The sequence below is a fragment of the Bacillus sp. REN3 genome (genome assembly GCF_017912555.1).
Taxonomy (GTDB): Bacteria; Bacillota; Bacilli; order Bacillales; family Cytobacillaceae; genus Mesobacillus.
This window is the reverse complement of sequence record NZ_JAERSD010000009.1, coordinates 1-55,693: the sequence shown is the minus strand read 5'-3', so window position 1 is coordinate 55,693 and position 55,693 is coordinate 1. Positions and strand designations below refer to the sequence as shown.

The 55,693-nt window shown below is 46.6% G+C and carries 65 protein-coding genes (1 of these 65 cut by a window edge); 28 read left to right on the top strand and 37 right to left on the bottom strand.

What is annotated here, in order from left to right; translation table 11 throughout:
• Together JJQ88_RS09995 and yugI are read right to left on the bottom strand one after the other, a co-directional pair.
• Positions 1–326 carry the beginning of an ornithine--oxo-acid transaminase gene (locus JJQ88_RS09995; protein ID WP_210365744.1) on the bottom strand. The gene continues 868 nt to the left of window position 1, outside the view, so 326 of the gene's 1,194 nt are visible here — the first part of the coding sequence; its start codon is at positions 324–326; the stop codon falls past the left edge of the window.
• A 111-nt stretch (positions 327–437) separates the two neighbouring features.
• Positions 438–827, bottom strand: a complete 390-nt coding sequence (gene yugI / locus JJQ88_RS09990) for a S1 domain-containing post-transcriptional regulator GSP13 (protein WP_210365743.1) — start codon at positions 825–827, stop codon at positions 438–440.
• A 508-nt stretch (positions 828–1,335) separates the two neighbouring features.
• Between yugI and JJQ88_RS09985 the strand changes: the two genes are divergently transcribed.
• The 3 genes from JJQ88_RS09985 to JJQ88_RS09975 all read left to right on the top strand — a co-directional run bounded on the left by JJQ88_RS09985 (position 1,336) and on the right by JJQ88_RS09975 (position 4,353).
• On the top strand, positions 1,336–2,685 hold the full coding sequence (locus tag JJQ88_RS09985; RefSeq protein WP_210365742.1) for a sodium-dependent transporter: 1,350 nt from the start codon (positions 1,336–1,338) through the stop codon (positions 2,683–2,685).
• 83 nt (positions 2,686–2,768) lie between these two features.
• On the top strand, positions 2,769–3,131 hold the full coding sequence (locus JJQ88_RS09980) for a helix-turn-helix domain-containing protein (RefSeq protein WP_210365741.1): 363 nt from the start codon (positions 2,769–2,771) through the stop codon (positions 3,129–3,131).
• A gap of 358 nt (positions 3,132–3,489) precedes the next feature.
• Positions 3,490–4,353: an alpha/beta fold hydrolase gene (locus tag JJQ88_RS09975; protein WP_210365740.1), complete on the top strand. Its 864-nt coding sequence runs from the start codon at positions 3,490–3,492 to the stop codon at positions 4,351–4,353.
• 31 nt (positions 4,354–4,384) lie between these two features.
• On the opposite strand, the gene JJQ88_RS09970 is transcribed toward JJQ88_RS09975, so the two are convergent.
• Positions 4,385–4,645 carry a DUF1871 family protein gene (locus JJQ88_RS09970; protein ID WP_210365739.1) on the bottom strand — a complete coding sequence of 87 codons (261 nt, stop codon included), beginning with the start codon at positions 4,643–4,645 and terminating at the stop codon, positions 4,385–4,387.
• 82 nt (positions 4,646–4,727) lie between these two features.
• On the opposite strand from JJQ88_RS09970, the gene JJQ88_RS09965 reads away from it, so the two are divergent.
• Complete coding sequence (locus JJQ88_RS09965; RefSeq protein WP_210365738.1) at positions 4,728–5,897, top strand: MalY/PatB family protein; 1,170 nt, start codon at positions 4,728–4,730, stop codon at positions 5,895–5,897.
• A gap of 61 nt (positions 5,898–5,958) precedes the next feature.
• Here the strand turns inward: JJQ88_RS09965 and JJQ88_RS09960 are convergent, their stop codons facing one another.
• From JJQ88_RS09960 to JJQ88_RS09950, 3 genes are all read right to left on the bottom strand, one after another.
• Positions 5,959–6,408, bottom strand: a complete 450-nt coding sequence (locus JJQ88_RS09960) for a hypothetical protein (protein WP_246861045.1) — start codon at positions 6,406–6,408, stop codon at positions 5,959–5,961.
• 457 nt (positions 6,409–6,865) lie between these two features.
• Positions 6,866–7,078: a hypothetical protein gene (locus tag JJQ88_RS09955; protein WP_210365737.1), complete on the bottom strand. Its 213-nt coding sequence runs from the start codon at positions 7,076–7,078 to the stop codon at positions 6,866–6,868.
• Positions 7,079–7,156: 78 nt separating this feature from the next.
• Entirely contained in the window at positions 7,157–7,894 is a 738-nt protein-coding gene (locus JJQ88_RS09950; RefSeq protein ID WP_210365736.1) for a peptidylprolyl isomerase, read from the bottom strand.
• 82 nt (positions 7,895–7,976) lie between these two features.
• On the opposite strand from JJQ88_RS09950, the gene kapB reads away from it, so the two are divergent.
• Positions 7,977–8,360: a kinase-associated lipoprotein KapB gene (gene kapB / locus JJQ88_RS09945; protein WP_210365735.1), complete on the top strand. Its 384-nt coding sequence runs from the start codon at positions 7,977–7,979 to the stop codon at positions 8,358–8,360.
• Positions 8,361–8,409: 49 nt separating this feature from the next.
• On the opposite strand, the gene kapD is transcribed toward kapB, so the two are convergent.
• Complete coding sequence (kapD, locus tag JJQ88_RS09940; protein WP_210365734.1) at positions 8,410–9,027, bottom strand: 3'-5' exonuclease KapD; 618 nt, start codon at positions 9,025–9,027, stop codon at positions 8,410–8,412.
• Positions 9,028–9,376: 349 nt separating this feature from the next.
• Between kapD and JJQ88_RS09935 the strand changes: the two genes are divergently transcribed.
• The gene (locus tag JJQ88_RS09935; protein WP_210365733.1) at positions 9,377–11,185 is read left to right on the top strand and encodes a transglycosylase domain-containing protein; all 1,809 of its coding nucleotides are present in this window, start codon (positions 9,377–9,379) and stop codon (positions 11,183–11,185) included.
• A gap of 104 nt (positions 11,186–11,289) precedes the next feature.
• Here JJQ88_RS09935 and JJQ88_RS09930 read toward each other — a convergent pair whose 3' ends face one another.
• Both JJQ88_RS09930 and JJQ88_RS09925 read right to left on the bottom strand, forming a co-directional pair.
• Positions 11,290–11,847 carry a DUF5366 family protein gene (locus tag JJQ88_RS09930; protein WP_210365732.1) on the bottom strand — a complete coding sequence of 186 codons (558 nt, stop codon included), beginning with the start codon at positions 11,845–11,847 and terminating at the stop codon, positions 11,290–11,292.
• 150 nt (positions 11,848–11,997) lie between these two features.
• Positions 11,998–12,222: a hypothetical protein gene (locus JJQ88_RS09925; protein ID WP_210365731.1), complete on the bottom strand. Its 225-nt coding sequence runs from the start codon at positions 12,220–12,222 to the stop codon at positions 11,998–12,000.
• Between the two features lie 236 nt (positions 12,223–12,458).
• Between JJQ88_RS09925 and JJQ88_RS09920 the strand changes: the two genes are divergently transcribed.
• The 8 genes from JJQ88_RS09920 to JJQ88_RS09885 all read left to right on the top strand — a co-directional run bounded on the left by JJQ88_RS09920 (position 12,459) and on the right by JJQ88_RS09885 (position 19,506).
• On the top strand, positions 12,459–14,867 hold the full coding sequence (locus tag JJQ88_RS09920) for a Na+/H+ antiporter subunit A (RefSeq protein ID WP_210365730.1): 2,409 nt from the start codon (positions 12,459–12,461) through the stop codon (positions 14,865–14,867).
• Entirely contained in the window at positions 14,864–15,286 is a 423-nt protein-coding gene (locus JJQ88_RS09915) for a Na(+)/H(+) antiporter subunit B (RefSeq protein WP_210365729.1), read from the top strand. The genes JJQ88_RS09920 and JJQ88_RS09915 overlap by 4 nt, the downstream gene beginning before the upstream one ends.
• Positions 15,286–15,627, top strand: coding sequence for a Na(+)/H(+) antiporter subunit C (locus JJQ88_RS09910; protein ID WP_210365728.1), 342 nt, complete (start codon positions 15,286–15,288; stop codon positions 15,625–15,627). Before JJQ88_RS09915 ends, JJQ88_RS09910 begins: the two co-directional genes overlap by 1 nt.
• Complete coding sequence (locus tag JJQ88_RS09905; protein ID WP_210365727.1) at positions 15,620–17,101, top strand: Na+/H+ antiporter subunit D; 1,482 nt, start codon at positions 15,620–15,622, stop codon at positions 17,099–17,101. The genes JJQ88_RS09910 and JJQ88_RS09905 overlap by 8 nt, the downstream gene beginning before the upstream one ends.
• Before the next feature lie 6 nt (positions 17,102–17,107).
• The gene (locus JJQ88_RS09900; protein WP_210365726.1) at positions 17,108–17,584 is read left to right on the top strand and encodes a Na+/H+ antiporter subunit E; all 477 of its coding nucleotides are present in this window, start codon (positions 17,108–17,110) and stop codon (positions 17,582–17,584) included.
• Between the two features lie 47 nt (positions 17,585–17,631).
• Entirely contained in the window at positions 17,632–17,874 is a 243-nt protein-coding gene (locus JJQ88_RS09895; RefSeq protein ID WP_481748294.1) for a Na(+)/H(+) antiporter subunit F1, read from the top strand.
• Positions 17,852–18,217, top strand: coding sequence for a monovalent cation/H(+) antiporter subunit G (gene mnhG / locus JJQ88_RS09890; protein ID WP_210365724.1), 366 nt, complete (start codon positions 17,852–17,854; stop codon positions 18,215–18,217). Before JJQ88_RS09895 ends, mnhG begins: the two co-directional genes overlap by 23 nt.
• 143 nt (positions 18,218–18,360) lie before the next feature.
• Positions 18,361–19,506, top strand: a complete 1,146-nt coding sequence (locus tag JJQ88_RS09885; RefSeq protein ID WP_210365723.1) for an FAD-dependent monooxygenase — start codon at positions 18,361–18,363, stop codon at positions 19,504–19,506.
• Positions 19,507–19,630: 124 nt separating this feature from the next.
• Here JJQ88_RS09885 and JJQ88_RS09880 read toward each other — a convergent pair whose 3' ends face one another.
• The 4 genes from JJQ88_RS09880 to JJQ88_RS09865 all read right to left on the bottom strand — a co-directional run bounded on the left by JJQ88_RS09880 (position 19,631) and on the right by JJQ88_RS09865 (position 22,365).
• Positions 19,631–20,017, bottom strand: coding sequence for a PaaI family thioesterase (locus JJQ88_RS09880; protein ID WP_210365722.1), 387 nt, complete (start codon positions 20,015–20,017; stop codon positions 19,631–19,633).
• 315 nt (positions 20,018–20,332) lie between these two features.
• Positions 20,333–20,941 carry a DedA family protein gene (locus tag JJQ88_RS09875; protein ID WP_210365721.1) on the bottom strand — a complete coding sequence of 203 codons (609 nt, stop codon included), beginning with the start codon at positions 20,939–20,941 and terminating at the stop codon, positions 20,333–20,335.
• A gap of 213 nt (positions 20,942–21,154) precedes the next feature.
• Positions 21,155–21,751 carry a sulfite oxidase-like oxidoreductase gene (locus tag JJQ88_RS09870; RefSeq protein ID WP_210365720.1) on the bottom strand — a complete coding sequence of 199 codons (597 nt, stop codon included), beginning with the start codon at positions 21,749–21,751 and terminating at the stop codon, positions 21,155–21,157.
• A gap of 452 nt (positions 21,752–22,203) precedes the next feature.
• Complete coding sequence (locus tag JJQ88_RS09865; RefSeq protein WP_210365719.1) at positions 22,204–22,365, bottom strand: hypothetical protein; 162 nt, start codon at positions 22,363–22,365, stop codon at positions 22,204–22,206.
• On the opposite strand from JJQ88_RS09865, the gene JJQ88_RS09860 reads away from it, so the two are divergent.
• Positions 22,364–22,534, top strand: a complete 171-nt coding sequence (locus JJQ88_RS09860) for a hypothetical protein (protein WP_210365718.1) — start codon at positions 22,364–22,366, stop codon at positions 22,532–22,534. The genes JJQ88_RS09865 and JJQ88_RS09860 overlap by 2 nt on opposite strands.
• 89 nt (positions 22,535–22,623) lie before the next feature.
• Positions 22,624–23,763 carry a hypothetical protein gene (locus tag JJQ88_RS09855; RefSeq protein ID WP_210365717.1) on the top strand — a complete coding sequence of 380 codons (1,140 nt, stop codon included), beginning with the start codon at positions 22,624–22,626 and terminating at the stop codon, positions 23,761–23,763.
• 304 nt (positions 23,764–24,067) lie between these two features.
• Here JJQ88_RS09855 and JJQ88_RS09850 read toward each other — a convergent pair whose 3' ends face one another.
• The 3 genes from JJQ88_RS09850 to JJQ88_RS09840 all read right to left on the bottom strand — a co-directional run bounded on the left by JJQ88_RS09850 (position 24,068) and on the right by JJQ88_RS09840 (position 28,198).
• On the bottom strand, positions 24,068–25,381 hold the full coding sequence (locus tag JJQ88_RS09850; RefSeq protein WP_210365716.1) for a Na+/H+ antiporter family protein: 1,314 nt from the start codon (positions 25,379–25,381) through the stop codon (positions 24,068–24,070).
• Positions 25,382–26,190: 809 nt separating this feature from the next.
• The gene (locus JJQ88_RS09845) at positions 26,191–27,693 is read right to left on the bottom strand and encodes a leucyl aminopeptidase (protein ID WP_210365715.1); all 1,503 of its coding nucleotides are present in this window, start codon (positions 27,691–27,693) and stop codon (positions 26,191–26,193) included.
• Between the two features lie 112 nt (positions 27,694–27,805).
• Positions 27,806–28,198 (bottom strand): DUF309 domain-containing protein, encoded by a 393-nt coding sequence (locus JJQ88_RS09840; RefSeq protein WP_210365714.1) that lies wholly within the window; start codon positions 28,196–28,198, stop codon positions 27,806–27,808.
• Positions 28,199–28,515: 317 nt separating this feature from the next.
• On the opposite strand from JJQ88_RS09840, the gene JJQ88_RS09835 reads away from it, so the two are divergent.
• Positions 28,516–28,992 carry a divergent PAP2 family protein gene (locus JJQ88_RS09835; protein ID WP_210365713.1) on the top strand — a complete coding sequence of 159 codons (477 nt, stop codon included), beginning with the start codon at positions 28,516–28,518 and terminating at the stop codon, positions 28,990–28,992.
• A gap of 46 nt (positions 28,993–29,038) precedes the next feature.
• Positions 29,039–29,806, top strand: coding sequence for a cobalamin-binding protein (locus JJQ88_RS09830; RefSeq protein WP_210365712.1), 768 nt, complete (start codon positions 29,039–29,041; stop codon positions 29,804–29,806).
• A 42-nt stretch (positions 29,807–29,848) separates the two neighbouring features.
• On the opposite strand, the gene JJQ88_RS09825 is transcribed toward JJQ88_RS09830, so the two are convergent.
• The 4 genes from JJQ88_RS09825 to JJQ88_RS09810 all read right to left on the bottom strand — a co-directional run bounded on the left by JJQ88_RS09825 (position 29,849) and on the right by JJQ88_RS09810 (position 33,014).
• On the bottom strand, positions 29,849–30,559 hold the full coding sequence (locus JJQ88_RS09825; RefSeq protein ID WP_246861043.1) for a 3D domain-containing protein: 711 nt from the start codon (positions 30,557–30,559) through the stop codon (positions 29,849–29,851).
• Positions 30,560–30,793: 234 nt separating this feature from the next.
• Positions 30,794–31,114, bottom strand: a complete 321-nt coding sequence (locus tag JJQ88_RS09820) for a YuiB family protein (RefSeq protein ID WP_246861041.1) — start codon at positions 31,112–31,114, stop codon at positions 30,794–30,796.
• A gap of 132 nt (positions 31,115–31,246) precedes the next feature.
• The gene (locus JJQ88_RS09815; RefSeq protein ID WP_210365711.1) at positions 31,247–31,372 is read right to left on the bottom strand and encodes a YuiA family protein; all 126 of its coding nucleotides are present in this window, start codon (positions 31,370–31,372) and stop codon (positions 31,247–31,249) included.
• Positions 31,373–31,796: 424 nt separating this feature from the next.
• Positions 31,797–33,014 carry an NAD(P)/FAD-dependent oxidoreductase gene (locus JJQ88_RS09810; RefSeq protein WP_210365710.1) on the bottom strand — a complete coding sequence of 406 codons (1,218 nt, stop codon included), beginning with the start codon at positions 33,012–33,014 and terminating at the stop codon, positions 31,797–31,799.
• Between the two features lie 389 nt (positions 33,015–33,403).
• Between JJQ88_RS09810 and JJQ88_RS09805 the strand changes: the two genes are divergently transcribed.
• Positions 33,404–34,399: an NAD(P)/FAD-dependent oxidoreductase gene (locus JJQ88_RS09805; protein ID WP_210365709.1), complete on the top strand. Its 996-nt coding sequence runs from the start codon at positions 33,404–33,406 to the stop codon at positions 34,397–34,399.
• 42 nt (positions 34,400–34,441) lie between these two features.
• Here JJQ88_RS09805 and JJQ88_RS09800 read toward each other — a convergent pair whose 3' ends face one another.
• Complete coding sequence (locus JJQ88_RS09800) at positions 34,442–34,804, bottom strand: HesB/IscA family protein (protein WP_210365708.1); 363 nt, start codon at positions 34,802–34,804, stop codon at positions 34,442–34,444.
• A gap of 169 nt (positions 34,805–34,973) precedes the next feature.
• On the opposite strand from JJQ88_RS09800, the gene JJQ88_RS09795 reads away from it, so the two are divergent.
• A complete protein-coding gene (locus JJQ88_RS09795) occupies positions 34,974–35,666 on the top strand; it encodes a DUF2225 domain-containing protein (protein WP_210365707.1) in 693 nt (230 codons plus the stop codon).
• A 43-nt stretch (positions 35,667–35,709) separates the two neighbouring features.
• Here JJQ88_RS09795 and JJQ88_RS09790 read toward each other — a convergent pair whose 3' ends face one another.
• Entirely contained in the window at positions 35,710–35,949 is a 240-nt protein-coding gene (locus JJQ88_RS09790; RefSeq protein ID WP_210365706.1) for a YuzB family protein, read from the bottom strand.
• A 411-nt stretch (positions 35,950–36,360) separates the two neighbouring features.
• Here JJQ88_RS09790 and JJQ88_RS09785 point away from each other — a divergent pair, with 411 nt between their 5' ends.
• The gene (locus JJQ88_RS09785; RefSeq protein WP_210365705.1) at positions 36,361–37,428 is read left to right on the top strand and encodes an NAD(P)/FAD-dependent oxidoreductase; all 1,068 of its coding nucleotides are present in this window, start codon (positions 36,361–36,363) and stop codon (positions 37,426–37,428) included.
• A gap of 161 nt (positions 37,429–37,589) precedes the next feature.
• On the opposite strand, the gene JJQ88_RS09780 is transcribed toward JJQ88_RS09785, so the two are convergent.
• Entirely contained in the window at positions 37,590–37,736 is a 147-nt protein-coding gene (locus JJQ88_RS09780) for a hypothetical protein (RefSeq protein WP_210365704.1), read from the bottom strand.
• Between the two features lie 37 nt (positions 37,737–37,773).
• Positions 37,774–38,112 (bottom strand): YuzD family protein, encoded by a 339-nt coding sequence (locus tag JJQ88_RS09775; RefSeq protein ID WP_210365703.1) that lies wholly within the window; start codon positions 38,110–38,112, stop codon positions 37,774–37,776.
• A 154-nt stretch (positions 38,113–38,266) separates the two neighbouring features.
• On the opposite strand from JJQ88_RS09775, the gene JJQ88_RS09770 reads away from it, so the two are divergent.
• Positions 38,267–38,503: a NifU family protein gene (locus JJQ88_RS09770; RefSeq protein ID WP_210365702.1), complete on the top strand. Its 237-nt coding sequence runs from the start codon at positions 38,267–38,269 to the stop codon at positions 38,501–38,503.
• A gap of 52 nt (positions 38,504–38,555) precedes the next feature.
• Here the strand turns inward: JJQ88_RS09770 and thrB are convergent, their stop codons facing one another.
• The 5 genes from thrB to yutH all read right to left on the bottom strand — a co-directional run bounded on the left by thrB (position 38,556) and on the right by yutH (position 44,115).
• Entirely contained in the window at positions 38,556–39,488 is a 933-nt protein-coding gene (gene thrB / locus JJQ88_RS09765; RefSeq protein ID WP_246861040.1) for a homoserine kinase, read from the bottom strand.
• Positions 39,485–40,546 (bottom strand): threonine synthase, encoded by a 1,062-nt coding sequence (gene thrC / locus JJQ88_RS09760; protein WP_210365701.1) that lies wholly within the window; start codon positions 40,544–40,546, stop codon positions 39,485–39,487. Before thrC ends, thrB begins: the two co-directional genes overlap by 4 nt.
• On the bottom strand, positions 40,543–41,838 hold the full coding sequence (locus JJQ88_RS09755) for a homoserine dehydrogenase (RefSeq protein ID WP_210365700.1): 1,296 nt from the start codon (positions 41,836–41,838) through the stop codon (positions 40,543–40,545). The genes thrC and JJQ88_RS09755 overlap by 4 nt, the downstream gene beginning before the upstream one ends.
• 195 nt (positions 41,839–42,033) lie before the next feature.
• Positions 42,034–43,014: a 2-hydroxyacid dehydrogenase gene (locus JJQ88_RS09750; protein WP_210365699.1), complete on the bottom strand. Its 981-nt coding sequence runs from the start codon at positions 43,012–43,014 to the stop codon at positions 42,034–42,036.
• Between the two features lie 84 nt (positions 43,015–43,098).
• A complete protein-coding gene (gene yutH / locus JJQ88_RS09745; protein WP_349237119.1) occupies positions 43,099–44,115 on the bottom strand; it encodes a spore coat putative kinase YutH in 1,017 nt (338 codons plus the stop codon).
• Positions 44,116–44,340: 225 nt separating this feature from the next.
• Here yutH and JJQ88_RS09740 point away from each other — a divergent pair, with 225 nt between their 5' ends.
• On the top strand, positions 44,341–44,817 hold the full coding sequence (locus tag JJQ88_RS09740; RefSeq protein WP_481748293.1) for a phosphatidylglycerophosphatase A family protein: 477 nt from the start codon (positions 44,341–44,343) through the stop codon (positions 44,815–44,817).
• Positions 44,818–45,008: 191 nt separating this feature from the next.
• On the opposite strand, the gene JJQ88_RS09735 is transcribed toward JJQ88_RS09740, so the two are convergent.
• The 3 genes from JJQ88_RS09735 to JJQ88_RS09725 form a co-directional block, all read right to left on the bottom strand.
• Entirely contained in the window at positions 45,009–45,773 is a 765-nt protein-coding gene (locus tag JJQ88_RS09735; RefSeq protein ID WP_210365696.1) for a TIGR01457 family HAD-type hydrolase, read from the bottom strand.
• 117 nt (positions 45,774–45,890) lie between these two features.
• Entirely contained in the window at positions 45,891–46,328 is a 438-nt protein-coding gene (locus tag JJQ88_RS09730) for a DUF86 domain-containing protein (protein ID WP_210365695.1), read from the bottom strand.
• A gap of 79 nt (positions 46,329–46,407) precedes the next feature.
• Entirely contained in the window at positions 46,408–46,647 is a 240-nt protein-coding gene (locus JJQ88_RS09725; protein ID WP_246861038.1) for an EAL domain-containing protein, read from the bottom strand.
• 322 nt (positions 46,648–46,969) lie between these two features.
• Here JJQ88_RS09725 and glpX point away from each other — a divergent pair, with 322 nt between their 5' ends.
• The 3 genes from glpX (at position 46,970) to JJQ88_RS09710 (ending at position 48,712) form a co-directional block, all read left to right on the top strand.
• Positions 46,970–47,938, top strand: a complete 969-nt coding sequence (gene glpX, locus JJQ88_RS09720; RefSeq protein WP_210365694.1) for a class II fructose-bisphosphatase — start codon at positions 46,970–46,972, stop codon at positions 47,936–47,938.
• Positions 47,939–48,093: 155 nt separating this feature from the next.
• On the top strand, positions 48,094–48,360 hold the full coding sequence (locus JJQ88_RS09715; RefSeq protein ID WP_210365693.1) for a DUF3055 domain-containing protein: 267 nt from the start codon (positions 48,094–48,096) through the stop codon (positions 48,358–48,360).
• A gap of 70 nt (positions 48,361–48,430) precedes the next feature.
• Entirely contained in the window at positions 48,431–48,712 is a 282-nt protein-coding gene (locus JJQ88_RS09710; protein WP_210365692.1) for a cytosolic protein, read from the top strand.
• A gap of 31 nt (positions 48,713–48,743) precedes the next feature.
• On the opposite strand, the gene JJQ88_RS09705 is transcribed toward JJQ88_RS09710, so the two are convergent.
• Positions 48,744–49,019: a YutD family protein gene (locus tag JJQ88_RS09705; protein WP_210365691.1), complete on the bottom strand. Its 276-nt coding sequence runs from the start codon at positions 49,017–49,019 to the stop codon at positions 48,744–48,746.
• A 134-nt stretch (positions 49,020–49,153) separates the two neighbouring features.
• Here JJQ88_RS09705 and JJQ88_RS09700 point away from each other — a divergent pair, with 134 nt between their 5' ends.
• Positions 49,154–49,840: a YhcN/YlaJ family sporulation lipoprotein gene (locus tag JJQ88_RS09700; RefSeq protein ID WP_210365690.1), complete on the top strand. Its 687-nt coding sequence runs from the start codon at positions 49,154–49,156 to the stop codon at positions 49,838–49,840.
• A gap of 46 nt (positions 49,841–49,886) precedes the next feature.
• On the opposite strand, the gene lipA is transcribed toward JJQ88_RS09700, so the two are convergent.
• Positions 49,887–50,804, bottom strand: coding sequence for a lipoyl synthase (lipA, locus tag JJQ88_RS09695; RefSeq protein ID WP_210365689.1), 918 nt, complete (start codon positions 50,802–50,804; stop codon positions 49,887–49,889).
• Positions 50,805–51,111: 307 nt separating this feature from the next.
• Between lipA and JJQ88_RS09690 the strand changes: the two genes are divergently transcribed.
• Positions 51,112–52,110, top strand: coding sequence for a M23 family metallopeptidase (locus JJQ88_RS09690; protein WP_210365688.1), 999 nt, complete (start codon positions 51,112–51,114; stop codon positions 52,108–52,110).
• 45 nt (positions 52,111–52,155) lie between these two features.
• Here the strand turns inward: JJQ88_RS09690 and JJQ88_RS09685 are convergent, their stop codons facing one another.
• The 3 genes from JJQ88_RS09685 to JJQ88_RS09675 form a co-directional block, all read right to left on the bottom strand.
• Positions 52,156–52,260: a methionine/alanine import family NSS transporter small subunit gene (locus JJQ88_RS09685; protein WP_210365687.1), complete on the bottom strand. Its 105-nt coding sequence runs from the start codon at positions 52,258–52,260 to the stop codon at positions 52,156–52,158.
• Positions 52,260–53,771: a sodium-dependent transporter gene (locus JJQ88_RS09680; RefSeq protein ID WP_210365686.1), complete on the bottom strand. Its 1,512-nt coding sequence runs from the start codon at positions 53,769–53,771 to the stop codon at positions 52,260–52,262. Before JJQ88_RS09680 ends, JJQ88_RS09685 begins: the two co-directional genes overlap by 1 nt.
• A 235-nt stretch (positions 53,772–54,006) precedes the next feature.
• Positions 54,007–55,593, bottom strand: a complete 1,587-nt coding sequence (locus JJQ88_RS09675) for a Na+/H+ antiporter NhaC family protein (RefSeq protein WP_210365685.1) — start codon at positions 55,591–55,593, stop codon at positions 54,007–54,009.
• Positions 55,594–55,693: the final 100 nt, after the last annotated feature.

The window sequence follows — 55,693 nt, the reverse complement described above, 5'->3', positions numbered from 1 at the left end:
TCAGCTCCTGTGTTCATCGGCAAAGCCATTTCCTTGTTTGTCAGCCTGCAGATTTTTTCGTACCATGGGCCAAGCTGATCATTATGGAAGGCTCTTGATGTAAGGGTCACCCGATCGGCTTGATCCTTCAGCGCCTGGATGATTTTAGGATGGCGATGACCCTGGTTGACAGCAGAGTAGGCACTCAGCATGTCCATATATTTGGTTCCTTCTGGGTCCTCTACCCAAACGCCTTCTGCTTTCGAGATCACAATTGGCAGGGGGTGATAATTGTTGGCACCGTACTTTTCTGTCTGTTCAATCAGAGAGGTTGTTTGCATTGTCATCGTTTTTTCCTCCGTTCCAATGAAAAGTGGTTAGTCAATCATATTGTAACCTGTTTGCTCAACTCATTTAAACCCCATAAAAAAAGAAAAACCGGATTTCTCCGGCTTTTCTTACTTTTTCGCCATATCGGACTGGTCGATCCACTCTTGAAGCTTATCCTTCAGAGTATTGAAGCCTTGCGTGGACTCCTGGTTTTGAATGACAGCAGCCGGACGCTTGCTCCGAGGCCTTTTTGGACGCTGAGTCTGTTCAGGCGCTTCTTCTGTCGCACGGATGGACAAGCCGATTTTTCCAGCTGCCTCATCGACTGATAAAACCTTCACCTTCACTTCGTCTCCGACAGCAAGGTGCTCATTGATATCCTTTACGAACCCATGGGTAATTTCCGAGATGTGGACGAGGCCCTGTGTATTTTCATCCAAAGCTACGAAAGCGCCATATGGCTGGATGCCCGTAACCTTTCCTGTAAAAACACTGCCTACTTCAAATTTCTCTGACATCAAAACACTCCTAAATATAATTTATTTAATCCTATTAATACGCAATAAAAAATTATATCATATTTGGTGTGCTTAATCAAAAGGAATTCGCATTTTCCTAAAGATGGCATCATTCCACTTTCCATCCTTCGGATAAATAAGTCAGGTGACATGCCTCCAGTCAAAACTTTCGTTTTCAAAGCTGTTTGTCAGGCTGGAATGCAAAACGCCTGAAAACTTGCGCATATAAGTCAACAAGCTCAGGAAACGCCTGGAATACTCCCGTTTCTTGCCGTGAAAAAAATTCCTCTTCCGTCATTTCCTTCTCCCCAGCCAGATTGCTCCATTTTACTTGTAAAACGGTCTGTTTTTGTATTTGTATCAAAAATTTAGTGAAAACATGAAATACTTGCCAACAACTAAAAATACTATGCTTTTTGTGAAAAACATAGTAACATGAAGAAATGAATTTTCAGTTTAATCAGTAAAATGTAAATTTCAGTAAACACGTTTAAAAGGAGATTGTCTAATGAGGAAGCATGAACAATGGACATCGAAGCTTGGCTTCATCCTTGCTGCTGCGGGATCGGCCATCGGCTTAGGGGCAATCTGGAAATTCCCGTATATGGCGGGCACGAATGGCGGAGGTGTATTCTTTATCTTTTTCCTGCTGATGACCGTTTTTATCGGCGCGCCAATTTTATTGGCTGAATTCATCATCGGACGGAATTCACAAAAGAATGCGGTCATGTCCTATAAGCACCTTGCCCCAGGCACCGCATGGCCACTTCTCGGCTATCTCGGTGTCATAATGTCTTTTCTTATCCTGAGCTTTTACAGTGTCGTGGGGGGTTGGATCCTTTCCTATCTGGCCAGAAGCCTTACCGGTTCGCTCTCGGGACTGACACAGGCCGGATATGGTGCTGTTTTTGAAAAGATCATCGCCAATCCCTTTGAGGCGGTGGCCGCGCAATTCATCTTTATCCTGATGACGATTTGGGTCGTCCAGGGAGGCGTCCAGAAGGGGATCGAAAAAGCGAGCAGATACATGATGCCTGCCCTGTTCATTTTATTTATCATTCTTGTTATTCGTTCCCTTACACTGGAAGGATCGATGGATGGTGTCAGATTCCTGCTCATGCCTGATTGGTCAGCAGTCAGCAGCGAAACAGTCCTCCTCGCACTGGGCCAATCGTTCTTCGCCCTTAGTGTCGGTCTGTCTGTCATGGTGACATACGCATCCTATTTGCCAAAAGGCGAAAGCCTGACAAAATCCGCGTTTTCCGTCGTAGGGTTGAACATCCTTATCTCCCTGCTCGCCGGATTGGTCATATTCCCGGCTGTCTTTGCGCTTGGCTTTGAACCAGAAGCAGGGCCTGGCCTTGTATTCGTTGTCCTGCCTGCCGTCTTTGAGCAGCTTGCATTCGGCGGATTATTTTTAACCATTTTCCTGATATTGCTGCTATTCGCTACACTGACATCAGCGTTTTCCATCCTCGAAATCATTGTGGCAGTCCTTGCGAAGGATGACAGCGCCAAGAGGAAGAAATTCTCCTGGGCGGCAGGCCTGCTGGTCTTTGCAGCTGGCATTCCCAATGCATTATCCTTTGGCGTCCTATCAGACATCAAACTCTTCGGGAAAACGTTTTTCGATTTTGCCGATTACCTGACCAGCAATATCGGCCTCCCGCTTGGGGCATTCCTCATTTCGATCTTTGCCGGTTACATCATGCCGCGCAAGACGGTCAAGTTAGAGCTGGAAACAGGTTCACAAGGAAGCCCGTTGCTGTTCAGCATCTGGTATATATCGATCAAGTATATTGTCCCGGTCGGTATTGCCCTTGTTTTCCTGCAGTCAATAGGTATCCTTAAACTTTAACGGAATGTTCACAAACCTGCCATTGTCCGGAAAATCACTGTGCTAAAATTTAAATGAGAGATATTTTCCGGAGGTGAAGCTCAATGACTGCGCTTGGCGAGAATATAAGGAACTGCCGGGAACGGGCGGGAATATCACAGGAGGAGCTAGCTCTGAAGATCCGGGTCGGTACCCACAAAATCGAACGGTATGAGAGCGGTGAACAGACACCTGAAATGGAAACGGTTCTAAAGATTTCCACTGTCCTTGATGTCCCGGCATCTGAGCTGATGGAACGGATCTACCAAACCAACCATTCAGGGATCGACCATGAAATCGAACAGCTGGTAAAGGAAATGGGGACAAAAAAAGCTAAACTGATTTTAAGGAAGGCCAAAGGCATCAGTGATGAAGATTTTTTGCGCGTCATGGATGTTCTTTATGAAATCAAATATAAAAAGGCCTGATATCGGCCAGATGATTTATCAGGAATAGCTCTTTTTTTTTTTAGAATAATGTCGTTTTGCCATTTGTTTTGGAAGCTTGGAGTTCGAATTACCACCCAAGGTTTTCATTTTCAACGAAAAAATAATTATTTTCCTGATAAAAATACGTATACTTTGATCGGAAACCGGTTAAGCTGGTGCTATGAAGCTTTCTAGTATTCCCCCCCTTTTTTGTTGGACACCTTGAAGGAGGTGTCCTTTTTTTTCTGCACTTTTTCTCCCATCTCCCTCATGATTTGTGTGTTATCTTTTCTTTGTTGGGGAAAATAGACCACAAACCCTGTTTAATCCATAACCATGTCGGGAGTGAACAACAGTAATGGAAGATGTAACGTTTGCCAGGAATAAAACCATCAATGGAATCGATCTGTACTATGAACATTATATCCATCCTTCATCGGCCAGGACGGTCGTCCTGCTTCACGGATTCCTATCCTCCACTTTCAGCTTCCGGCATTTGATTCCGCTGCTGAAAGAGGATTACAATGTCATTTCTGTTGACTTGCCCCCTTTCGGAAAGAGCGGAAAGCTTCCAAGCTTTACCTACTCGTACCGCAATCTGGCCGCGACAGTCGTTGAATTGATGACATCGCTCGGAATTCCCCGATTTGATGTTGTCGGCCACTCGATGGGCGGTCAAATTGCCTTGAATATCCTGCTGCACCATCCAAGGAATGCCGGGAATGGCATCCTGCTCTGCAGCTCTGGCTACCTGAAGAAAGCAAAGCTGCCCCTCATCCTCTCGAGCTACATTCCGTATTTCCATATATACGTGAAGTTCCACCTGGCAAAGTCCGGGGTGAAACAAAACCTGCAGAATGTTGTGTATGACCATTCGAAAATTAATGATGAAATGCTTCTTGGTTATCTATCGCCTTTTTTGGAGGATGGGATCTTCAAGGCCCTGACGATGATGATCAGGCACCGGGAAGGGGATCTATCTGCAGAGGAGCTTCACAGGATCATGGCGCCTTGCCTGTTGATCTGGGGAGAACATGATAAGGTCGTTCCTTTGAGCGTAGGGAAGAAGCTGAAAAAGGATCTCGAGAATTCAGAACTCGTGATTCTGAAGGAAACTGGTCACCTCGTTCCCGAGGAAAAGCCAGAGGATGTCCACAGGCTGATCAAAAGATTCATTGGATCCGGTGAACTGTTGAACACAACAGCGAACGTCAGCCGCTGACTGGCTGACGTTTCGACATTTCAAGTTCCTTTCATAGGGAACAAGTATCCTCATTTTTGATTGCCAACAGGATTTCTGCGATTACCAGGCATTCCCCAAAAGGCAGCAGCTGCTCAAATGAAAATTCAAATACTGTTTGGATCCGGCGGGCGACCTGCTTGGCATCATTTTCATCATGGACTGCCTGGAGGATATCCGCTATTTCCGGATCGAATCCCCCTTCACCTGCTTTGAACGGATCCCATTCATTGAGGACAGCGATCAGTTTATAGGTAAATTCTTTCGATTCCAAATCAATCACCTGATATTTTTTTAGAAATATTTTATCATATAGGGAGCAATAGTGAAATTTCTAAAGAAGGCGGTGCGTACATATGGAAAGGAACGATTTTGACAAAGTGATAGAACGTGGGGGAACAGCTTCGGTGAAATGGGACGCGACGGAAAAGGTATTCGGGACGAAGGACATCCTGCCGATGTGGGTAGCGGACATGGATTTCCATCCTCCTGAAGCAGTCGCTGAGGCGCTAAAGAGCAAAATAGATCATGGGATCTTCGGGTATACGTTTGTCCCCCGTTCCGTTACAGAGGCGCTTCAAGACTGGCTGGGAAGGCGGCACGGCTGGGATGTCGACGAATCTTCGATTGTATTCAGCGAAGGAGTTGTCCCATCGCTCAGTACCGCGATTCGGGCCTTCACGGAAAAGGGCGACAAGGTCCTTGTCCACTCTCCTGTGTACACACCTTTTTTTGATATGGTGAAAAACAATGGCCGGACACTGGTCACCTCTAGCCTCGTCTATAAGAATAACCGTTTTGAGCTTGACTTCGATGATTTCGAAGCGAAGCTTCTCGATGGCGTGAAACTGTTCATTCTCTGCAGTCCGCACAATCCCGGCGGAAGGGTATGGACAAAGGATGAGCTTGAAAAGATGGGCGATTTGTGCGTCAAACATGGCTGCCTCATCGTCTCGGATGAAATCCATTCTGACCTCGTGTTCCAGCCTAACGTCCATACACCGATTTCGATGATCAAAGAAGCGTTCAAGGATATCACTGCCACGTTCGTAGCACCTAGCAAGACATTCAACCTTGCAGGACTGCAGGCATCAGCGGCTGTGATCCCGAATAAGGAAATGAAGGCGAAATTCAAAAGAATCCAGCAGCAGCAGGGCTTCTTCACCTTGAATACCTTCGCGATCGCCGGAATGGAAGCGGCCTATCGCAATGGCGAAGAATGGCTTGGACAACTCCTTGCCTATCTTGAAGAAAATATGAGGATCGCCATTGATTATATCGGTGAACATCTCCCTATGCTGAAACCGATGAGGCCGGATGCAACATATCTGCTTTGGATCGACTGCAGGGAGCTGGGCCTATCAGATGAGGAAATAAGGGAAAAGCTGCTATACAAAGGGAAAATCGGCCTTGAACCAGGCAAGAAATATGGAAAGGGCGGAGAAGGCTTCGTCAGGATGAACCTCGCATGCCCGCGCGGGACCCTTGATGATGGCCTGGAAAGACTGAAAAAGGCATTCAGCTAAAAGAAAAGGTGCCTGGCTTCCATCGAATGAACCGATGGCGGCCGGGCACCTTCAATGCATGTTATGCGCCAACGTTAAGCGCTTCATGATATGGTTTAAGGGAATGAGAAATAATTGTCTCCATCAGCGGCTGAAAATCTTTCGGCAGCAGTTTTCTCGCATAATCCCATGCGTTTTCCTCTATTTTCAGGGCGATCTGTTTCCTCACATGATCACTTGCACTGGCATCCATCTCATCAATCAGACCTGCAAGGCCACGGTCTTCAGCGTGTCCAAGCTCGTGGGCAAAGACGATTGCCAGGTACTTCTCAAAATGATCCATCGATGAAAAAATCTGCAGGCACTGGGCCTTGATTTCTTCGATATATAATGTAATGGTATGCGTACCGAAATGGTATTTCCCTCCTGCGAAACGGTCTCCAGGAAAATGGGCTTCAAGCTCAATCCTTGCACTGCTTCCGGATTTCATAAGAATTTGACTGACAATGCTCTTAATCTTTGAGTCTTCCAATTTATACCCCTGCTCCTATGTAAACTAAGATACAATTTGTATTATAAACCCATTTTGCAAGAAAGAAAACCCTTCTTTTACCCCTTTTTTCGCTGTTATAAACTTAAATACATAAACTTTGTTGTTTTTAATAAATGGTAGGTTTCCGCTCCAGTCCATGCTGCTCGCCTTCCGCAGGCGTGAGTCGAGCGTCCTCGGCCAAAAGCGCCTGTGGAGCCTCAACTTTCCCGCTGATCCCACCGGAGTCTCACATTCTCCGCTCCAATCCATCTTTTCGGACTATTTGTTTCTCTTAAAATAGATTCAAAGCCTTACACAAAAACATTCATGGTTTTTGTTTCACAACCAAGGCATGAAAATAAGTCCCTCCTTCCCATAATGTTGATGACACAAACTGTAAAGGACATTGACTTTTATGGTACTTTGACCCTGCCACATAAAAAAAGAACAGCAGATCTTAGCTGTTCTCCTTGTGTTCGTCATTATGTTTCATGATGGCCTGTTCATACTCTTTTGCCTTTTCAGCTTCTTTTTTAGAAACCTTTAAGATCAATCTCATTGTCAGGATGGCCCCGACAAGGAATATGAAAGACGAAATCGCGGCTGGTATATATTCAGACTTATCCTCTGGAAAATACAAAAATAATGAAATGACAAACCACTGTCCCATTGCCAACTTCCTTTCTCTAGGAAATATCCTCCCACACATTATAGCAATGAATCGAGGTTGGTCCAACTGAAAGCCACCTTATTTCAGGACAGTGATTTTTTCGATGACGACAGCTTTTTCAGGCTTGTCATCTCCGTCAACAGGAGTTGCGGCAATTCGATCGACGACATCCATCCCTTCGATCAGCTGTCCAAATACTGTATGCTTGGAATCAAGGTGAGGCGTGCCGCCCTTTTCGTAAGCTTTGATGATTTTTTCCGGATACCCGGCCTTTTCCATCGCCTTTGGCAGTTTCGGATCAAGTTTCTTATTCTGGACGATGAAGAACTGGCTGCCATTCGTATTCGGGCCGGCATTCGCCATTGACAGCGCGCCGCGGATATTGAAAAGCTCTCTCGAGATCTCATCCTCAAATGGAGCTCCGAAGGCACTTTTACCCCCTCGCCCTGTTCCCTCTGGGTCGCCCCCCTGAATCATGAAGCCATCAATGACACGGTGAAAGGTTACTCCTTCATAATAACCCGACTCACTGTGCTTGATGAAATTTTCAACTGCTTTTGGAGCCTGAGCCGGGAAGAGCTTTATTTTGACCTTGCCCATTGTTGTCACCATTTCTATAAGACGTTCGTTCTCCTGTACCTCTTTTACCAGCTGCGGGTAGGAAACCGATTCTTCCTGTCCCGCCTGATCTGCTTGTCCGCCGCTATCCTTTCTCTCCTCTTTTGGTTTCTCTGTTTCCTGTTTATCATTGGCATTTCCACACCCAGCAAGGATGAGCATGGCTCCAAATAAAACGGCTAAAAATTTCTTTAACATCCTTTTGTTTCCCCTCCTAGAACCAATTTAAAAAGTATTTTTGGTATAATCAAGTAAATGCTGCAGCGAAAGGAGATTGACGATGTCCGAATTGAACATTGGCGATAAGGTGACCGCCATCTATAAAACCGGAAAATATATCGGGGAAATAACCGAGCGCAGACCCCAGCATTACCTGGTACGCGTTCTAGCGGTGCTCAAGCATCCAATGCAGGGGGACCTCCATCATCCCAAAGATGCCGAGGTTGGCTTTTTCCACGAAAGGAAAGCCCTTTCCTATAGGGAACAGGCCAATGTTCCCGAAAAAATGGTCAAGCTGTATGAAGGGGAGATCCCTGGCTATCTTGAGTCCCTCAAGGAGGCGGCAGACAAATTCCGGTCCGAGTTAGAAAACGATGGTTCCCCTTGGGCGCGGCAAAGCCGGCGCAATCTTGATTCATTGGAAAAGGACTATTTCAAAAATTGACATCCGAAAACGTCAAAGGCCAGAATGGATTCTTTCCAATCTGGCTTTTTCACGCGAACTTATTCAACAGCTTTGAAAAATCCACCCTGTCCCCGATGGTTGTCGGCTCCGGCCTTTTCAAATACTGTTTATCCTTTTCTACGAGCCTGAAAATATGATAGGTGGTCATTGCGTCGTCAAGTGCCCGATGATGCTTGCCTGTCCCATCCCTGCCATATTCCTGTACAGCCTTCCAAAGCCCGGTCTGGTTCTGGTCCCCAAAAAAGCGTTTATACTCCATCGAAAGGTCGATTTGCCTGCACGGAAAAGGAAACGGGACATTGGCGGCCTTGCAGTTTTGCTGCAGGACTTTCATGTCCATATTGCCCCACGTGACAATCTGGCAGCTCCCGTCGCCCATGGACTCAAGCTTGTTAACCAGCGCTTGGAACGGTATTCCAGAATTCACCTGCTCCTGGGTAATGTTCAGAAATGACCGGCATCGCTCAGTCAGTATCGGAAACCTCAACGGCCTGACATATGATGAAAATTGCTCAATCACTCGGCTGGATTCAACGAGCACTGCTCCCGCTTCGATGATTTCCTGATAGAATCCCCGCCTCCTGCTGCCGGGGCCAGGCATCGTGAATTCAAAGTCAATGAATAGTATCCTTTCCTTTTCGTCCATGCTTCCCCAACTTTCTGAAAACTCAATTGTTCTATGTAACCATTATATGCTTTTCTGGCAATTATTTTTTCCATTATAGCATGTTTCCTGATTATTTTTTCTAATTTTCTGTATTTTATATCGGGCATTTTATGAATGGACTTCCAGATTCCATCTTTTTAAAAATTACCAATTGATTTAAGATGGTATCAGATTATTTTTTTACACATGGTGTTTGATTTCGCTTCCAATGTCTGCATCCCTCCTGGAAAAGCGGACATGTGAGAACGTTCAGGCTAGCTGGGCGCCTGCTTCTTTCGGATTGCTCAAATTGAAATCAATCGAACAGCCTTTATAGAAAGGGATTATCATGAGACAGATAACAGGCTACTTATTGACATTGCTGCTTATCCCTGTTTTCATCTTTACTGTCACGCATGCTTATGACGAGGCAGGCAGGGCTGAGAGCTTCCACCATATCCTTGACAGGAAAATTGACCTTCATCAGACTAATCTTTCCGAAACAAGCCTCATCACTGACAGCGATGGCAAAATTGTCGAGGAGATCCATCTGCCAATGAACCGATCTGAAGTATCTCCGGACGAAATTCCTGAGTTTCTCAAACGAATATTCGTAGTTTCTGAAGACCGGAACTTTTACCAGCATCCAGGGTTCGATTTGACAGCGATCGCAAGGGCCATGGCAATCAATATCCATTCAGACGACATTGAACAGGGAGCAAGCACGATCACCCAGCAGCTCGCCCGGAACCAGTATTTGAACCATGACCGATCCTATAACCGAAAGTTGAGCGAGATTCTGTACGCCTACCAACTCGAGAGGTCGTACACAAAAGAAGAACTGCTGGCAAAATACTTGAATGCCATCTACTTCCAAAATAATGCATATGGCATCGCAGCAGCCGCCGATTTCTATTTCCAGAAGAAGCCGCTCCAATTGACGGAAGCGGAGCAGGCTTTCCTTGCTGCAATCCCGAACAATCCGAATCTATACAATCCGCTGAAGCATTACGATCGGACAAAAGAGCGGCAGGAACGTCTGGTCGACGAGCTAGCACTGGAAGGTAAGCTTCCAGCTAAGAAGGCGGAAGGGATAAAGGATGAAGCGATCATCCTAAGAGTAAAGGAACGGACGGAAGGATATCCTGATTATTCCGACTATGTAATGAAGGAATTCAGGGAATTGGTCCAAACCCGCGAAAAATTGACCGATGCGGAGGCCGGAAAAAGAGTGGAGGAATTACTGAAATCAGGGATCACCATCCATACCGGCCTGGATATCCAGGTCCAGGAGCGGACGAAGAAAGCAATCTCGTCCTACCTCCCTTATAGCGGCATAGAAGGTGCTGCTGTCGTTGCCGACCATGAAACAGGCCGCATTGTTGCCCTTGCAGGGGGGAAAAATTATCGCAAGGGTGACTTCAATCGCGCATTCCAGGCGTTTCGCCAACCCGGCTCCTCAATCAAGCCGCTGCTTGTGTATGCCCCCTACTTCGAAAGGTCAAAGGCCGGAATCCTATCAAAAATCAATGCTGGCCCCATTTGCATCAAAGGCTATTGCCCAGGGAATTATGGTGGATCCGCCTATGGGTCGGTGACGGTCGAGAACGCATTCATACATTCTTATAACACAGCGGCTGTAAGGCTGCTCCACCAAGTGGGAGTCGAAACAGCATTCAAGGACCTGTCCCCTTTCGGCTTTCAGGAAGTCACAGCAAACGACCATGTCCTTGCATCTGCAGTCGGCGGCCTCACAACCGGAATGAGCCCGCTTGAGATGACTTCTGCCTATACTGTTTTCAGCAACCACGGCACCCTTATCAAACCGAGGGCAATCGTAAAGGTAACCGACAATGATGGAAATCTTCTTTACAAATGGAATGAAAAGCCAGTAACGGTTTGGAACCCTGTCACAGCTTCAAAGGTACGGGAACTGATGGAAAAGACCGTTTCATCCGGGACAGCGAAGGCAGCGATGCCTGGAAATCGTGCTGGAGGAAAAACAGGTACAACCAATGACTACAAGGATTTCTGGTTCATCGGTTTCAACAGGAGCCTGACTGCAGGAGTATGGGTCGGAAAGGACACTCCGCAGAGCATGGAAGTAATCAATTCCACGTCTCCCCACCTGTTGATCTGGAGGGAAATCGTAAAGTGAATTGACAGCCAGGATATGTTTTCCGGCTCATTTTATTGAAGCTATGTTTTTTCGATTTGGTGCGAACGTAAAAACAGGCAAGTTCCCACGGCTTTCGATCAAACCTAAATCGGGAGGCTTGCCATAAGGCTGTTATAGACTTTTACTGCCAGATAAAAAATCCCCAGTACAAGGGTGCACCAGACAATCACCTGGAAGAAGACTGCACCGGCCAAGCCAGCAATTGAAAGGGCAGGACTGATTTTATAAATAAAATAAATGAAATAAACCAAGGTGGCCACTGCAAAAATGGCGCTAATTCCGACGAAGCTGTATATGCTGAAAAGCGAGGCGACCCCGCCAGTAAAGTAAATCATTGCACCCTGGCGGATCTGCTTCAGGCTGTCCCCTTCCGTATCCTTCGAAAAAAATAATAAAGTTACTTCATTGATGGTATCAGCGATCAATTTCAGGGCCGCGAATACCATAAAAAAAACGGCCAGGAGCAGGGCAAGGAATGAAAGCTTGATTCCTGTTTCCGAAAAAAACTCCAGCATCCCCTCATAAATCCCCGTCGTTTTAAGGACCCTGTCAATTTCCATCTCAGCCTTCACAGCTAGGGACAGGCTGAACAAGATGATGGATAAAAGAGGAAAATAGCTTGTTAAATAAGGGTTCTTCATGTGCGCGATCACTCGATTCTATCATTGATGATAATAGATATTATGAAAGAAAAGCACCCTTCAAGCAACAAAAAGAAAAAGTCCCCGAAGGAACTTTTCAATATTTCACGAAACCTTTTATACACTTACCCGTATGATAAGGTTGAAGTTTTATCTTGGCACGATCTTGACGTATTCCCTTGGGCCAAAAGAGGGGGACGCAATCCTCGTGCCGGCCCTTTCCAATTCGGTCACCTGAATTTGCAGCACACCTGATTCTTCAGTTGTTGTTATTCCTTGTTTTGCAATCCCTTCTCTTTCCCCATAATCCAGGATAAAAAAAACCGTCCAAAGAGTAAGGAATATGGAAATGCATACAATGAGCTTCCGGGCCATACTGATTCCCCTTTCACTGTTAGTATGCAAAAGATATCGAAATTTTATCCATTTCCAGACAGTTGTGGATTCGACAAGATTCGAAACATGCATCCGCTTCTTTTTTACGATATAATTTGAACATTGGAAGCCGGAGAGGATGAACTGAACTTAATCTGCACAAAATAAAATGTCAATAGCTGGCAAATCTATAATGGAAGGCCACATCAATTGGAATTATAAGGAGGTATAATCTTTTGTCTTTACTTCATCTAGCCATATTATCACCCATTTTACTCGCGATATTAATTCCATTCTTACATAAGAATTTTCGTAAAATACATACTGGGTGGTTCCTGCTACCGCTGCCCGCAATCCTTTTTGCCTATTTCCTGCAATTCATCAAAACCACCAGGGACGGCAATGCAGTCATGGAAACGGTGTCGTGGATTCCTTCCCTTGGCATCGATTTTACTGTTAAGGTAGATGGCCTTGGCCTGCTTTTCGCGTTGCTGATCACCGGAATCGGTGCATTGGTTGTGTTGTATTCCATTTATTATCTATCTCCGGAAAAAGAAAAACTGAACACTTTCTACGTCTATTTGCTTCTGTTCATGGGAGCGATGCTGGGTGTCGTCTTATCGGACAACCTGATTGTCCTCTATTCTTTCTGGGAGTTGACAAGCTTTTCATCCTTCCTGCTGATCGGATACTGGAACCATAAAGAACGATCCCGGTATGGAGCTCAAAAATCGATGCTGATCACTGTATTCGGCGGTCTGTCTTTATTGGGAGGCATCCTGCTTCTTTATCTCATCACAGGCACATTCAGCATCTCTGAAACGATTGCGATGTCAAATGAAGTGATCAACCATCCCCTTTTCACCGGTGCTTTCATTTTATTCCTTCTTGGGGCATTCACGAAATCAGCACAGTTTCCTTTCCACATCTGGCTGCCTGATGCCATGGAAGCGCCGACTCCTGTCAGCGCGTACCTTCACTCGGCTACGATGGTCAAGGCGGGGATCTACCTGGTTGCCAGGATGACACCGGTCTTCGCCCATTCCGGAATATGGGTATGGCTTGTTGCTGGCATCGGTGTGATTACCTTGTTCTGGGGTTCTTTTTCTGCGGTGAAACAAACCGATTTAAAAGCGATCCTGGCGTTTTCTACAGTCAGCCAGCTTGGGATGATCATGTCGCTGTTAGGCGCAGGAGCTGCCGCGCTCCATTACGGAACAATCAAAGATGGATATTACATCGTTGCGGTCACTGCAGCGGTCTTCCATTTGATCAACCATGCAACGTTCAAGGGCAGCCTGTTCATGGTCACCGGGATCATCGACCATGAAACGGGGACAAGGGATATCCGCAAGCTGGGCGGCCTGATGAATTTCATGCCGATTTCTTTCACGCTCGCGATCATTGGCACATTCTCGATGGCCGGTATTCCGCCATTCAACGGCTTCCTGAGCAAGGAAATGTTCTTTACAGGAATGCTGAGAGTTGCGGAGATGGATATTTTCAACCTTGGGACATGGGGAGTCCTTTTCCCTGTCATCGCCTGGACGGCAAGTGTATTCACATTCCTTTACAGCATGATTTATGTGTTCAAGACATTCACTGGCAAAGATCAGCCTGAAAAGCTCGAAAAGAAGCCGCACGAGGCACCGATCGGGATGCTGATTTCCCCTGCGATCCTTGCATCGCTCGTGATCATTTTCGGAATTTTCCCAAATGTCCTGTCCGACACATTGATTTCACCAGCCATGCAGTCCATTTTGCCTTCTTTGCTTGGCGAAATTGAAGCTTTTGATGTCCACATTTCCCATTGGCATGGCTTCCAACCTGAACTGTTCATGACGCTTGGCGTCATCGCAGCGGGGATCCTGCTGTTCAAGACGCTGCCTAAATGGAGCGGAATCTATCGGTTATTCCCGGAGCGGCTGGCTCTGAACCATTTTTACGATAGGGGGCTGGAACTGCTCCAGCTTACTTCGGCAAAGTTCACTAAGTCTTATATGACTGGATTCATCCGGACATACCTGGTGTACATCTTTTCGTTCTTCATTTTTATCCTTGGAACGACCATGGTGTATAAAAATGCCTTTAAATTTGACTTAAGCAATGTCGCGAATGTCCGGTTCGTGGAAATAGTCCTAGTAGTGATCATTGCGGTGGGTTCGATCACCATCTTGTTCGCAAAGTCGCGCCTGACATCGATAATCCTGCTTGGCTCAGTCGGCTACACCGTATCCTTGTTCTTCGTCATCTTCAGGGCTCCGGATTTGGCACTGACACAGCTTGTCATCGAAACCGTATCCGTTTCCCTCTTCCTGCTGGCCTTCTACCATCTGCCGCAGATTAGGAGAAACGAAGAGCGGATCCGGTTCAGGCTGACGAATGCCTTGATTTCGATCGGCGTAGGTGCGATTGTGACCGTGATCGCCATTTCCGCCCACAGCAACAAGCTTTTCGATTCAATCGCGCAGTATTATATTGAAAACACCTATAAAAAAGCGGCAGGCGAGAATATGGTGAATGTCATCCTCGTTGACTTCCGGGGATTTGATACGATGTTTGAAATCACCGTTCTCGGCATTGCAGCGCTCGGTATATTCGCGATGATAAAACTTCGGCTGACAAGGAGGAAGGAACAAGGATGAAGACGAACGATATCATTCTCCAAACTGTAACGAAGCTAACCTTATTCATCATCATCCTCTTTTCCATCCATCTGTTCTTCGCCGGCCACTACTATCCGGGCGGTGGATTCATCGGAGGGTTGATGACTTCAGGAGCAATTGTCCTATTGCTCCTTGCATTCGATATAAAAACAGTAAAAGAAATATTGCCTGTCAATTACCTCAGGATGGTGGCAGTCGGCCTGATGTTTTCAGTTGGAACCGGATTAAGTTCCCTGATCGTTAAAAAGCCGTTCCTTACCCATGCTTTTACGGATGTCGACCTGCCGCTCCTTGGCAAGACTTCCTTGCACACAGCCGTGTTGTTTGACACAGGCGTTTTTCTAGTCGTCATTGGTGTGACAATGACCATTATTCAAACGATTGGAGAGAGCGAATAATGGAAATCGTAATGGCGTTTCTTATTGGTATATTGTTTATGACAGCAACCTATCTCATGCTTTCAAAAAGCTTACTCAGGATCATTGTCGGGACAGGTCTTCTGAGCCACGGAGCCCATCTGCTCATTTTGACAATGGGAGGACTCAAGAGAGGAGCCGCGCCGCTTCTCGGGGAGCATGCTAAAGCATATGTCGATCCGCTGCCTCAGGCACTTATCCTCACTGCCATCGTCATCAGCTTTGGGGTTACATCTTTTTTCCTGGTCCTTGCTTACCGCGCATACCAGGAGCTCGGCACAGACAATATGGATCACTTGAGAGGAAAGGAAGGACATGAATAATTTAATCATTCTACCGATTTTGATTCCGATGCTAACTGGGATCCTCTTAATCTTTTTCGCGAAAAACATCATCGCCCAGCGGTGGATATCGGGCATAAGCTCCATAATGACAGTGATAGCCTCCTTCATGCTGGCCGTCCAGGTGTACCGTGATGGCATCCAGACGATGGACATCGGCAATTGGGACGCGCCATACGGAATCACACTTGTTTCCGATATGCTATCGGCCTTGCTCGTCCTAACAACGAGCATCATCGCATGGGCGAGCATTTTTTATTCATTCCGTTCGATTGGCGTCGAGCGCGAGAAGTTCTTCTATTATCCAGTTGTCAACTTCCTGCTGGTCGGCGTCATCGGCGCATTCACAACCGGGGATATTTTCAACCTCTTTGTATTTTTTGAAGTGATGCTGATGTCTTCTTATGTTTTGCTTGTACTGGGAGGAACGAAGATCCAGCTTCGCGAATCCATAAAATACATACTGGTGAATGTCATCTCGTCTGCGTTGTTTGTCATCGCAGTCGCCTATCTCTATTCAATCGTCGGAACCTTGAACATGGCCCATATTTCTGAAAGGATCGGAGAAATCGGGAGCGCTGGCATCATTACCGTCATCGCCGTGCTGTTTTTGATTGTTTTCGGCTTAAAGGGCGCCATTTTCCCGCTTTATTTCTGGCTTCCGGGATCTTACTATGCACCCCCGGCACCAGTCATGGCTCTGTTCGGCGCTTTGCTGACCAAAGTTGGCGTATACTCGATCGCCCGCACCTACACCCTGTTCTTTTATCACGACGCCAGCTATATCCAGCCGTTGATGCAAGGGCTCGCTATCCTGACAATCATCGCGGGCGTCATCGGCGCTATTGCTTATTCAGACGTGAAAAAAATCGTCATCTACAATATCATTGTTGCGGTTGGAGTCATCTTATTCGGAATCTCCATCTTGACACAGGAATCGATTACCGGAGCGATTTTTTACCTGCTCCATGATATGAACATCAAGGCAGCATTATTCCTTCTGGTAGGAATCATCATCAGGATCACGGGCACAAGCGATCTAGATAAAATCAGCGGCTTGATGAACCGGTATCCCGGCCTTGCCTGGACATTTTTCATTGCTGCTTTGGCGCTCGCTGGGATTCCACCGCTCAGCGGCTTTGTCGGGAAACTGATGATTGTCCGTTCAGGCTTTAGCAATGAAGATTATCTGGGAGCAGGAGTTGTGCTCCTATCCAGTCTTTTCGTTCTGTTCTCGATCATGAAAATCTTCATCCGGGGATTTTGGGGAACAGCAAGGGCCTACAATGGGGAAGATGGAGCCCCTGTGAGGTGGCTGCTGATTGCTCCAGCCATCCTGACAGCCATCGCTGTCATTTACGGGCTCGGAACAGAAGCCATTTACCCGGTTATCTCGGCAGCTGCTGAAACACTCGTAAATCCGGAAATCTACATCAATGCAGTTTTAAAGGAGTGATGAGCCATGGCTTTTCAAATTTTGCTGAATTTCATTCTGGCATTTGTATGGATGTTCCTGAAAACATCCTACACCCCCGCCACTTTCTTTGTCGGGTATTTCTTTGGCCTGCTCATCATCTATATTTTCCGCCGCTTCTTCACCTCCCGCTTTTATTTGCTAAGGGTGGTGGCTGTCCTGAAGCTGATTTTGATTTTCATGCGGGAGCTGGTTCTGTCGAATATTGAAGTCTTAAAGGTCATCCTTAGTCCTAAACTGGATATCAAGCCTGGCATTTTTGCCTTCCCGACTGAACTGAAGAAGGATTGGGAAATCACGACGCTGGCCAACCTGATCACGCTGACCCCTGGCACATTGGTCGTCGAAGTCTCTCCTGACAACAAAATCCTCTACGTGCATGCGATGGATATCAGCGATGCTGACGAGGCAATCAGAGGGATAAAGGATTCGTTCGAAAAAGCAATCATGGAGGTGAGCAGATAATGTTCGATTTAGCTATCAGTACTGCAGCAATCTTCATTTCACTTGCCATGATCGGCTTCATTTTCAGGGTAATAAAGGGCCCGACGATCGCAGACAGGGTCGTCGCTCTTGATGCAATCGGGATCAGCCTTGTTTCCATCATTGCGCTTGTTTCAGTCCTGCTTGAAACGAATGCCTTTCTCGACATCATCCTGCTGATCGGGATCCTGGCTTTCATCGGGACAGTTGCCTTTTCAAAATATCTTGAGAAGGGAGTCATAATGGAATATGACAGAAATCGAAATAGCTAAGTTTTTTGCAGGGCTGTTCATCCTGGTAGGAGCCTTCCTTAGCCTGGTTACTGCATTCGGATTGATCAGGCTTCCTGATGTCTATACAAGAAACCACGCTGCCTCAAAGAGTGCGACAATGGGCGTGCTGCTTGTTCTATTAGGGACTTTCCTTTACTTTTACCTTGTTGAGGATCACTTCAACTCAAGGCTACTGCTTGGAATAGGCTTCATCTTCCTGACATCGCCTGTAGCCGGCCACTTGATCAGCCGGGCTGCCTATAATTCAGGAGCTAAATTATCTAATCGAACCGTTCAGGATGACCTGGCGAAAGCGAGGAAATCACAAGGACAATCAAAATAATATCTACCCATCAACCACCAGGCCTTTTCCCTGGTGGTTTTTGTCTTAGCACCCAAAGTTCGGATTTTATCCATACCTTTCACAGGAATCGTCACGTATAGTAGAGGTAAGCATACGTCCGTACGAGGAAGGAGGAGGGCCAGATGAAAGGGGCGAAGATCTCAATCATCGGAGGTGGCATAAGCGGTCTGAGTACCGCGATTGCATTGCAGAAAAATGGATTCAAGGCAATTGTGTATGAAAAGGATGCTGCTTATACAGGCCCTGATTCCGGCATTGTCCTAAGCGGCAATGCCATAAGATCCTTCATGGCGATGGGGATTGGCGAAGCTTTGCTTTCACTAGGGGTGGCAACGGACACATGCACCCTGAAAACTGAAACAGGAAAAGTGATAGCCTCCTTTGACTACCACTCTCCTTCCAACATTCCCAACTACCTATTTATCCAGCGCTCTGTACTCCACCGCGTCTTAACGGATGCCCTTCACCCTGATTCACTCCATTACGGCAAGCAACTGTCCGATTTTTCACAGGAAGGCAGTAAAAAAGTAAAGTTGATGTTCGAGGATGGCACCTCGGAGGAAACAGACTGCCTTATAGGATGCGATGGCGGCCATTCGCTGATCAGGAAGAAGCTTATTCCCGGAAGCAAGCTTACCTATTCCGGTTTTTCATGCTGGAGGGGGATGGTTGAGAATACAGAATTAAAAAACATTCCTTTTACAGAAACCTGGGGGCCGAAGGGACGGTTCGGGATTGCCCCATTGCCAGGCAACAGTCTGTACTGGTATGTTTTTAAAAAAGCCCCTCAACAGCAAAAGGATATGAAAGACTGGACTTCACTTGATTTGCTGTTCAATTTCTTTTCTTATCATGATCCAATCCAGCAAATCCTTGAGGAAACACTGGATGAAAATGTGGTTCATGATGAACTTTATGTCCTTGAACCACTTGGACATTTTCATTTTGGGAACGTTCTGCTTATGGGCGATTCCGCCCATGCTTCGATGCCGAATATCGGCCAGGGAGCATCCCAGGCAATTGAAGATGCGATCAGCCTTGCAAAGTGGGTCAGCAAGTGCAAAACGATTGAACAGGCATTCTCTCAATACAACAGCCACAGACAAGCACGAATGGACATGGTTGCGAATGAAATGAAAATATACGGCAGGGCTGCATTGGTCGACTTTCCGATACTTTGCTCACTCCGTAACATATTTCTGCAGTTCGCCCCGGCTACCTTCCATAATGAAAAGCTGAAGAAGGTCGTTGAATTTGATGACCTCTAAAAATGCAGATAAGGCCATACAGAACTCGCATCACGAAAAAACCGGTCTTCTTTCCAAAGTGGAATAAGATCGGTTTTTTCAGGTCTCGCAAAAATGGTTCTTTAGCGATTTTCAGAGAATGGTTTCATTTTCTTCGTTTTACGACGGCAATGGTACATCTTGAGATGCAAACCAGTTCTCCCTGTTCATCGGTAATCTTAATGTCCCAAACCATTGTCGATTTTCCATGATGAAGGACGGTCGCGATGGCAGTAACATAGCCATCCCTCTTGGCACGGATATGGTTCGCGTTAATCTCCAGGCCAACGACAACTTCATTCTCCTTATCGACCAGCTCAAAGGATCCCACGCTTGCGACTGTTTCCGCCAGCGCTACGGACGCCCCCCCATGCAGAAGTCCAAAAGGCTGCCTCGTCCGGTCATCGACAGGCATCGTTGCCGTGACCTTCCCTTTCTGAAGTTCGGTAATTTCGATTCCAAGTGCAGATATCAGTGTTTTTTCAAGATTCATGTTTTGCTTCCTCCTTACATTGGACCAATAATTTGACAGGTAAAAGGATTCTTCTGGTCATTCCAGTTTCTGAGGCAATTAGATATGCAGCGGATAAATGCAGGTATGCGTCCTTCTGATGCTTTGCTCCCCTTTCGTGAAGCTCGGGCTATGCAAGGAACCGTAGGAGCGATCAAATGGTGATCGGGACTTCTTTTTGCTTTGGATGGGTTCCTAATCGGTTTTCATGTCCACCGAACTTGTTAGCCTGGCCGCCAGGACGGATACTAGTTCAATGGCCGCTCCTCAGGCTGACTTTCAGGGATAACGCCACCTTCAGCCCCCTAGTGCCTGCTTTCTTTTCAGTTTTCTCCTTCGAATAAAGAAAAAGACGACAATTACAACAGCGGCAATGGTTGCAGCAAACCACATTTCATTGCTGTATTTCACAATAAGGTCCATCTGGTCTCCGAATAAATAGCCCAGCATAAAAACAATCAGGACCCATACAAAAGCCCCTGTATAAGTAAAAACGGCAAAGGTCCTCCAGGAGAGCCTGCTGAGCCCATACAACATCGGAACCAGGTACCTTGCCCCCGGAATGAAACAGCTTAATGACAGGGAGAAGGCATGGTACTTTTCGATCAGCCTCAACGAGGATTCAATGGTATTCCCAAAACGTTTCCTGCGCTTCAAATGTTCCAGCAGCCGTCTTCCTACCAGCCTTCCTAAAGAATAGCTGGTTGTCAGGGCAGCGGCCAGGCCGGCATACGTAACAATAAAAGCAGGAACCGGGTGGAGGGCGCCCGAAGAGGAGGCAAAACCTACCGTCGTGAGTATGAGCTCATTCGGAAGCGGGATGACAAACACACCGAACCACAGCCAAAAGAACAATCCAACATAGCCGTTTTCTTCGATGATGCTCATCACCAGCTCCAAATCCATTGGAAGCCCCCCTTTCACTGCCATGGTCCGATTTTATTTTCAAATGATTGTATATATGTATAACATTTCTATCTTCTTTCTTATTTCCCTCTTTTTTTGGATTTGAAGCCATGCAGCCATTGGAAATCGATCGCCTGATTCCCCTGAAATGAAAAACCGCCGGATTGTCCTGTCCAGCGGTGTTCTTGATTTAGTGAGTTGAAGGAAGGGCAACTAATCCCACGACATCCTTTGTTCCTTCCACGGGTCGCCGTACATATGATAGCCGTTTTCTTCCCAAAAACCAGGCTTGTTTTCAGCCGAAAATTCGATCCCTCTCAGCCACTTCGCACTTTTCCAAAAATAAAGATGTGGAATCACAGCCCGTAGCGGATAGCCATGCTCGGGAGTAAGCGGCTTTCCATCATGCGAATGGGCGAGGAGACTCGTCTCCCTAGCAAAGTCCACAAGCGGCACATTCGTCGACCAGCCTTCCTCAGCATGCAGGATCACATACTTTGCTTCCGTATGAGGCTTCGCCATCCTGACAAGCTCTCCAGCAGCAACCCCCTCCCATCCATTGTCCAGCCTTGACCAGCCAGTCACACAGTGGATATCATTGCTCGATGTCATTTGAGGCAGTTCCATCAATTCCTTAAATGAGAGGACCAACTCATTTTCAACCAAACCGTAAATCCTCAGCGTCCAGTCATCCAGGCTCCGGTAAACCGGTACATTTCCGTAATGGAGCACCGGGAACGTCGTTGTAACATTCTGATTCGGCGGCACTCTTCCTTCCGCCCCTTTATTCCGCACTTTTCCAAAATACACTGTTATCACCTCAAGTTTCGGCTTTTTTCCATCCTACCGAAAAGGCAGTCCATTTGTAAAATGAACTAGCTTATAAAAAATGAAGGCCCCCCTCCCCTTAAGAGATGCCGTAGCCCTGGGCGAGGCGAGCGGGGGCAGGAGAGAAGCGGGTCTAGAGCATTATCGATGCGTGTACCTGAGAAGGATTTCTCCCTCGATATGCGGCCAGTGGCCAGGTACCTGAGAAGGATTTCTCCCTCGATATGCGGCCAGTGGCCAGTCAATGGCTTTGTCGTCGATGGCTGGCAAGGATTCTCCCACGCTATTTCGCTGGTAGTCCGTAAATACCTTAGTCCTGCGCTATGCTGGCGGTGGGACTGTAAGCGGCAGGCCGCCCGTCCAGCGATACGGCGAAAAAATAGTACATGTGGAAGCTAGTCCTGGCCATCAGGCATCCTGCTGGAAAGGTATCTTTAAACTCTCGACAGGATCGTTTTGCCACCGCCGCCTTCAGGAACTTGACCATTTTTATAGCGCGATTCATTTCTATCAAAAAGTGGTAAATGCCCCCAGGCAGGCGGCAGAAAGAGTGAAAAAAGGCCGGATTTGTGGTCATAGAAATCCATGCGGCTCATGGCTGCTGATCAACCAGTTCCTTTCTCAGCTGACAACAAGCGTAAGGATCCATACGGTGATACAGCAGAGACGCGCCGATCGGGTCTTCATTGCCCGCGGACTGCCGCCAAAGAACTCGGGACAAGCATCGAACCGCCGAAGCAATCCAGCCGCGGCTGGGTATTATAATAAATGTGTTGGGCCGACATTCTCTATGCCGGTTCTTTTTTTGTAAAATATTGGGGAAACGGGAGATTATTCATGCTGATCAGGAGATTATGGGTGCCATTCGGGAGATTAAGGGCTGCCATCGGGAGATTATGAGCCTTGATCGGGAGAATACGGCAATAAATCGGGAGATTATCGGTTGGGACGGAAAATTGCAGTCATTTTCTTTAAATTTCAACCATAAAAGAATCCGGCTGATTCACTTTCAGCCGATTTTTTGTAAAAAATCGGGGAAACGGGAGATTATTCATGCTGATCAGGAGATTATGGGTGCCATTCGGGAGATTAAGGGCTGCCATTGGGAGATTATGAGCCCTGATTGGGAGATTACGGCTACAGATTGGGAGATTATCGGTTGGGATGGAAAATTGCAGTCATTTTCTTTAAATTTCAATCATAAAAGAATCCGGCTGATTCACTTTCAGCCGGTTTTTTGTAAAAAATTGGGGAAACGAGAGATTATTCATGCTGATCAGGAGATTATGGGTACCATTCGGGAGATTAAGGGCTGCCATTGGGAGATTATGAGCCCTGATCGGGAGAATACGGCTACAGATTGGGAGATTATCGGTTGGGATGGAAAATTGCAGTCATTTTCTTTAAATTTCAATCATAAAAGAATCCGGCTGATTCACTTTCAGCCGATTTTTTGTAAAATATTGGGGAAAAGGGAGATTATTCATGTTGATCAGGAGATTATGGGTGCCATTCGGGAGATTAAGGGCTGCCATTGGGAGATTATGAGCCCTGATCGGGAGATTACGGCTACAGATTGGGAGATTATCGGTTGGGATGGAAAATTGCAGTCATTTTCTTTAAATTTCAATCATAAAAGAATCCGGCTGATTCACTTTCAGCCGATTTTTTGTAAAATATTGGGGAAACGGGAGATTATTCATGCTGATCAGGAGATTATGGGTACCATTCGGGAGATTAAGGGCTGCCATTGGGAGATTATGAGCCCTGATCGGGAGATTACGGCTACAGATTGGGAGATTATCGGTTGGGATGGAAAATTGCAGTCATTTTCTTTAAATTTCAATCATAAAAGAATCCGGCTGATTCACTTTCAGCCGATTTTTTGTAAAATATCGGGGAAACGGGAGATTATTCATGTTAATCAGGAGATTATGGGTGCCATTCGGGAGATTAAGGGCTGCCATCGGGAGAAGAACCTCGTTGGTCAGTAAAATGTGATCATGAACAAATATTCAAAGAAACATTAGAACAAGCAAAAAAGGGGGAATTCAAGCAATTTAATAAAAGGACAACAAAAGTATGATGTGTAAAAATATGGATAGAAGGAGCACCTTCAAAGATGCCAATTTATCCTTTTTCTTTTTACTGACAAAATCAAGATCAGAATACTCAGCGTTTCAAAACTCCGGTGATATTGACCGACTTATCAATGAATGTTTTATGCTAAGCTAGTGACAATTTCCTAAACAACAAGAAAGCCGCCTTGTGAACAAGCAAGGCGGCTTTGCATTAAAATTAAAGAATCATGGCGGCAATCCAGCCAAAAATTATCAATGGGATATTATAGTGTAGAAATGTGGGGACAACCGTATCCCAAATGTGATTGTGCTGCGTATCGGCATTCAATCCCGCAGTCGGTCCGAGCGTGCTATCCGATGCTGGTGAACCAGCGTCTCCCAGAGCAGCAGCCGTCCCGACGATCGCAATCGTCGCCATCGGGCTGAAGCCAAGTTGCAGGCTTAGCGGCACAAAGATGGTCGCGATAATTGGAATGGTAGAGAACGAAGAGCCGATTCCCATCGTAACGAGCAAACCGACAATCAGCATCATCAATGCTCCTAGAGCCTGATTGTTGCCAATTGCATCTGCAGCTTGTTTGACTAGCCTATCCACATCGCCAGTTCCCTTCAGCACTTCAGCGAAACCGAATGCGGCCAGCATGACAAAGCCGATGAACGCCATCATCTTCATGCCTTCAGTCAATAAGTCATCCGCTTCGCGCCATTTGATTGCTCCGCTGGCATATACGACAAGAATGCCGGCCAAAGCACCGATAATCATTGAATCAAGAGCAATTTGCACAGCCAGTGCGGCCACGATGGCAAGGAATGAGAAGATGATGCCCACTTTTGAGTATTCTTTCTTCTCTACCTTGGTGATTTCATAATCTTGATAAGTCCTTGGCTTGCGGTAAGAGATGAAAATCGCAAACAGCAAACCAACTACAAGCCCCGCTGTAGGCAGGAGCATCGCAGTAGGGATATCCCCCATCGTCACCTTCAGGCCGCTGTCAGCCATATTCGTTGCCAGGATTTCATGAAAAATCTTACCAAAGCCAACAGGCAGCAAAATATAAGGGGCAGTAAGACCGAACGTGAGCAACGAAGCAACCAGGCGCCGATCGATTTTCAGTCTGTTGAAAATAATCAGCAATGGCGGAATCAAAATCGGGATGAACGCAATGTGGATTGGAATTAGGTTCTGTGAAAAAATAGACATCATCAAGATCAAAAATATGATGATTGCCTTGGAATAAGTCTTTGCTTTTGATTCACCCTTCTTGCCTATCAAACCAATCATCCAGTCGACAATCAGATTCGGCAAACCCGTTTGTGAAATCGCGACCGCAAATCCTCCGAGAAGGGCATAGCTCAACGCCACCTCGGCGCTACCTCCTAGGCCCCCAGAAAATACTTCAATTGTTTTATTTAAACTCAAACCTCCTGTCAAACCGCCAATCAGTGCTCCCACAATCAAAGCCAAAACAACATTGACCCTAAGCAGGCTCAGCACAAGCATGACAAGGACCGCTGCAATAACTGCATTCATTATGTTTTCTCCTCTCGATGCTCAATTACTTTAGTTTGGTAAATTGCTAATGAATTAAAATAACAATAATTAAAATATCATAGATTTACTTTTCGTGTCAAACAGTTTGGTTTGGTTTTTAATAAGGTTATATTAAATTTGATTGTTGATTTCCACTCCATTCACTTCGACGGACAGGAAGTCCTAGTGCCGACTTTGCCGCAGGACGCGGCGGTTTTAGTCGGCCGCTTTCCCGCGGGCGTGAGGGGAACCTCCCGGCGTTTTGCGTCTCCGTGGCCTCCCCTGCCCCATACTTCCGCTGGACACTGAATGGGCTTCCCAGAGTTTGCCCACGCACGAAGGAAATGCGTTTCCATTTTCGAGGAGTCTACGTGCCTTCTGCTCCAACCAACAGGTATTCAACACTGATCTTGATGAAAACAAGCTATACAGCCGAAAAAAATCCGTTTAGATTCAAATTTACACAGCAATCAGCAATAGGAGGAAGAAATGCTATTAATTTAATTTAATTGGTCATGTCATGGGAAGGTGAAATCCCAGTGGGGAAGCGTTTAACCCCAGTTGGAGCCCACTTAATCCAAGTTGAGATGAATATAATTCCTGATGAACAAATGTCTTTCCAATATGGTCAATCTTCGTATCGTTCCGCGGTTGAATGTCAGTAGCCGCTCATTTTTTTGCTGAGGGCGTTAATGTCCCAGCGAGGAGGCTCTCCTATATCACCGGTCCATCCTGCCGCCATGCCTGACACAATTGCGACTGCCGGCCAACAGACAAAAACCCCGGAAAAAGATCCGGGGTTGCAGCATTTATTTTATTGGTTCAAAACGCTCGACGAGCAAGGCGAGCGTGCGGACCATCGCACCGGTCCCGCCGGCAGGGCCTAAATCATACTCATTGCTGGTGGTGGCTGTTCCGGCAATGTCCAGATGCACCCATGGGGTGCCTTCTGCAAATTCGCCGACAAATGCGCCACCCATGATGGCATGACCTTCGCGTCCAGGGGAGTTGTTCAAGTCAGCTATTTTGCTGCTGCGGACGCGTTCGATATCGCGCTCGAACAGCGGCAGGCGCCAGATTGGCTCTCCTGCTTCATATGAGGCTTCAAGGACTTGTTCGAATAACTCCTCATTGTTTGTCAGGGCACCGGTCGTATGGTTGCCAAGCGCAACGATGACACCTCCAGTAAGTGTAGCGACATCAACGAGATAATCCGCGCCATGCTGCTTTGCGTATGTCATCGCATCTGCAAGTACGAGGCGTCCCTCGGCATCCGTATTAAGGACTTCGATTGTCTTGCCGCTCATGGATGTGACTACATCATCCGGTTTGAAAGCTGTGCCGCTGATCATGTTGTCTGTTGAAGGAATGACGGCGACGACATTTTGTTCAGGCTTCAGTTCGCCGATGATTTCCATTGCTCCCAGAACGGCTGCGGCACCGCCCATATCCGTTTTCATGCCAACGATCCCGTCCTTTGGCTTGATGGAATATCCGCCTGTATCAAAGGTAATCCCTTTGCCGACAAGGCCGATGACGTCTGTCCACTCTTCCCTGCCTTGATATTTCAAAACAATCATTCTTGGCGGCTCGGCAGAACCCTGGTTGACAGCGAGCAGCGCACCCATTCCGAGCTTTTCTATTTCTTCCTTTTCCAGGATCTCCACTTCAAACTCATATTTTTCAGCTAGCTTCCTGGCGTATTCGGCCATGTCGGCTGCCGTAAGCAAGTTCCCCGGCGTGTTGACAAGCGTACGCGCTGAATTCGTGCCGCAACCGAAGGCATAGCCCACTTCAAGCGCCGCCTCAAGCTCGCCTTCTTCGTCGGCACTATACACGGTTACAGCCTCCAGACGCTTTTCCGGTCTATTCGGTTTTTGCTTATATCCCTCAAATTCATATGTTGCCAATGCCAGCGCTTCACTTAATGCGTGGGCGGCATCATTGAGTTCTACTTCATCAGATAAAAAAGTATCGAGCAGCACAGCAGTTTCGGTCCATTCTTCCTTTTTCGCTGTTTTGAACAGGCATCCGAAAGCATCGCGCAAAATCTCGAAATTATATTCTTTTTCATGTCCAAGACCGACAAAATATAATTTTTTCGCTCCTGTTTTTCCGAATGTATGTATTTTGGAAACTGCTTTTTTCTTAGGAGAAATCTCCCCGCCTTTGATCAGCTCAGTCAGCTGGCCATCAAACAGACCATCTGCTTCCGCAAGAATTCCTTCCAGGCCAGATGGCTTATTGAAAAGACCGATTACAAGGCAATCATGGCTGTTGCTGAATTGAAACTCCTCATTCACTTTGAACACATTTATCCACCTCCAAAAATATAGTTTTATTATAGCGGAAAAATTATAGTATTTCGACTTCCTAATCATTTTTTACGGATTGGTCACGTCCAAATCTTCCCCTAATCATTTTTTATGGATTGGTCCTGTCCAAATCTTCCATATATAGATACAAGGCTGGCAGTGCCGGAAGCTCGGTTATTTTATCATATGGAACCCTGTCAAGATCAGCGGGGAACCGTGATAAACACTCTTCTATGAACGGATAAACCTTTTCAAGGTCCAATCCCCAGTAATGGGGGCGGTATGACTGAAGGTAATCATGGGCAGCCCGCATCATCAATCGCGCCCCTTTCACATTTCCATAACTGTAATGGTAAATGGCGACACTCATTTGCAGAAGCCCTTTTAAAAAAAGATTCCCCTTATCCGTCATCCACATATCTTCGAGCAAATCATGGCAGGTATAGTAATCGCCTTCGTTGAATTTTATAAAGAACTCGTAATATTCAGCCGGGTATTCCACCTAACATCCCACCTATCACAGACATAAGACTATCTTAACAAAACGTGCACAATCATGTAATGTTCCCGCATATGTTGGGTATTACTTAATAGTGGCAATTTTTTTAAAAGAGGCAGGGCTGCCTTCTGTTGGTGAACCAGGAACCAGCACGCCTCCGATGGACATGGTTGGTCTCCGATGGGCTGCTTTTTTCTGCATGGCAATGCAGCATAGCCCAAAGAAAGCGCGAAGGACGTTCCAATCCAATCAGGGACAAGTGCAGTCCACAGCCAAAAATGGCTTTGTTTTAAAATAGAAAAGAACAGGGGGAATCGGATATGGAGTTGCTTATGAACTTTCCATTATGGGCATCAATTACAGCGATTTTTTTCGCACAATTCATCAAAGTCCCAATCCAATATCTTGCTACGAGAAAGCTTGATTGGTCGCTCCTTACCAGTACAGGAGGAATGCCAAGCTCTCATTCTGCTGCTGTTACCGCTTTATCGACGGGCGTTGCTCTTGAAACAGGCCTCGGCTCCGCTGTTTTTGCTGTTTCAGCCGTGTTCGCGATCATCACGATGTTTGATGCGACCGGGGTCCGGCGTCAAGCTGGTGAGCAGGCAATTGTCCTGAACCAGCTTGTTGCAGATTTCGGGAAACTTGTCCAGGAAGCAAAAGGGTGGCAGCAGAAACCCGAACAGGAAAAGCGGAAAGAATTGAAGGAACTGCTTGGCCATAAACCGATTGAAGTGTTTTTCGGGGGATTGAGCGGAATTCTCCTCACGCTGTTGCTTCATTATCTTTTATCATGACGGTATAATCGGATTAAGGATTTCATTTTGAAAAGTAGGTGATCATATGAGAGTCGTTTCATTGTGCCCGAGCAACACTGAAATCATGGAGTTCCTGGGACTTGCCCATTTACTTGTTGGGGTCGATGATTTTTCTGATTGGCCGGAGTCAATCAAGCGGCTGCCAAAGCTTGGGCCTGACCTGTCTATTGACCTTGACCTTGTACAGCAGCTGAAGCCAGATCTTGTTCTTGCGTCACTGAGCGTCCCGGGAATGGAAAAGAATGTGGAAGGCTTGAAGGAGCTCGGGCTTCCGTATATCGTCCTGAATCCTCAATCCTTTGCTGATATTGAAAAAGATCTGCTGATAACTGCGGAAGCCTTGCAGATGCCAGAGCGGGGCAAGGAAGCAGCCAGGGAATTCCGTTCCCGTTTCGAGGAAACGAAGGCCAAGGGCAGCCAGGCAGTTTATTGGCCAAGGCTCTATTGGGAATGGTGGCCAAAGCCTGTGTTTACGCCGGGTAACATTAATTGGCTTACTGAACTGTCAGAAGCAGCCGGCGCTGAAAATGCTTTTAAGGATGTGGAATTGGCAAGCGTCCAGACGGACTGGGATGATGTCCGTTCACGGAACCCCGATTACATATGCATCGCCTGGGTTGGTGTCAGCAGACAAAAGGTGAAAAAAGAACAAATTACAAAAAGGCCAGGATGGGAAGAACTGGACGCAGTCAAAAAAGACCGGATTCTCATCCTCGAAGAAGAGCTATTTTGCCGCCCGTCACCTAGACTTCTCGACGGCCTTGAAAAGCTCTATGGCCTGATTCATAGTTAATCACGGAAAAGGGCAAACTCCATCAGGAATTTGCCCTTTTTTTCAGGATTTTTTGCCGCCGGTATATTGCTGGCGGAATACCTGCATCGATTCATTTTCATTCAAGGCTTTCAGGTCTGCCTCGGTAAGCTTGCCGTCACCCATTTCGACCACGTATACATCCAGTGTCTTTTTGCCCCACTGCTCGTACACATCTTTTACTGTTTCATAATAGAGGTCGAGTTTATTTCCTTTGATCGCGGCGCCTTTATCAGCGACAACTCCGAAACCGTATCCAGGGATGAATAGGACAGTGCCGATCGGGAATACGGTCAGATCGGCCGCTACCGTTGAATAAAGGTCACGCTTTACTTTTACCCCTGAGTATGTAATCCCATATTGTGGGTGCCCAGGATTTTTGCCGGTTGACTCGATTCCCGCAGTATAGCCCGTTGCAACAATCGTCTTCTTCGGATATTGTGACCAATTCTGCGACTCTTCTAACGTAGGCGGTGTCCCTGTCACCTTCTCACTAGATGAAATCTCGGTTTTGTAGTCAGATACTTTTTTCAAAAACTTAAAAGCCAATCCAACTGTTTTCAGTTTATGATCAAATTTGGATACTTCTTGTTGTTCGGTTCCTTCGCGATCAAAGACGTATGAGGCAAATGTGGAAGCCTCTACCCCTGATATCGACTGGAAAGTGGATGTTATGGCAGCAAAAAACAAAACCGCCATCGCCGAGCGCCTGACCCAGCTCTTTAAAATATTCATATAATTTTTTCACTCCTCCCAAGTCTATTAATTTCCCAAAGAATCGAGAAATATTCCTGAAAGGAGCAAAATCGTGCTATTCGACCTATTTAAATACCAGTAAAAAGGAATCACCCAGACAGCTTAACACACCCAAAAATAAGGGCTCCCTGGTCATGAGGCGCTGAAAAGCTCCCTGATTGTTTGCGGATTTCCCGTTTTATCCGAAAATAAAAAACCTTCAAATGAAGGCTTTTAAAACATCTGGTATCCTTTTTTCCTTAAAATCCTGATGACGATGCCAGCAAGTACAGCCCCGGCCATCCCGCTGCTCAAAATGAGGACATCGGCAGCCGCCAGTTTTGAAATCCTCTGGCCCAGGTCCGTCAACGCTTCGCCGCTATTAGTAAAATACTCGACGAACCGTACCTGGTCGATGATGAAGATTGCAATCAAAGGATAGAGAATCGCCATGACCCATGACATTCTCAATAGCATATTCAACAAGAAACCAATCCCGAAAAACAGGACAAAGAATAGCAGCATCGAAATGATGAGCGTAACAATCGTTAACATCTAATTCCCCCCAGTACACATCATTTCTAGTGTACTGAATGTCCTATTAACCGTCAATGAAATGCTTGCCAGGCTGCTATCAAGGCAAAAAGAAAAACCCCGCATCAAGCGAAGGCTCCAAAAGATAATCGTTTATTTTTTTGATTTTCCTGAGCCACTGCAGCAAGTGCATGTTTCCGAACCGCCAAGAAGCAATTGGAAATAACCTTTCCCTGAGCAATATGGACATTTGTTTGAATCATTTCGGTGTGGGGCCATTAAGCTTCTCTCCTTTTATTATGGAATTTTCTGATAATATATCAAAAATCTCTTGAAATTGAAAAGGAGGAAATTCGGCCAAAAAAACCACTTGTAAGCGTCTACATCGTGGTTTTTCTCTGAATTTCTATCACATTCTTAAAATTTCAGAAAATTATAAAAATAATATAAATACCCAGCATGGAGCAATTCTTTGGCTGCCATAGGAAAAATGCTTCCAAGGTAACCGCTTCGGTCGGCGGGTCTCAATTGGCCATCTTCCGGCAAGGGGAGACCCAGCAGGCGCAAGCGCTTATGAGACTTCTCGGCACGCCCTCGGAAAGCGAAGGGCCTGGAGCGTAAGACAGCGGGTTGTTTAATAACAAAAAGAAAAGAGGCTGTCCCAAAAGTTATACTTTTGGGACAGCCTCTTAAAGCCAATCCATTATAGAAGATTGAATTTTCCTTTCTTAAGGACCAGTGACGGCCCGCCGATCATATATAACGCGCGGTTGTCGATCATCTTCTTCATGAAAGATGCTTTCGTGCCCACCATTTTCTTGCCGAATGCCACGCCAATCGCGTCATCTTCGCCAAGCGAGCATACCGTACCTTTTATATCAGGCTGGAATGCTTCCAGTTCTGTTTTTCCACGGACTAAAGCTGCGATATTGTGCGCACAGACTTCCCCTTGCTGCATCGCGATTTGAGCAGTTGGCGGGAAAGGACGGTTGATTTCTTCATTGATGATCAGCGCGCAGTCGCCGACGATGAATACATCTTCCGATCCAGGAACCCTAAGGTCAGGCTGGACCTTTACACGGCCTCGCATGGCTTCGATTCCTGATTTTTCAATTACTGAGTTGCCACGTACACCAGCCGCCCAGACGACAGTCTCAGCTCTGATTTCCTCAACTTCATCTTCACCTTTTGCGACGATGATCCCCTCTGGAGTCGCTTCTTTGATAGCTGTTCCGATGCGGAATTCGACACCTTTTTTCTCAAGCTGGGCAACTGCATAATCCACCAGCTCAGGGTCGAATCCTGGAAGGACCATGGGTGCAGCTTCCACGCAGATGATCTTGACCTTATGGTAGTCGACGTCATACTCACGGCACAGCTCAGGCACTCGGTTTGTCAATTCGCCAAGGAACTCGATTCCTGTAAAACCGGCACCACCGACGACAATGGCCAGGCGCTCATCCTTCTTCTCTGCTTCTGTGTTGTATGTCGCGAACTGGTACTCAATATGCTCGCGGATTTGCCTTGCAGAGTTAACATTCACGATGGAGAAAGCGTACTCCTTCAATCCTTTAATGCCAAAAGTTTCAGGTTCAGCACCGAGGGCAATGACAAGATAGTCATACGCGATATCCCCATTTTCAAGAATGACACGTTTTTCTTCCATTTTGACTTCTTCAACCGTGCCCTGGACGAACTCTATTTTGTGACGGTCAATTACATCGCGGATTTCATATCTGACTTTGTCATGGTGCAGCGTTCCGGCTGAGGCTTCATGAAGCCATGTTGTCTCATAGTGATAATCATTCTTATTGACAAGGACGATGTCCGCCTCATTCACTCCTACCGTTTTCTGTAGACGGGTTGCTGTCATCAGTCCCCCGTATCCTGCTCCTAAAATAACGATTTTTGGCTTTCTCAAAGTGATCACTTCCACCTTTATAAAAAATTTTTTCTATTGGCCTGCTTTCTATTCAGCAGCCAACATATTGCTTTCGGGTAAGTTTGTGATAAAATTCACTAAAATGTTCAAAAAAATGTCCTAAAAATGTCACAAAATCTTAACATTCTTGCCTATCTAACATGATATGCTTTTTCCTATGCTTTTTCAAGCGATATAATTAGGAATTCTCAACTTACAAATATTCAGAAAATAATCCGTGTTCTCTTTTTTTCGCTATGAAACGATCTTTTTTTTTCAAAGTTAGTGTGCCAAGAGGTTGGTTGCATTATGTTTATCAGTTTTATTTAGTGCATTTATGGTATTATAAAAAGTGGAGCATTTTTACTACATAGTGAGGGGGATATGGAGTGAAAGAAGATCAAAAAGTATATGACATTACGATTATCGGCGGGGGTCCGGCTGGTCTGTTCACAGCATTTTACGGCGGGATGAGACAAGCAACAGTCAAGATTATCGAAAGCCTGCCTCAGCTGGGTGGTCAGTTATCAGCGCTTTATCCTGAGAAATATATATATGATGTTGCAGGGTTCCCTAAGATTCGGGCCCAGGAACTGATCAATAACCTTAAGGAACAGATGGCAAAGTTCGAGCCAGCGGCCGCTCTTGAACAATCTGTCGAAAAACTTGAGAAGTTGGAAGATGGCACCTTCAAACTGACGACGGATAAAGAAATCCACTACTCAAAGACCGTCATCATCACTGCTGGAAATGGTGCGTTCCAGCCACGCAGGCTTGAGCTTGAAAACGCAAGTCAATACGAAGGCAAAAACCTCCACTATTTCATCGATGACCTTCATCAATTCAAAGGCCAGAAGGTTGCCGTGCTTGGAGGCGGAGATTCAGCGGTCGACTGGGCATTGATGCTTGAACCGATTGCTGAAAAAGTAACGATTGTCCACCGCAGGGACAAATTCCGTGCGCATGAACACAGTGTCGAAAACCTTCAGAAATCCAAAGTGGATATCAAAACTCCATTCGTTCCAGTTGACCTGGTTGGGGATGGAGAAAAAATCAGCCAACTCGTCCTGAAGGATGCAAATGGCGATGCAACAGAAACAGTAGATGTCGATGCCGTCATCTGTAACTTCGGTTTTGTTTCATCACTTGGTCCAATCAAAGAATGGGGCCTTGAAATCGAGAAGAACTCCATAGTTGTCAACTCAAAGATGGAAACGAACATTCCAGGAATCTACGCAGCAGGTGATATCTGCACATACGAAGGCAAAGTCAAGCTGATCGCTACTGGTTTTGGCGAAGCGCCGACAGCTGTCAACAACGCGAAATCCTATATGGATCCAAAGGCTAAAACCCAGCCGTTGCATAGTTCTTCCATGTTTAATTGATGCAATGAAAAAAGAGCAAGGTCAGGGACCTTGCTCTTTTGTTTAGCATTCTTCAGGAGTTCCAGCTTGGGTTGCCGTCCTGAATGATGATCCGCATCCGCAAGAAGCGATGGCATTCGGATTTTCAATGGTAAAGCCGCCGCCCATCATGGATTGTTTATAGCCTATTTTGGTACCCATCAGTACAGGAGCGCTGTCCTTGTCGACAAGGATGCGAATGCCATGCTGCTCCATCTCCTTATCTCCTTCCTCTACTTCATGGGCAAAGCCCATTCCGTAGGAAAGGCCGCTGCAGCCGCCGCCTTTTACGGATACACGCAAAAATGCGGACTCCTCTTCATTTTGCTTCATCATATCTTTAATCTGCATTGCAGCTTCTTCTGTAAGGATGACGATCTGTTCCAATAGTAACCCCTCCTTGTTTCCTGCTTATCTATAGTATATACAGTCATTTTCCATTGCTCAACCAATCGGGCTGAAAAATCTTTTGGGCAAAAGGTTCGTCCAACTTCACGCCTCTGCTGGTATACTATTCTTATAGCATTAATGAATACTAATAGAGCAGGTGATAATGATGGCACAATTAGAGCCATTATACGATAAGGATTATACATGCCATTTGTGCGGCCATACGTTTTCCTCGAAAAAAGTCCGTTCACGCTTCGTGAAGATTATCAGTTTTGATACCGATTTCGCTCCATCATATGCATCGACCTCTGAAAACCCGAATGTGTATTTCGTCCATGTATGCCCTAAATGCGGATTTTCTTTTACAGATGAGTTCAGCAGCTATTTTCCGCCAGGGACAAAAGAAGATCTAGACAAGAAAGTGTCTAGCCAATGGATCCCCCATGAATTCAGCGGCGAACGCTCTATAGAAGATGCCGTCAAAACGTATAAGCTGGGATCTTACTGCTCAGTCCTGAAAAAAGAAAAGCACATTGTCACAGCGGGCCTCTATATCAGGACTGCATGGCTGTACCGTTCCCAAAAAAACATGGAGCAGGAATCGAGATTCCTGAAACTTGCACTCCATGAGTATATCGAATCCTATAGTACGGGAGATTATAAAGGGACACAGGTTTCAGAAGACAGGCTCATGTATTTGATAGGCGAACTTTCCAGAAGGACCGGGAATAGCCAGGATGCTGTCCGTTTTTTCTCAAAGGTGATTGAACGGCAAAAGCAGTCGTTTGAACCGAACATCACCCAAATGGCAAAAGATCGCTGGCAGGAAATGAGAGCATATCAGCAGCAGGACAATTAAAAACAGGCTGGCAAAGGGATTCCCTTGCCAGCCTTATATATGATTAAAACATTGGATTTTCATCCAAATATTGATAGATGTTTTCAACCAGCTCTTCTGGCGTATCCCCAGTCACTGGATCCCCGTTCACGAGGGCAAACAAGGATTGGGCGCATTTGCCGCAATAACCCAGGCATCCATATTCAATGACATCCAGGTCCGGATCGCGCTCAAGCTCTTCCCTAGCTTTCTGGGAGCCGCTTGCCAGATTGCTGATGCAAAATTCTATGATCGGCTTTATCATTCGCTTCACCTCTCTACTAATTTTTTATCGTAACGTTTTTCCGGGGGTACGTCAATTTCAAAGACTCGAGAAAAGATTAAAATTGTTGTTATTTTGTCACAATTTCGTTATACTTTGTATGGGTTTGAATGAAACCGAGAAAAATATTTTGAAATAACTTTATGCGAACCTTGAAGGGTATAGTGAACAACAGAAGGCACGCCATAAATAATGGGAAAGCAGCTGAGGCTGCATCCAACTCAAGTGGAGACAGTGGATGTTGCCCCAAAGCGATCCGGAGGAGAAAGCTATTTTTTTGCTTTTTCCTGAAAAAGGCGCTGCCTGAAGCTCGACAATTTAGATATACCCAAGGATCAATATTGATATCGCAAAATACCATCACTTTTTATCAGCTCAAAAGGAGTAATTCACATGAGAAAACTCGTACTATTAGGCGGCGGCTACGGCGGGATGCGCATTCTGAACAAATTGCTTCCGAATGATCTTCCTGAAGATGTCTCCATCACCTTGATCGATCGGGTCCCCTACCATTGCCTGAAGACTGAATACTATGCTTTGGCAGCCGGCACCATCTCCGATCAGCATATCAGGGTGTCTTTTCCGGAACATCCTCGCCTTCAAATCAAATATGCCGAAGTAACGGCCATCAATATCGATAAAAAGCGTGTTGAAATCGATGAAGGGGAGGCTGTTGAATTCGATGATTTGATCATTGGCCTTGGCTGCGAGGATAAATACCATAACGTACCTGGCGCAGACAAATATACCTACAGCATCCAGTCGATTGAAAAATCACGAGCGACCTATGAGGCACTCAACAATTTGCCTGCTGGGTCGTCTGTCGCGATTGTCGGTGCCGGACTAAGTGGAGTTGAGCTCGCCAGTGAACTGAGCGAAAGCCGCAAAGACTTGAATATCAAATTATTCGACCGTGGCAATCATATCCTTTCCGCTTTTTCCGAAAGGCTGAGCACCTATGTAGAGAATTGGTTTGACAATCATAATGTCGAAATTATCAACAATGCGAATATTACAGAAGTTGAACAGAATGTTCTTTACAATCATGATGAACCTATTGTCTGTGATGCGATTGTGTGGACGGCAGGAATCCAGGCGAACAGGCTTGTCCGCGCAATGGATGTAGAGAAGGATGGCATGGGAAGGGTCGTACTGACCCCCCAGCACAATATTCCCGGCAATGAAAATGTGTATGTGGTCGGCGACTGTGCCAGTCTTCCCCATGCACCAAGCGCACAGCTTGCGGAAGGCCAGGCTGAACAGATCGTAGAGGTTCTGCAAAAGCGCTGGAAAGGTGAAGAGCCGCCAGAGTCCTTCCCGCCGATCAAGCTGAAAGGCATACTTGGATCACTTGGGAAGAAACATGGATTCGGCCTTGTGGCAGATCGCCCAATCACCGGACGCGTCGCTCGATTGCTGAAATCCGGAATTCTATGGATGTACAAATACCACAATGGATGAGCCTTTATTGGACCGGACGCTTAGAAAAAGCGTCCGGTTTTTTTAATTGGAAAAAAACACAATATTTTCCAATTCGCTAAATTATCGTGCCTATCCGCTAAATAAATGTGCCTGTTGGCTAAATGATCATACTTTTCGCACTAAATAAATTCTCTTTTCCGCTAAATCACCCTTTCTATCGTCAAGTTTTTAAGCTTCCTCGCTAATTTCCTCCTTGCGGACCATCCATCCTGGATCATCAACCATAAAATACTGGCGATTCCTGGCCTTTTCTTCATCTCTGCTTCACTTTTTAAGAAAACAGCCAAAGTATAAAAGGCCTCCCGAAAAGGGATGCTCGCACCATCATTCATTTTCAGTTCCAGGTACGTATCCGTACTTTTCCATTTCTGCGTAGATCGTCTTCAGTTTTGGATTGCCTTCGCCGACGATTTTGCCTTCGAGCAGGACAACGGGGTAAAACAGATCTTCTTCGATGACGCGTTCTGCAAATTCCTTCTTGGAATCATCTTCAGGAGGGTTGTTTATGTCGACGTAGGTGATCTTAAAAGGCTGGCCTGTGTATTTCCTGCCGATGGCTGCTTCAAGCCATTCATAAGTTTCTTTTGATGAAGGAAGGTTCACACAGCTTGGGCAAAGGACGTCTGCCCCGTAGACAACAATTTCGACTTCTTTCCTGTCCATTATCAATTACCTCCTGATTTTTCTCTTTTAACATTATAATACCAGAGAAAGCTGGAAGAAAGAAAATCCTGTAGTTTATTGGTTTTTAGGTTTATTGGATAGATTTTTCCGGCAGATGTGATTATAATAAGTATTATGAAAGGAGTCGATTTGCATGACTGAACAACAAATGTTTGAGCAAGTTCAGGAAGTACTAGATAAATTGCGCCCATTCCTTCTTCGTGATGGAGGAGACTGCGAATTAGTAGATGTTGAAGACGGTGTTGTTAAACTCCGCCTGCTTGGCGCTTGCGGAAGCTGTCCAAGTTCGACGATCACCCTCAAGGCCGGAATCGAGCGTGCCCTTTTGGAAGAAGTACCTGGTGTAGTTGAGGTTGAGCAAGTATTCTGATTCACTATAAATGACAAAGCGGTTTTGCCTCCTAATGGCAAAACCGCTTTTTTTATGACTGGCATCCATTCCGTTCAATTTCCAGCCTGCGTACTTCCATTCCTTCAAGGCTGGCCTTCAGCGTTTCAGCCAGTTGCTTGCCTTTCCCCGGTTCCGCGAGGCAAAGGACAGATGGACCGGCTCCGCTAATGGCTGCTCCGAATGCGCCGCCCTCCAAGGCTTTTTCCCTGATTGACTCAAAGCCGGGTACGAGTCCCTTCCTGAATGGCTGATGGAACATGTCCGCATCCATCATTTTCCCTGCCAGCTTCCAATCCTTCACCATGAAAGCAGCAAGCAGCTGGTTGGCAATCGCACTGGCCTGGACTGCATAAGAAAAGGCAACAGTCTTTGGAAGCACTTCACGTGAAGACTCGGTCAACAGCTCTTCACCCGGGATGACCAGGACCGGATCGAATTCGATATTCTGAAGAACTGTGAGATTCACATCTTCCCCAATTTGGCTTCCTACAACGACACCTCCATACAGAGATGCCCCGACATTATCCGGATGGCCCTCAAGCTTTGCCGCGATCCGCAACTTCTCCACCTGGCTGAGCCCAAGGCTGCAAAAACGGTCAGCCAGTTCAATTCCGGCGACAATTGCTGCCGCGCTGGATCCAAGACCTCTTGCAAGCGGGATATCACTATGGACCAATACTTTCAACGGCGGCATCTCCTGCTTGTACATCTTTGCTGTATGGATGGCAGTCTGGCAAATGAAATTGCTTTCGTCCCGCGGAAACTTCATCAGATCTTCAGACTGATGAATGACTTCCCAGTTCGCGTTCCTTTCTGCTGTAACGGTCAAATACAGACTTAGCGCGACCCCGTAGGAATCGAATCCGGGGCCAAGGTTCGCAGAACTCGCTGGTACTTTGACCATCACTGATTCAGTATTTTGCGATACAGACGGCCAGTCCATGTGATCTTCCACCTGGTTCATTGGCGGACCACTCCCTTGATATGCTCACTCACGACACGCTCATCATTCGGCAGGAGTACGGGCGCTATTTCGCTGGCGTCAATAGCGGTTGCCGGATCCTTCAGGCCGTTGCCGGTAAGGACTGCCACAACCTTCGCTCCACGCGGGATTTTGCCTTGCTTCAAAAGTTTGTGGATGCCTGCAAGCGAAGCGCAAGAGGCAGGTTCGGCGAAAATTCCCTCTGACGATGCCAGCATCCTGTATGCCTCTAAAATTTCATCGTCAGAAACCTCGTCGATTTTCCCGTTTGATTCATCCTGTGCGTTCACCGCCAGATCCCAGCTTGCCGGGTTGCCAATCCTGATGGCCGTTGCAATGGTTTCCGGCTGGGCAATCGGCTTGCCCTGGACGATGGCCGCAGCTCCCTCGGCCTCAAATCCGTACATCCTTGGCAAACCAGTAGCTTTTGCAGCGTCATACTCTTTGAAACCCTTCCAATAGGCGCTGATGTTGCCGGCGTTTCCAACAGGAATGGCAAGGATATCCGGTGCGCCGCCCAATTCATCGCATATTTCAAAGGCTGCTGTCTTTTGTCCTTCGAGCCGGTATGGATTCACCGAGTTCACGAGCGTGACCGGTTCTGTTTCGCTGATCGCCCGGACAATTCTAAGCGCTTCATCGAAATTGCCTTCAATTGATACAATACTTGCGCCATACATCACCGCTTGCGCCAGCTTCCCCATGGCAATCTTCCCTTCAGGGATGACGATGATGCAGCGAAGTCCCGCCCTGGCTGCGTAAGCGGCCGCCGAGGCAGATGTATTCCCTGTGGATGCGCAAATGACCGTATCGCTGCCTTCTTCCTTCGCTTTCGCAACAGCCATGACCATCCCCCGGTCCTTGAAGGAACCCGTTGGATTGGCTCCCTCCACTTTCACAAAAAGGTCAAGCCCCCATTCCTCTGAAAGCCGGCTAAGCTTGATCAAAGGGGTATTCCCTTCATGGAGTGTCAATAATGGGGTTTTATCCGATACGGGCAAAAATTCCCGGTATTCACTCAATAATCCGCGCCAGCTCATACCCCAGCACCCCCTTCGACCCTGTAGGAGCTTTTGATTTCCTTCACACCAGCAAGATCGCGGAGATTCACCAGGATATTCTCATAATTTTCAAGCGAAGCATGATGGGTGATGATGACAATTTCCGAAGCTTTATCCTTCAGGGGCACCTGCAGGATCTTTTCAAAGCTGACATTATTATTTGAAAATAACGCAGTGATTTTGGCAAATACGCCTATTTCATCCTCAACATGGAATCTTAAAAAATACTTTGAATGGACTTCACTTGGCTTTTTTAATTGTTTTTCATATTGAGGCGAGACAAACGAACTTCCATTTACACCCAGTCTCATATTCTTGACTACCCCGACTAAATCCGAAACAACTGCTGTCGCTGTAGGGAGGCTGCCTGCTCCAGGCCCATAAAACATTGTCTCCCCCACCGCTTCACCATAGACATAGACGGCATTGTATTCATTATGGACAGACGCCAGCGGATGAGAAGCTGGAAGAAGGGTCGGCTGGACGCTGATCTCGACTTTTTCACCTTCACGCTGGGCGATTCCCAAGAGTTTCATCGTGTAGCCAAGCTGCTTTGCATATTGAAGATCCTCTTCTGTCACCTCTGTGATACCCTTCACTTTCACATCATCAAGATCGATCTTCATCGAGAAACCAAGCGTTCCTAGAATCACCATCTTTCTGGCTGCATCAAGCCCTTCGACATCTGATGCAGGATTGGACTCAGCATAGCCAAGCCTTTGTGCTTCCTTAAGGACCGTTTCATAGGTGAGGCCCTCCTGGCTCATTTTAGTCAAGATGTAATTGGTCGTCCCGTTTACAATCCCCATCATTTTTGTAATGCGGTCTGAAGCAAGGCCGTCAACAAGGCTTCGTAAAATCGGGATTCCGCCGGCAACGCTTGCTTCGTAAAATAGATCACAGCCATTTTCAGTAGCAACAGTCAAAAGTTCTGATCCATGTACCGCCATTAAATCCTTATTGGCTGTCACAACATGTTTCTTCCTTTTGAGCGTCTCCAGCAAAAGTTTCCGTGTATCCTCCACACCGCCCATCACTTCAATGACTACATCGATATCTGGATCATCAAGAATGTCTTCCGGGTTTACCGTAAGAAGAGAAGAGTCAATCTTAACTGTCCTTTCTTTCACCGGATCCTGTACCAGTACTTTTTTAACCTTGATCGGGCAGCCGACCTGATGCATCAATTTATCCTGGTGGTTTTCAATGATTTTCACTACCCCCGAGCCGACTGTACCTAATCCTAAAAGTCCAATTGAGATTGCTTCCATTCGTCCTTCCCCTCTCCTTCTGTCCTCTATAAAAGAACAATTGTTTATATATAGTAGACATTATAATTTCAGAAGGTTTGTTTTACAAGGGGTTTTTACCTGGTTTCTTTTATGTAAACGCTTCCTCCTATGCTGCTGTAAGCGTAAAAAAATTATAAGAAAAAGGGCTTCCCCGCCTGGAAAGCCCTTTCCTCATTATTTATGGAGCAATTCTTTGTTCACAATCGTCTTCGGATGGTCTCCGGTCAGCACTGCTTTGACATTCGCACAACAGAGCCTGATCATCGCTGTCCTTGTGTCTGTGCTTGCGCTTCCGATATGCGGCAATGCGGTCACATTCGGCAGCTGGAGCAGCTGGTGGCCAGATGAAATCGGTTCTTTTTCAAAGACGTCGAGTCCCGCTCCGGAAATCTCGTGATTTTTGAGTGCCTCATAGAGTGCCCTCTCGTCAACTACCGGGCCGCGGCCTGCATTGATGAAAATCGCGCTTTTTTTCATCCTTGAGAATATCTCTGCAGTGAATGTATGTCTCGTTTCCGAAGTAAGCGGAGCCAGGCTGACAACAAAATCGGCTTTTTCCACAAGTTCCTCAAAGGAACAGTATACTGCGCCTATTTCTTGTTCCGCGGCGATTTTCCGTGAACGATTATGATAAAGGATCTCCATTCCAAAGCCTGCCGCACGGCGGGCAACAGCTTCACCGATTTTCCCCATTCCAAATATGCCAATCGTCTTTCCATAGATATCATGGCCGGCAAGCAAATAAGGACTCCAGCCTTCCCACTTCCCCGATTTTACATATTCAGCCGCTTCCACAATCCTTCTGGCAGTGGTCATCAACAGCGCAAACGTTAGATCGGCAGTAGTCTCCGTCAGCACATCAGGAGTATTGGTAACGATGATGCCATTCCTTGTCGCTGCCTCAAGATCAACATTATCAAAACCTACCGCCAGATTGGCAACTACCTTCAGTGCCTTCCCTGCAGCCAGTACCTCTTCATCTATCTTATCCGAAAGCATTGTGATCAAGGCATCCGCCTTTTTTGCTTCATTCAGTAAAATATCCCTCGGGACCGGGATATCGGAATGCTCCCACAGGTTGACTTCAAATTGCTGCGATATCTCGGCAATCGTGTCTTCGGGCAGCTTCCGTGTAATGTAAATATACGGTTTCATGTCATAATCCTCCATGTCAGCAATATGTATGAACAATAATATTATTCTAACATATCATGCGTCCATACCAGCAAAGAATTGCGACTACCGTAATAACCAATCCACTGCCGGGAGTTTCGCAGCTTTCACCGGTGCATCGCAAAGCTGATAAAAGCTGCCGAGGAACCTTTCATGATCGCTGCTCTGGCTCAAATACTTCCGCAATTGGTCCTCCAGCTGATGCTTCATTTGTTCGGAATGCGTGATGTAATAATTCTCAATGCACTCAAAATAGTGAAGAGGGATCAGCAGCCTGGCATACAACAGCCTCCAGGAAAAAGGGGACAGAACTGATACACTCTGGTACTCCGATAAAAACTTCCTGATATCCGGATGACTCGTTTGGATATTGGAGAAGTAGCGTTCCCTCACCCACTCGGCGAGATCCCTGCTCCCATGGTCAAATACCCAATCAAATGGATTTTTGATAAAATACTTTCCTCGCCAGACTGCATTTGTGAATCGCTCATGGCAGACTGTGCCACTGTCCATCTGCAGCGGCTTTTCATCAATCTCGGCATCGGCAAGGTATTGAATCGCATTCTCGGCAATTCCCATATAATAGGGGAAAGACTCAATGAACATGCGCTCAAACTCATTCTCCGGCGGGATATACAGCTTCCCGCTCCACACTTGCTCCATCTGGTCCAGCCTTTTTTCCCAAAGCCGCTTCCACTCTCCAACCCGGTTCAGGCTTTCCACCTTGAACGGAATCCGCCTTCCGCGCATATGGAACTTGGCCAGCTTCCTGCCGGTTTTCATTTCTTTTGGTACTGGAGCTGCCCGGTTCAAGAGCACACAATATTGGCTGTCCTGCCAGTCGCAGATTTGCCTTCCTTGTTTGTCAGGCAGCAGCCGGGATACATGCCGGTCTCCATGCTGGTGCATATGGTCGATCATCCTTGATAATTCACTTATTTCTTGCTCTTTCCTTCCGTTTGCCGCCATAATGATATATAGTCCTTCGTTTTGCTTATAACCATGGTATCTACCTAGACTAACTTCTGAATCCGCAGAAATCCCATATGCTTCCTTCAACATTTTCTGGTACAATTTTGTCACCTCATTTCAGGTCCGCCTGTTAACAAATATATGTTTGCTGTTAAAAAACTTGTGTGAACAATAGGATGAATAAGCGAATACGTTCTGGAGATGATTTTTAAGGAGCCAATAACTTGCACCAAACGGATTAGAAAGAATAATGTAGGATAAATAGGATATGTAAGCAGAGCTGCAATCAAAACTAGAAAGGTGATGCAGATGTTAGAGAACAAACGTGCAATCCAAATGACAGAGGAGACAGCCCGGAAATGGCTCCGCGAACGCGGTGTTGAAGTGAAGGACATTGCTGAGCTTGTCTTTTTCCTTCAAGAGAAATACCACCCGGACCTGCAAATGGAGGATTGTATCGAAAACGTGGAACGGGTCCTATCAAAACGTGAGGTCCAGAACGCGATCCTGACAGGAATCCAGCTGGATATCCTTGCTGAAGAAAATAAACTGGGAGAACCGCTGCAGTCGATCATCGAAACAGATGAAAGCCTGTATGGTGTGGATGAAATCCTCGCTTTTTCCATTGTGAATATATACGGTTCCATCGGTTTTACAAATTACGGATACATCGACAAGCTTAAACCAGGCATTCTGGAAAAATTGAATGATAAGTCTTCCGGAAAGGTGCACACTTTCCTTGACGATCTTGTCGGCGCGATCGCTGCCGCTGCATCCAGCCGACTTGCCCACAGAGCGGCAAACACAGAATGATATAAAAGGGGAGACTTATTGAAGTTATCCTCTGGAATCATCCTGTTGCTCGGGAGCCCAGGAGGACCGAAGCAGACTCACCCAGCTGCCATTGCTGGCTATATTCGTTGCGGCATCAAAATCTTCATAGAATTAGCCTGAGGAAATAGAAAGGGGACCGAAGCCGTGCTGGCCTTGGTCCCTTTCCCATTCTATACTTCCCATTCATCAAGCGAATCGACTGTGTACGTTGGCATTTCCTTATATCCCTTAAGCAGTTCCTTCGTGGTCACGCCAGTGTGCACAAGCAATGTATCGATTCCAGCCCTCATTCCTGCAAGAATATCCGTATCGTAATAATCGCCGACCATCAAGGTGTCAGCTTTGTCCGTCCCTAGAACCTTGAGAGCCTGTTCCATGATGATGGACTCCGGCTTGCCGATGAAAATCGGCTCGGTCTGCGTGGAAACAGCAATGACGGAAGTCAAGGAACCATTCCCCGGCAGCAAGCCCCGCTCGGTGGGGATGGCAATATCGCCATTCGTGGAAATGAAAGTGGCTCCGTTCCTTACCGCGAGGCAGCCTACTGCCAGCTTTTCGTACGTAATCTCCCGGTCAATGCCGGAGACAACGAAATCCGCATCTTCACCGGCAAATTCCAGGCCTTTCTCCTCAATGGCTGTTCGGATCCCTTCTTCTCCAATGACATATACACCGGCATCCGGTTTTCGCTCATATATATAGTTAGCAGTAGCCTGGCTAGTAGTGAATACCTGTTCTTCCGATGCAGGAATACCAAACCTTCTCAGCTTGTCCGCCACCTGGGCCGGTGTCCGCGCGGAATTATTTGTCACAAACAGATAAGGGATTCCGGCATCGATCAGCCTTTTGACGAAATCCGCCGCTGCATCAATGCGTTCGGACCCTTTGTACATCGTCCCATCCAGATCGATCAAATATCCTTTATATTTCTTCATGGTGCTCACTCCTCGGAATATGTTCTTCGAAACTCATTTTACAAATGCTCTGCTCCTGTCGCAAAAAAATGGTTCTTCACGATAAAAGAGACCGTTCCAACGGTCTCTTCTGCTGCGTTATTTCTTGAATGCTGAAACGGGACCCAGTTCATTGTCCAGATACTCGCAGACCTTTGGCGGAAATTGTTTCAGCAGCGGAAGTTCTGCTTCGAAGGTTTCCTTCAGCTTCCCGTGCTCCACTGCGGTATATTGCTGAACAACCATCTTCCTTGATTCGATGAGTTTTTTCAGGCTTACGCCCATTTCTGCGGTGACGACTTTTTCATCTGTCAAGATATCGATGATATCCTCATAGCTACCGGGATCACGCATGATGAATCCATCAATCATCGAATTGCCGACATCCAGGACTGCTTCGATCATCGTATGGGCCACGCGCTCAAGTGCTGCCAGCTCCATCGTCGTTTCCCACCGTTCCTGTTTTTCGAAAAAATCGATTTGCCTTTCAAGGAACCCCAGCGTCGCTTCAATTTGTTCACGGTCTACAAAATACATTCCACACACCTCACACAGATACTATACGGCTTGCAAGAAACCCGGGCGGGCATAAAAATAGCCATGGGCCAGGTCGACATTAATCCTTGAAAGCACGGAAGCCCCCTCCTCGCTTTCGATTCCCTCGGTAACGACGAACAGATCCCGCTTCCCTCGCGACAAGCAGCAAGCCCTTCACCATCGATTCCTTCACTGAATTCTTGTCGATATTCTGGACGACAGAACGGTGCATTTTGATGACATCAGGTATGATCTCACTGACCGTATTCAGTCTTGCGTAGCCAGAACCTGTATCATCAACAGCAATCTTAAAGCCCATGCCTCTTCATACCTTTATATTATAAATAAAATTCACAATTCCCTCAATCGAATCCCTTTCGGTCATCTCAATCGTGTTCTGCCCCTGCTGGATGATTTGCGGGATTTCATCATCTTTTTCAAGTCACGGACACGAACCTGGTATGTCCATCCTCTCAGAAGATGCCTGGAACTTTTCTATATTGTATCATATCCAGACGGACTAGATAATTTCCCCAAGCTATTGACCTGAAATTTTTTCCTTTTTTCAGAAATGTTCAGAAGCAATCGTTTTTCTGGTAAGATGGTGGATGAGAATGCAGTCGAAAATGGAGGAGAGTCACTTGGAACGCGAACTTGCGCTAGAAATTGTCAGAGTCACCGAAGCTGCGGCATTGGCTTCAGCCCAGTGGATGGGACGAGGGAAAAAGAACGAAGCGGATGATGCTGCCACTACTGCGATGAGAAAAATGTTCGATTCCGTCAATATGGATGGAATCGTCGTCATCGGCGAGGGCGAGCTAGACGAAGCCCCAATGCTGTACATAGGCGAAAAACTCGGTACGGGAATGGGACCTAAGGTAGATATTGCCGTTGACCCGCTCGAAGGCACAAATATCGTCGCCAAAGGCCATAACAACGCAATGGCCGTCATTGCAGTAGCGGATAAAGGGACTCTCCTCCACGCACCTGATATGTATATGCAAAAAATCGCAGTCGGCAAGAATGCTGCCGGAAAAGTCAGCCTTGATGACCCGATTGAAAAAACGATCGAAATCGTGGCTGAAGCAAACAACAAAAGGATACAGGATCTGACTGTCATCATCCAGGAACGGGAACGCCATGAAGAAATGATTGAACGCGTAAGGCAAAAAGGCGCACGGGTAAAATTGTTTGGCGATGGAGATGTCGGTGCATCAATTGCGACCGCACTTTCCCACACCGGGGTTGATCTTTTCGTTGGGATTGGCGGTGCCCCAGAGGGTGTCATTTCCGCTGCCGCGATCAAGGCTCTTGGCGGCGATATGCAGGCTCGCCTCGTTCCCTTCACAGAGGAGGAAGAAAACCGCTGCATTTCAATGGGATTGAAGGACCCTCGCCAGTTGTTGACACTGGATGAACTCGTTTCCGGTGATGACGCGATTTTTGCTGCCACCGGGGTTTCAAGCGGTGAATTGCTTGATGGAGTCAGGTTCCTTGGAGGCGACCTGGTGGAAACACATTCGATTGTCATGCGTTCCAAGACAAGAACGGTCCGCTACATAACAGCGCACCATCACCTTGAACATAAACCGCATCTTGTGATGCTGTAGACTGTTTCCTGGCAGAGGCTGCAGGAAACAATTTGGAAAAGGGATGGACCTTTTAACAAACAGCAGGCACTTTTTTTTCGTATTAGAGACTGAATCATTATAGATTCATGGATACAGAACTATTATTTGCCAGTAACCAATTGGGAGGATACACGATGACAGACCGCTTTTTTCTTTATGATGAGACAGAAGATACAAAAACCCGTTTCGTAAGCTTTATGGGCGAAAACCAGCGTTTTGACCTGGCAATCATGAAAACTGATCGCTATTATGGGAAAAGCATCGTCCTGGATATCCAGGGCAGCCGTTTCGCTATACTCGGCCAGGACGACCTTGATGAAGAAGGATACCTTGAGTATGCATATAACCTTTCCGAGGAAGATGCTGAGGAATTGCGCTCTTTCCTTCGCCAGATTGTCTAGGCGCCTCCTCCTGGATGGTTTCCCCGCCAAAAAGGCATACTAGGGGAAACAAGCAAAGGAGTGGTAGCCATTGAGCGACGAAGAACGTGAATACTTTGATTTTTCCAATGTAGAAAAACAAAGGAATTATGTAACCGCTGAAGATTTGCCAGATGGCCCTTATGGATCGCCCTTCCGCCATGATGAACCGGTTGAAGGAAAGAGTACTCCCTGGCGTGAAGGGCAACGTTCATACAGCAATTTCAACTATGAGTTCAAGTCGATGCATCAAGGGGCACCGCGCCAGGAGGCCGGAGCCCATCCTACTCACGACGACCCGGACGAAAGCGAACAGCAGCCATATAGTGAATAAGCAAGAGGACCCAGCCGGGTCCTCTTTTTGTTTATTTTGCAACCTTCTTCGCAACAAAATAAGCACAGCCAAAGTTGCAATATTCATATAGATATTCGCTCAATGTACTGATTTTCGTATCAAATGTCGATTTCTGGTTCTGGTCATCGAAGAAGCCTCTCAGTCTGAGCTGTCCGTACCCCCAGTCGCCTACGATATAATCATACTTCGTCAGAATTTCACTGTAACGGGCCCGAAAGGCTTCTTCATTGAATCCGTTCCGCTGCTCATCGACAATTTCATAGCAAAGATTATTGATGCAAATCATCGGTCCACCTCTTTTTCACTGCTGATTTCATCTGTTTGCAATGTTGATTTATTTAAATTATAACTTATTCCCCATCAATTACTAAGCAAAAAAATTAATTTGAATGCCACCCTAACAATTAGGGGGTGTTAAAAATGAAAAAATCAATCATTGCTTTAGGTATTTGCGGTGCCGCTGCGCTGACAGGCTGCGCCAGCAACGATGCTTTTCGTGATGAAGACGGCAGCAAGGCAGGCATCTATCGCCAGAGCGGCAATACACTGAATGTCAATGACCAGCGGCTTGATTTATACAACGAGGAAGGCCGTAAGGATATGGAAGACAAAAGTGAGGACTTTGGATATGTCCGCCACCAAAAAACAGGCATCATGGGTGAGGACAATACAGATGCCTATCAGGCAATCGACCGGGAGCAGATGGCAGACATGATTGGCAGGTTCTGCACGATGACCCCGAATGTCGATGATGTTTCCACGCTTGTTACGGATGAAGAGGTCTTGATTGTTTATAAAACGGATTCAAAAAATCGTTTTGAAACAGCAGACCAGATCAAGAAAACGGGCATGTCCGTTGTTCCGCGCTGGTACCACGTCTATGTATCGGATAACACGAACCTCCGCAAGGATGTCGAGAACTTTGCTTCCCTTGACACGGACAGCCGTGACATCGATACAATGATTGACGGAGTCGTCAAACAAATGCTGAAATCCCCTCAAGGCAGGGACATGAGCACCGGCGAAAACGCGAACGGCGAAGCAAAGGGCGAAATGAACCATGAAGTGGACAAAGACGACATTTCACGCCAAATGAAGAAGAAATAAAATAAAAAGAGTTCAGCACGTCAACGCTGAACTCTTTGCCTTTCTTCTATGCCTGCTGTGCTTCCTGTCCGGCAATCTGCTGCTTGTGCTTTGCGGCTGCATTGACCTGCTCGTCGGCATGGTAGGACGAACGGACAAGCGGTCCTGCTTCACAATGGCTGAAGCCCTTTTGCAAAGCGATTTCCTTCAGCTCGGAGAACTCATCGGGATGGTAATATTTTATGACTTCCAGATGCTTCTTGGAAGGCTGCAAATACTGGCCAAGCGTCAGGATATCCACGTTGTTCGCACGCAGGTCATCCATTGCTTCGATGATTTCTTCCTTTGTTTCCCCGAGGCCAATCATGATGCTTGATTTTGTCGGGATATCCGGCTGCATTTCTTTTGCCCTGCGCAGGAATTCAAGTGACCGTTCATATGTAGCACGCGCCCTGATTCGTGGTGTCAAGCGTTTGACTGTTTCGATGTTATGGTTCAGGATATCCGGGCGGGAATCCATCAACGTCTTCAGGTTTTCAAGGGCTCCACCCATGTCAGAAGGAAGCACCTCAATCGAAGTGAATGGATTCTTCCTGCGAATCGCCCTGACTGTTTCGGCAAAAACAGCTGCGCCGCCATCCTTCAAGTCATCGCGGGCTACAGCTGTGACGACGACATGCTTCAGGTTCATCATTGTCACAGAGTCTGCTACGCGTTCCGGCTCCTGCCAGTCAAGCTCGGTTGGAAGTCCTGTCTTGACTGCGCAGAAACGGCAGGCACGAGTACAAACATCACCCAGGATCATGAAGGTCGCAGTTCTTCTGACAGCCCAACACTCATGGATGTTGGGACATTTTGCTTCTTCACAGACCGTATGGAGGCTTTTCTCCCTCATCATTTTTTTCAGGCCTGTATAGTTTTCGTTCGTATTCAGCTTTATTTTCAGCCACTCAGGCTTGCGTTGGAACTCTTTTTTGCTGCTCATGATTTCACTCCATTCCTGTTGCAATACATCAAGAACACCATGAAAAGATCAGGGTCGATATAGAGCTTCTGTTGTCACTTTAACACAACGAAAATCGCTCGACAAGTGACACACTTTTCCGATTACCAATAATTGATATTTATGAAAACAAACCTTTCTCACAAACTAAAGGAAGAAAAAAAACACCACAAAAAGAGGAACACCCCAGATTGAGATACTTTTTGTACGGCTAGCTCCCTTCCTATGCATGCCTGGGAGACATAAGGAAAAAACGGTGTACTTGCAGAAAAAACATGAAGGGGGGATTATGGTGAGAATCCTAATAGCATTCGTCATTCTTTTTTCATCCATTAGTCCATGGTTTGAAACGGCATCAGCAGCGGAACATGGCGAAGATGTCTACCGGAAAAGAATGGAGCTGTATCAGCGGGTGGAAGCGATTACCCATATACCATGGTATTATATAGCCGCGGTTGATCAATACGAGCGGAATGTCCGCCAGGCAAGAAAGGATTTGCCTAAAGCAGAGGGAATATCAGGGATCTATTTCAAGCCCGAGGAATGGGCAGGTTTGCTGAATCCGAATCCTGATGATGACCATCCTGTTTCAATTGAATTTTTCAATGGCATCGGGTTTGACGGAAATGGAGATGGCAAGGCAAAACTAAGTGACGACGAGGATGTCCTTCACGCTTTCGCGCAATATCTCCTCGGCTACGGTACAGACCATGAAAACTTGAAGATCGGACTCTGGAATTATTATAAAAGGGATAAAACAGTCGGGATCATCATTGACAAAGCGATGATCTATAAGCATTTTGGAAGGCTCGACCTGGAAACCCATTCGTTCCCTCTCCCTCTAAGGAGCAATCACAGCTACCGTAATACTTGGGGTGATGCCCGCGGCTGGGGTGGCAGGCGCATTCACGAAGGGACGGACATTTTCGCTGGCTACGGCGTCCCCGTCCGTGCTACCGGGTACGGAATCGTGGAGATGAAAGGCTGGAACAAGTACGGAGGCTGGCGTGTCGGCATCCGCGATATCAATAATACGTATCATTATTATGCCCATCTGAGCGGCTTTGCGAAGGATTTAAAGGTCGGACAGATTGTTGAACCAGGAACAGTCATTGGCGGTGTTGGAAGCTCTGGCTACGGACCTCCGGGAACTTCTGGGAAATTCCCTCCTCATTTGCATTACGGCATGTACAAGGACAACGGCTATACCGAGTGGTCCTTCGACCCTTACCCTCATTTGAAAATGTGGGCAAGGCAGGAACGGACAAGGCTTAAGAAAGGAAGTTAGCAGAATGAAGAAAGGGCCAGCCCTCAACAGGCCGGCCCTTTCGCTTTATGAGGAACGGGATTTCTTGACAGCATGGAGGATGCTTGCTCCAAGTCCCCCCCAAATAATTGCGATCCCTAATATCATCATCACTACTGCGCTTGTATCCATTATTTAGAAACCCCCTTCTCGTGAGGAACTTTATACAGAGAATGATCCCATTTCTTGATGTTGGCAAAAATGAACCCGACTGCAATCGCGCCGATGGCAACCAGCCAGCCATAATAAACGTTGAACATGACCGGATAACCGCCATAGCTTGTTTTCAAGTCGGTCATGATGTTCATGACCATCATGATTCCAAGAACAACTGGAGTGATGAATTTCAGTGAAATGTTCCACCAGCTGCCAAGGCGGATGTCGGAGATGCCATCTGCATGATCACGCAGGCTGTTCAATTCTTTTGCCACCCAGACAACGAAAATGACTTCAACCAAGCCTGCTAGCGCCACCCCATAATTGTTGATGAACGCATCAGTGGTGTCAAGGAAGTTCAGCCCTCCCTGAGTAGCGAACAGGATGGAAATCAACGCGGACAAGCCGCCTCCAATTGCTACTGCCTTTGTTCGGGAAATCTTGAACTTCTCCTGGACACCGGCCACATAGGTTTCAACTATCGAAATCAGCGATGAAAGACCCGCCAGCGTCAAACTCGTGAAGAATAAGACCCCGAACAATCCGCTTAGGAATGGAAGCTCATTAATAATTTGCGGGAAAATCGCGAACGCAAGGATGACTCCCTTGCTGACAACCTCGCTCACTGGCACACCCTGCTGGGAAGCCATGAAGCCAAGTGCGGCGAAGACACCGATACCGGCAAGCAATTCGAAAGAAGAGTTTGCAAAGCCAGTAATGAAAGCATTATTCGTGATATCTGATTTCTTAGGCAGATAGCTTGAATAAGTGATCATGATTGCAAAGGCAATCGACAAACTGAAGAAGATTTGCCCATATGCAGCAACCCAAACTTTTCCGTTCAAGATCTGGCTCCAGTCTGGCTTGAAAAAGGCGTTGACGCCATCAATTGCACCTTCAAGGGTTAAAGCGCGAACAACGATGATCAGGAATAAAATAACAAGTGCAGGAATAAAGATTTTGTTCGCTACTTCGATTCCCTTCTTGACTCCTTTGAACAAAATGCCCAAGGTAATGAACCATACAAGAACCAGCGGAAGGAATACCCCTGGAACGATGCTGCCGACAGTACCTGGATCAACGACTTTCAGATAATCGCCGACAAGGAAATTCAACGGGTCCTTGCCCCATTGCTTTCCAAAAGAAAAATAAGCATAAGATATTGCCCAGGCAATGATGACAGCGTAGTAAGTGGATATGACAAAGGAAACTGCCAGCTGCCACCAGCCGATCCACTCAGCTCCTTTTCTCATCCTTGCTAAACTCAAAGGTGCTGAGCCACGGTATTTATGGCCGATTGTGAATTCCAGGATCAAAATCGGGATACCCGCTGTCAATAACGCGAATAAGTACGGCAGGAAGAATGCTCCACCTCCATTCTCATAGGCAACCCCAGGGAAGCGCCAAATATTTCCCAATCCGACCGCAGACCCAATTGCTGCAAGGATGAAGCCAGCCCTTGTACCCCATTGTGGACGGTTTTCCATTATGAATCCCCCTCTCTTTCTAACTCTCTAGGAAAAAATGAGCAATTAGAAAGTTTTATATTTTCAGACTTTTTATAGCCTTAGTATAGCTAGTTTTTATTTTGTTGTCAAAATATTATTTTGAAAATAACAAATTTTTTCACAAAATCGATTTCTGTCGAAAAATATCGCTTAATTTTTACCAAAAAACCGGCATAAAGATAAAAAGCTGCCTGGGTTCCAGGCAGCCTGATTACTATTCTGCAAGATTTTCTTTGAAAACTTCTTGTTCCTGAGGCTTGCTTCCAAAGATGAAAGCAAAGGCAATGAGCAGGATGACGACTGCAGCCAATGCAATAAGAGTGCTGCCAGTGAATCCGATCATCAGGAAGCCTACAGCTGCAATCGCAGCAGAAATCAACGCATATGGCAATTGGGTCATGACGTGGTCCATATGGTGGGCACCCGCTCCAGTCGAAGAAAGGATGGTTGTATCAGAAATCGGTGAACAATGGTCGCCGAAAACCGCGCCGGCCAATACTGCAGCCAGGGCTGGAAGCAGGATGCTGATGTCGGCAGCTGCAGCTATATCTCCCGCGATCGGCAGCAGGATTCCGAACGAACCCCATGAAGTACCGGTAGAGAAAGCCATGATTCCTGCTACAATAAACAACAGGAATGGAAGGAAGGAAATACTCATATTCGAGCTTTCCACAAGGCCGGCAAGATATTTGCCGGTTTCGAGCCTGCCGATCAAATCAACGATCACCCAGGCAAATAGCAGGATGTAAATCGCCGGCAGCATCGCCTTGATTCCTTCCAGGATCCCTTTGCCAAAAGCATTGCGGCTGACACCCTTGAGGACAAGAGATTGCCTTGCGAACATGATCAAAGAAACAGCAAGTCCCAATCCCCCGCCTATCACAAGAGATTTTGTCACATCTGTATTTTCAAACACTTTAAAGATGGTCGCTTTTCCTTCAACCGCGGTGTACCCGGTCCAAAGCATCGCACCGACAGTCGCTATGACAAGGACAGCAATCGGCCATAACAAGTCGCCGACAGTCCCTCTGTTGCTAGTCGGCAGGTCATCTTTCAATTCTCCAGGCACTGGTTTGTCGCTTGCCACGACAATCCCTTCGTTGATTGCACGTTCTTCATGCATCTTCATCGGACCGATTTCGATATTGCGAAGAGCGATGATGAACACCATAGCCAATGCGGCAATCGCATAAAAATTCATTGGCGCCATTTGCAGGAAGGCTGAAAAAGCCGTGTATTCCTTCACACCATGCGCGGCAAGGATCGTGCCAATCAGCGCAATGATATAAGCGCCCCAGCTGGAAATAGGGGAAATGACACACACAGGCGCTGAAGTCGAATCGATTACATAAGCAAGCTTCGCGCGTGATACACGCTGGCGATCCGTGATCGGACGTGTGATTTGCCCTACTGCAAGGGCATTGAAATAATCATCGATGAAAATGATCATGCCCAGGATCGCCCCAACAAGCTGGGCTCCTGTCCGCGTCTTCACTCTTTTCATTGCCCAGTCGCCGAACGCCCTGCTTCCTCCTGAAATCGATATGAATGCTGTAATCATGCCTAAAAGCAACAAGAACAGGATAATATACAGGCTAGAAGTGTTGAGCTCTCCGTCTGCTATGAAAATTGCTTTCACTGCATCTCCCAGGATCGCTACCGTTTTTCCGATATTGAACTCAGCCAGCAGCAGTGCGGCTGCGAATATGCCGGTCCCAAGGGACAAGAGTACCCTCCTTGTCAGGACTACCATCAGGATCGCGAGCAATGGCGGCAGCATTGAATAAATTGTATTCTCCATTTTTTCTCCTCCTTGTTTTAACACGTATTGTCAAAACTTTTATAAGAAATAGGTTATAAAATCCTATGATAGAGGGCTTTTTAAGCAAAAAAATTGTCAC

Coding starts and splice junctions, on each gene's coding strand:
- yugI (WP_210365743.1), bottom strand. CDS start 827: ATGTCAGAGAAATTTGAAGTAGGCAGTGTTTTTACAGGAAAGGTTACG.
- JJQ88_RS09985 (WP_210365742.1), top strand. CDS start 1,336: ATGAGGAAGCATGAACAATGGACATCGAAGCTTGGCTTCATCCTTGCT.
- JJQ88_RS09980 (WP_210365741.1), top strand. CDS start 2,769: ATGACTGCGCTTGGCGAGAATATAAGGAACTGCCGGGAACGGGCGGGA.
- JJQ88_RS09975 (WP_210365740.1), top strand. CDS start 3,490: ATGGAAGATGTAACGTTTGCCAGGAATAAAACCATCAATGGAATCGAT.
- JJQ88_RS09965 (WP_210365738.1), top strand. CDS start 4,728: ATGGAAAGGAACGATTTTGACAAAGTGATAGAACGTGGGGGAACAGCT.
- JJQ88_RS09955 (WP_210365737.1), bottom strand. CDS start 7,078: ATGGGACAGTGGTTTGTCATTTCATTATTTTTGTATTTTCCAGAGGAT.
- JJQ88_RS09950 (WP_210365736.1), bottom strand. CDS start 7,894: ATGTTAAAGAAATTTTTAGCCGTTTTATTTGGAGCCATGCTCATCCTT.
- kapB (WP_210365735.1), top strand. CDS start 7,977: ATGTCCGAATTGAACATTGGCGATAAGGTGACCGCCATCTATAAAACC.
- kapD (WP_210365734.1), bottom strand. CDS start 9,027: ATGGACGAAAAGGAAAGGATACTATTCATTGACTTTGAATTCACGATG.
- JJQ88_RS09935 (WP_210365733.1), top strand. CDS start 9,377: ATGAGACAGATAACAGGCTACTTATTGACATTGCTGCTTATCCCTGTT.
- JJQ88_RS09930 (WP_210365732.1), bottom strand. CDS start 11,847: ATGAAGAACCCTTATTTAACAAGCTATTTTCCTCTTTTATCCATCATC.
- JJQ88_RS09925 (WP_210365731.1), bottom strand. CDS start 12,222: ATGGCCCGGAAGCTCATTGTATGCATTTCCATATTCCTTACTCTTTGG.
- JJQ88_RS09915 (WP_210365729.1), top strand. CDS start 14,864: ATGAAGACGAACGATATCATTCTCCAAACTGTAACGAAGCTAACCTTA.
- JJQ88_RS09910 (WP_210365728.1), top strand. CDS start 15,286: ATGGAAATCGTAATGGCGTTTCTTATTGGTATATTGTTTATGACAGCA.
- JJQ88_RS09905 (WP_210365727.1), top strand. CDS start 15,620: ATGAATAATTTAATCATTCTACCGATTTTGATTCCGATGCTAACTGGG.
- JJQ88_RS09900 (WP_210365726.1), top strand. CDS start 17,108: ATGGCTTTTCAAATTTTGCTGAATTTCATTCTGGCATTTGTATGGATG.
- JJQ88_RS09895 (WP_481748294.1), top strand. CDS start 17,632: ATGATCGGCTTCATTTTCAGGGTAATAAAGGGCCCGACGATCGCAGAC.
- mnhG (WP_210365724.1), top strand. CDS start 17,852: ATGACAGAAATCGAAATAGCTAAGTTTTTTGCAGGGCTGTTCATCCTG.
- JJQ88_RS09885 (WP_210365723.1), top strand. CDS start 18,361: ATGAAAGGGGCGAAGATCTCAATCATCGGAGGTGGCATAAGCGGTCTG.
- JJQ88_RS09880 (WP_210365722.1), bottom strand. CDS start 20,017: ATGAATCTTGAAAAAACACTGATATCTGCACTTGGAATCGAAATTACC.
- JJQ88_RS09875 (WP_210365721.1), bottom strand. CDS start 20,941: ATGGATTTGGAGCTGGTGATGAGCATCATCGAAGAAAACGGCTATGTT.
- JJQ88_RS09860 (WP_210365718.1), top strand. CDS start 22,364: ATGGCTGCTGATCAACCAGTTCCTTTCTCAGCTGACAACAAGCGTAAG.
- JJQ88_RS09865 (WP_210365719.1), bottom strand. CDS start 22,365: ATGAGCCGCATGGATTTCTATGACCACAAATCCGGCCTTTTTTCACTC.
- JJQ88_RS09855 (WP_210365717.1), top strand. CDS start 22,624: ATGGGTGCCATTCGGGAGATTAAGGGCTGCCATCGGGAGATTATGAGC.
- JJQ88_RS09850 (WP_210365716.1), bottom strand. CDS start 25,381: ATGAATGCAGTTATTGCAGCGGTCCTTGTCATGCTTGTGCTGAGCCTG.
- JJQ88_RS09835 (WP_210365713.1), top strand. CDS start 28,516: ATGGAGTTGCTTATGAACTTTCCATTATGGGCATCAATTACAGCGATT.
- JJQ88_RS09830 (WP_210365712.1), top strand. CDS start 29,039: ATGAGAGTCGTTTCATTGTGCCCGAGCAACACTGAAATCATGGAGTTC.
- JJQ88_RS09825 (WP_246861043.1), bottom strand. CDS start 30,559: ATGAATATTTTAAAGAGCTGGGTCAGGCGCTCGGCGATGGCGGTTTTG.
- JJQ88_RS09820 (WP_246861041.1), bottom strand. CDS start 31,114: ATGTTAACGATTGTTACGCTCATCATTTCGATGCTGCTATTCTTTGTC.
- JJQ88_RS09815 (WP_210365711.1), bottom strand. CDS start 31,372: ATGGCCCCACACCGAAATGATTCAAACAAATGTCCATATTGCTCAGGG.
- JJQ88_RS09795 (WP_210365707.1), top strand. CDS start 34,974: ATGGCACAATTAGAGCCATTATACGATAAGGATTATACATGCCATTTG.
- JJQ88_RS09790 (WP_210365706.1), bottom strand. CDS start 35,949: ATGATAAAGCCGATCATAGAATTTTGCATCAGCAATCTGGCAAGCGGC.
- JJQ88_RS09785 (WP_210365705.1), top strand. CDS start 36,361: ATGAGAAAACTCGTACTATTAGGCGGCGGCTACGGCGGGATGCGCATT.
- JJQ88_RS09775 (WP_210365703.1), bottom strand. CDS start 38,112: ATGGACAGGAAAGAAGTCGAAATTGTTGTCTACGGGGCAGACGTCCTT.
- JJQ88_RS09770 (WP_210365702.1), top strand. CDS start 38,267: ATGACTGAACAACAAATGTTTGAGCAAGTTCAGGAAGTACTAGATAAA.
- thrB (WP_246861040.1), bottom strand. CDS start 39,488: ATGAACCAGGTGGAAGATCACATGGACTGGCCGTCTGTATCGCAAAAT.
- thrC (WP_210365701.1), bottom strand. CDS start 40,546: ATGAGCTGGCGCGGATTATTGAGTGAATACCGGGAATTTTTGCCCGTA.
- JJQ88_RS09755 (WP_210365700.1), bottom strand. CDS start 41,838: ATGGAAGCAATCTCAATTGGACTTTTAGGATTAGGTACAGTCGGCTCG.
- JJQ88_RS09750 (WP_210365699.1), bottom strand. CDS start 43,014: ATGAAACCGTATATTTACATTACACGGAAGCTGCCCGAAGACACGATT.
- JJQ88_RS09740 (WP_481748293.1), top strand. CDS start 44,341: ATGACAGAGGAGACAGCCCGGAAATGGCTCCGCGAACGCGGTGTTGAA.
- JJQ88_RS09735 (WP_210365696.1), bottom strand. CDS start 45,773: ATGAAGAAATATAAAGGATATTTGATCGATCTGGATGGGACGATGTAC.
- JJQ88_RS09730 (WP_210365695.1), bottom strand. CDS start 46,328: ATGTATTTTGTAGACCGTGAACAAATTGAAGCGACGCTGGGGTTCCTT.
- JJQ88_RS09725 (WP_246861038.1), bottom strand. CDS start 46,647: ATGGGCTTTAAGATTGCTGTTGATGATACAGGTTCTGGCTACGCAAGA.
- JJQ88_RS09715 (WP_210365693.1), top strand. CDS start 48,094: ATGACAGACCGCTTTTTTCTTTATGATGAGACAGAAGATACAAAAACC.
- JJQ88_RS09705 (WP_210365691.1), bottom strand. CDS start 49,019: ATGATTTGCATCAATAATCTTTGCTATGAAATTGTCGATGAGCAGCGG.
- JJQ88_RS09700 (WP_210365690.1), top strand. CDS start 49,154: ATGAAAAAATCAATCATTGCTTTAGGTATTTGCGGTGCCGCTGCGCTG.
- lipA (WP_210365689.1), bottom strand. CDS start 50,804: ATGAGCAGCAAAAAAGAGTTCCAACGCAAGCCTGAGTGGCTGAAAATA.
- JJQ88_RS09690 (WP_210365688.1), top strand. CDS start 51,112: ATGGTGAGAATCCTAATAGCATTCGTCATTCTTTTTTCATCCATTAGT.
- JJQ88_RS09685 (WP_210365687.1), bottom strand. CDS start 52,260: ATGGATACAAGCGCAGTAGTGATGATGATATTAGGGATCGCAATTATT.
- JJQ88_RS09680 (WP_210365686.1), bottom strand. CDS start 53,771: ATGGAAAACCGTCCACAATGGGGTACAAGGGCTGGCTTCATCCTTGCA.
- JJQ88_RS09675 (WP_210365685.1), bottom strand. CDS start 55,593: ATGGAGAATACAATTTATTCAATGCTGCCGCCATTGCTCGCGATCCTG.